This is a genomic window from Kocuria carniphila, assembly GCF_004136555.1.
GTDB classification, from domain to species: domain Bacteria; phylum Actinomycetota; class Actinomycetes; order Actinomycetales; family Micrococcaceae; genus Kocuria; species Kocuria carniphila.
On the sequence record NZ_NOIT01000011.1, the window covers coordinates 56373 to 111842 of the forward strand.

The window sequence follows — 55470 nt, forward strand, 5'->3', positions numbered from 1 at the left end:
ACGTTGCTCGCCAAGCCATTTGGCTGCGCTACATCCCCGAATCGGTCGCCGAAAATGTTGATTTGGATCTGCTGGTGTCCAAGTCGAACGGCTTCTCCCCGGCGGATATCGAGTTCTCGGCGCGCAAGGCTTCCCAGCACGCGCTGGAGAAATCGGTTTACGGGGCCGCTTCGGATGGTTCCGCAGCTGAAGCTGCCGACGTCGACGACGCCGCCAAGACCGACGCCGCCGCCGTTCGCGCACCTGGCGCTACCGGACCCACGACGGAGGACTATCTGGAGGCCATCGCTCAAACCCGCGCCACGGTCTCCGCGGAGGTCGTCCACGAGTTCCAGGAGGACATCAAGCGGATCGCGCGGTTGTAGCCGTTTGGTTCGTTCCACGGTGAGTTTGCCGCCCCCTATCTCCCGCAGTTGGGCGTGGCTAGGGTGGATGCATGAGCAAAATTGCGGTGTTGGGCGCCAGTGGAAATTTCGGGTCTGCCCTGTCAGACAAGTTGGAACAGCAGGGTCATGACGTGGTGCGCATCAGTCGCAGCCACGGTGTGGACGTAATGTCACCCGAGGGGTTGGAGCGAGCCCTGGACGGCGTGGACATCGTGGTCGACGCACTGCACATTGATGCCCTCGGCGCGCAGAAGTCGATCGAGTTCTTCACCCGTGCGGCACGAAACGTGGTCCAGGCGGCGCAAGCGAACGGCGTCGGCAGGATCGTGTGTCTGTCCATTGCGGGCGCAACTAACCCCGAGGTGAACCACCGAAACGGCCATTACCAAGGGAAGGCCGCACAGGAGAGCTTTTACCAAGAGGCTGACATCCCCTCCACCACGGTGCGCTCATCGCAGTGGTTCGAGCTGATCCCCGTGCTCGTCCATCGGGTGACCAAGGGGCCGCTGTCGATCATGCCGAGCATGCTGCTGGCGCCTGCCGCGATGAGCGATGTGGTGACTTACATGGCGGATCTCGTGAGTGAACCTCGCCCGGCTCGGAACGAGATTGTTGCTGTTCGGGGACCCCAGGTGGATTCCGCGGCGAACTTTGCCCGGCGGATTCTCGCTGTCAAGGGTTCGATCGACGGCGTGCAACCGAAGACCATTCGCGAGGCTCCGTACTTGGGTCGCGGAATCGCCAACGGTGGCCTCATCCCGGCCGACGCCCACGTGACCACCACGACGATCGATGAGTGGCTCGGCGCGTAGGGGCAGCACCCAGCCACAGCATTGAGAAGTCCAATGTGCGAGCAATCATTGCTTGATTAATACCCCATAGGGGTATACAAAAGAAGGAGAGGAACCGTTCGGGTTTTCGGCGCGCGGCTCAGTCGCTCGGGGTTGCTGCCCATCGATGCCGCACCCCGCACCGAAACTCGAACCAACAACTGGGAGGATCCACCATGAAACGCACCATCACTTTGCCTGGCCTGACACTGGCCGCTGCCTTGGCGTTGACTGCCTGTGGTGGCACGGACGCCGGGGAGGAAGAGACGCCCTCAGTGCCGGGCACCACGGCAACCGCAACGTCGTCGCAGTCTGCTGATGAGGCGTCCGGTGCTCATGGGGGTCATGAGGGGCATGAAGGAATGGGTGGTGCTGAGCACCAGCACAACCCGAATGGTGGTCCTCCCCCTGAGGGAATCGTGGAAGTAAGCGACCCGACATACCCCGTGAGCTCCTCAGTGACCCTCACTGCCGATCACATGCCGGGTATGCGGGGCAGCGAAGCCACCATTACGGGTGCCTTCGACACGACCGCTTACTCGGTGACGTACACGCCGACCGACGGTGGCGAACCCGTGGTCGATCACAAGTGGGTTGTCCAGGAAGAACTACAGGACCCGGGTGAACCGCCCCTGGCGGATGGTACGGAAGTCGTGCTGACCGCCGATCACATGGCGGGGATGAAGGGAGCCGAGGCCACCATCGAGAGCTCCACCGATGAGACCGTTTACATGGTGGACGTGGAGACGGACGGGATGAAAATGACGAATCACAAGTGGGTTGTCGAGAGCGAGGTTCAACCCGCTGAATAGCCTGAGTGCTCTTCAGGCAGATCGACACCGATGACACCTCGGGAATCCTGTCGCCGGCTAATCAGATCTCGATTGGGTGCGGTCATCCAATTGATGGTTCCCCGCGTTTTGGGGATGTAACCGTGCGGTGTCTTTTCAATAAGTCACCGCACGGTTACACTCTAGATTGTCACCAAGCGGTTACACGTCGGTCAGGGGTGCCATGAGGATTCAAACTGCTGCTGAACTCGGCGCAGCGATTCGCAATCGACGGCTGGACTCCGGGTTGACCCAAGCTGCGCTAGCAGACAAGGCTGGTGTCTCTCGCAAGTGGTTGGTCGAGGTTGAGGCGGGAAAATACAGCGCCGAAGTCGGCCGTGTTCTGGATGTTCTCTGGGCAGTGGGGTTGAGGACCGATCTGGCTCCGGAAGACCAGAATTCTGAAAACTAGAATGAGGGCATATCTGAAAGGCATTAATCCTTTCTCACCCGCCCGATACTTGGTGAACGGAAGCTACCCTGCGAGAACCCGCCGAGAGCCGTCGTTCCCCATGAATGCAAGTTCTGTCAGCTACTACCAACCACGGGAACCCGGCCGACTCCGCGCATACAGTAACCACCACGTCGATCGATGACTGGCTCGGTGCTTAGAAACCGTCTCTGAGCTAAGGGGTGGAGAAACCCGGTCTGCGAGCAATCACTGCGGCATGTGGCCTGCTACCCGGAACAGTTCTCTGGTGAGACTCAACCACCTTGAATCCCGCTGCTTTAAGAGCGTTGCTCATCCCCTCAAGACTCCAGAAATATGCGCGGCTCACAGCGTGGTCGAATTCTTCGCCGTCCGTACCGCCAAAGAATCCCAGGAGCGCACTTCCACCGGGCCTCAACACCCGAGCAAACTCCTCAAGGATCTGGGGAACAGCGGAGGGTTCGGTGTGGATCAGCGAGTACCACGCAAGGATGCCTCCAAGGGAGTGAGACTGCAATGGCAGCCGTCTGAAATCACCACGTTCGAAGTTCACATCGGGGTAGGCGGCTCGCGCGTGGCCAATGAACTCCTCTGACAAATCAACACCCAAGACGTCTCGTCCATCCTGGCTCAATAATTCAGTCCAGTGACCTGGCCCGCAGCCTGCGTCCAGTAATGGCCCTGAACAGGAATCCCGCCACTCGCTAATCAGTTCTCGATCCGGCGTGGCCATCTGTTCGACGCTTCCCAGCGCTTCGATGTACTCGATAGCGCGGCGGTTGTAGTCGTCCTGCACTTGTTCACTGTGGCCCATGTCCACCCAGCCGTTGGTTGTAGTCCTCGATCTTTCTGTTGATCACGCGCATAGAATGCTGCCAGGACTCTATCTCTTGGATGACTTGTTCTCGATGATCACGTAAAAGGTCGAGTCGTTCGGGCACGCCATCTGGATCGCTCGCTACCAACCTGGTGAACGCCGCGATCTTGACCAGTGGCATACCTGTGGATTTGAGATGCAGAAGAACTTCGAGGAGGTGTAACTGGGTTTCGGTGTAGACACGATGCCCGGCGCTATCTTTGGTGGGTGCCGGGACGATTCCCTTGCGTTCGTAATAGCGCAGGGTGTCTGGCTCAAGGCCAAGGTGCCGAGCGGCGTCGCCAATGGACATGCGATCACTCATGCCGAGCCCTTTCCAGCCATTCCACATCCGATGAATTGAGCGTAGTCGTGACGGCTTCCCAAGCGCTCTGCACTTGCTCGGGAGTGGAGACCCCAACGACGGGAATTACCTTTTCGCGTCGGCGGACCATCCAGGAGAGAACGACTTGACCTCGGTCCAGCCGATACTTGTTGCCGATTTCGGTTAATGCCGCCGACGCCGCGGGCCCCATTTCATAGCCTTCTGGCAGCGGCCGATCCGCGCGGGTATATGCACCAGAGAGCAGGGGTGAATACCCCAGCCTCGTCAGGTTGAGTTCACTGCAGAGCGATGACACTTCATCGTCGAGTAGCACGTGAGGACTCAGGTCGGTGCTCGGAGCCGGCTCCAGATACGAGAAACGTTGCTGCAGCGCTGTATATGGGTGGGCCGAAGGCGTTTCAAGGGCTTCCGTGAGACGAGCCGCCGTCAGATTGCTGGAAGCAATGGTTCTGGTGAGGCCCTCATCCACTAACTGGCTCAGGGCATCCAGTGTTTCCTCGAGCGCGGTGTTCGCGTCATCGACGTGCGTGTAGAGAACGTCGACATGATCCACGTCAAGGCGTCGCAAGGAGTCTTGCACCTGGGTGCGGATTGCTCGGCGGGAAAGCCCCATCGATGCGTCCAGGCCGTCTCCCAATGAACGTGGACGGGCCCCGATTTTTGTCGCCAAGGTGACCTCGTCGCGCATGCCAGTGCCGTTAGCGGCCAGCCAGGCACCGATCGTCTCCTCGGACTCGTTGCCAGTTCCATTCGCCCAGAACGCGTAGTTGTTGGCTGTGTCCCAGAATCGTGCGCCCAACTCATAAGCATGGTTCAAGCAGGCGAAAGCCTGGTTGCGGGGGACTTGCGTACCAAAATACATAGTTCCCAAGGCCATCGGAGGAATCATTACGGGTCCGATAGTGAATGCGCTTGATCTCATGCTGTTACCCAAACAGTTGGACCATGGTCCAGGTCAATGAACGCCGCCGCAAACCTGCCCGAGCGCCGTCGTCCCCGCTCCGAAAGCCGCAACTCCTGGCAACTGCTGCCAACTACGGGAACCCGGCCGGCACCGCGCATACAGTGACCATCAGATCGCCATGGTCGGAGCTGGCTGGGTTTTTGGAGTGGTCAGCGCCGCCGTAATGGCACGGAGTTGGACGCGACGAAGGGGCCGCACACATGACTACTCAACCCGAACTCGGCAGCAAGACCGGCCGCTACATCGAGCAGGACGGCCTGACGTTTCGCGATCTCGACGGCGACGGCGCCCTGTCGCCCTTCGAGGATTGGCGCCTCCCCGCCGCCGAACGAGCTCGTGACCTGGTCTCCCGCATGACCACCGAGGAGAAGGCCGGGCTGATGGTCATCGGCTCGCACTACCCGGGCTACTCCGCATTCCTGCCTACCCCCGTTGAGGGACAGATCCTCAATCAGGAGGACGTCTGGCGCGACGCCAACCCCATCACCGGCGTGCCTTTCGCCGAGCCGGTACTGGTGACCTCGGCAACCGACAAGGCCATCAACGAGCGCGGTCAGCGCTACTTCGTGGTCCGCGACAACCTCACTCCCCAGGAACTCACCGAGTGGACCAACGCGGTCCAGGAACTCGCCGAGAACTCGCGACTGGGCATCCCTGCGATCTTCGCGTCCAACCCCCGCAACCATGTCGCGCTCGTCTCCCAGTTCGGTGTGAACGAGTCCACCGGCATCTTCTCCGAGTGGCCCGGTGAGCTGGGTCTGGCCGCACTGAACGACAAGGAACTCATCGAGACTTTCGGCCACGAGATCGCCAAGGAATGGCGCGCAGGCGGCATCCACAAGCTCTACGGGTACATGGCTGACCTCGCCTCCGAGCCTCGCTGGTCCCGCTTCAATGGCACCTTCGGTGAGGATCCCGAGCTGGTCTCCGAGTACATCGGCGCCGTGGTGCGTGGTATGCAGGGCGAGACCCTGAGCGAAGAATCCGTGGCCACTACCATCAAGCACTTTCCGGGCGGCGGCGTGCGTCTGGACGGTCACGATCCGCACTTCGAGTGGGGCCAGACCAACGAGTACCCCACCGAGAACGCGCTCGAGAAGTACCACTTACCCCCGTTCCAGGCCGCTCTGGACGCCGGTGCCGCCTCGATCATGCCGTATTACGCCCGCCCCATGAACAACTCCTCCCCGCAGCTGGACCAGGAGTTCTGGCAGGGCCCCACCACTCAGTTCGAGGAGGTTGCGTTCGCCTACAACCGCACCTTCATTCAAAGGCTGCTGCGCGACAAGATGGGTCATGAGGGCTACGTGAACTCCGACTCCGGGGTCATCGACGCCATGATGTGGGGCGTCGAGGACCTCAGCGAGGCCGACCGTTTCGCCGCCGCCGTCCGCGCCGGCACCGATATCTTCTCGGACATGGCCAACCCCGCCCAGCTGATCGCCGCCGTCGAGCAGGGTCACCTGGAAGCCTCCGAGCTCGACCAGCCCGCCGCGCGGCTGCTCACCGAAATCTTTGCGCTCGGCCTGTTCGAGAACCCCTACGTCGACGCCGCTCGTGCCGCCTCCGTCATCGGCGCCCCTGAGATCTCGGCCCTGGGCGAGCGCGCGCAGCGACAGTCGGTCACGCTCCTTCGTAACGACGCCGACGCCGCTCTGTTGCCTCTCCAGCTCGACAAGCCCATCAAGGTCTATCCCTTCGTGACGGGCCGTACCAAGATCGACCAGGTGCAGGGCCAGCTGGAAGAGGCCATTGCGGCGGTATGGCCAACCGCAGACATCGTGAGTGCTCCCGAGGACGCGGACTTCGCGCTCATCTGGGCCCGCCCTGAGATCGCACTGTTCGAGGACGATCGCGAAGGTGTGTCGCTGTCTCTCGACCCCCGTGACAACGGCGTGGACGTGGACCGTGTTCAGGTGATCGAGAAGACCGTTCCCACACTGTTGGTGGTCAACGCGACCAACCCGTGGTTGCTGGCCGAACTCGAGCCCGAAGCCCAGGCGGTGGCGATCACGTTCGAGATCAAGCCCGAGCACCTGCTGCGCTCGCTGTCCGGAGAAGATGGCGGCCCTGCCGGTCGCCTGCCCATGACCCTGCCTGTGTCCGCGCAAGCCATTGCGGATTCACCCCGCGATGTGCCCGGCAAGTTCCTGGGTGACGAGTACGCCTACCGCGACCGTGACGGGAACCTGTACAGCTACGGATTCGGGCGTAGTCTCTAGTTTCTCGGGGAGGGGCGCAGCTGCGAACTGCGGGACCCGGCACGCCTTCATGACGGAGCGATCTGTGGTGAGGTGGGCCTAACGAGAGGGACGCAAATGAACGATGTGCTGAGAGACGTGGGCCCCAGGCTACGAGCCTTCAGGCATGCGAGATCCCTGACCCTCGAGGAAGTGGCTGTTCGAACGGGTATCTCGTCCTCGACCTTGTCTCGGTTGGAATCGGGTGGTCGACGTCCGACCTTGGAACTGCTGTTGCCGCTCTCGCAGTGCTATGAGCTACCGCTCGATGAACTGGTGGGTGCCCCTTCGGTTGGCGATCCCCGGGTTCATCCGCGACCCGTGCGACGAAAAGGGGTGATAGTGGTGCCGTTGACGCACCTTCCCGGGCCCCGGCAGGCACTCAAGATGATCTTGCCTTCCGACCATTCGACACCGGTGACCACTCGACACGAGGGCGTCGAATGGCTGTACGTTCTGTCCGGTCGGCTGCGGCTGATCGTGGGAGACCACGATGTGATTCTGGAACCCGGGCAGGCCGCCGAGTTCGACACGCGTGCTGAACACTGGTTCGGTAGCACTGGTAACGGCCCCGTAGAAATCCTGAGTCTGCTCGGTCGGCACGGGGAGCGGGTGCATTTGGCCGAACCTGCTGGTGAGTGAGCTCTGAGACGACGACTCAGGAACGCAGGTGGCGAAGAATATTGGCCGCGACCCAGATGCCCAGCCCATAGATGGTGTGGGTCCGCAAGCTTCGGGCGCGAGCAATGGTCGGCGTCGGAGTCTTTGCGGCGGCTATGCCGAGTCCGAAAGCCGGCTGCATCACGAACCACGGTGCCACGATGGTTCCTATGCCGGTGATCAAGGCCGGGATAATCGTGGGGCGTTCCAACCAACGTGGGTGCACGGCAACCAACACGAGCACGAACCCGGTTCCAATGCTGTAATGCGCCGCCCAACCCAATAGTCGTTCATACCGAACCGGGACGGCGTCCATGATGGCTGGGTGTCGGAACTGCCCCTCTGACATGTGACCGATCCAGCGTCCGAGCAGGGCGTAGTCCAGAGGTTTCACTCCGCGAGTTCGGCGTAGGACCTCTCCGCCGGAGTCCATGACAACCGTTGCTCCAATGCCTACTGCGACTGCCTGAGCCAATCTACTGGTGTTGATGCGCATGATGACGACTCCTTGATGGATTGCCTGTGGACTTCCATCAGGCCCCAACCACACGGAAGTAGCAATCTTTCTTGCCGAGCCAGCAAGAAAGATGGCTCAGAGGCGTGGCCCTCATACAGCCGCGACTGGCCGAGGGAAGCGTGGTTCCCTCTCAGCCGAGCGGCGTCGTTGGCCTTACTGGTTGACCAGCACCTTCTCCGGCTCGTCGGGGGAGCGCTCGGCCTTGCGGTCGGCCAGCTCGCGGCGAACCACCCACACCATGCCGGCGATCCACAGTGCGGCCAGCGCACCCAGGATCGAGTAATAGGCGCCGGCCCCGGGGAGGACGGACTGCACGGCGTCGAGCCCCAAGAGCGTGCGAACGTTCGTGAAGATGATCAGGCCGCCCGCGGCGATCGCCAGAATGCGCGGGGCGAGCAGGCGCACGAGATACGCGGCGATCGGCGCGGCCAGCACTCCCCCGATCAGCAGTGCGATCACGAAACCGAAATCAATGCCCTGGCTACCCAGTGCCAACAGGAAGCCCGCGGACGCGCCCAGGCTCACCACGAACTCGGACGTATCGATAGAGCCGATGACCTTGCGCGGAGCGATCTTCCCCGAGGCCAACAGCGTGGGGGTACCCACCGGACCCCAACCGCCACCGCCGATCGCGTCCATGAAGCCCGCGACCGTGGCCAGCGGGATCAACAGGAAGCCGGGAACCTTGCCCTTGAAGTCCGGGCGACGGTCCGGGATGGTCAGGAAGCGCCACACCACAAAGATGCCCAGGGCTAGCAGCACCATGGACATCACCGGCGCCGCGGCAGCTCCCGAAAGGGTGAGCACGTGAGCCCCGAAGAACGCTGCGATGCCGCCGGGCACCGCCATGAACCCGACCACGCGCCAGTCGATGTTGCCGAACTTCCAGTGCGATACACCCGAGGCGAGCGTGGTGCCCACCTCAGCCAGGTGTACCGTGGCCGAGACCGAGGCGGGAGCCAAACCCACGGCGAGAAGCAGCGTGGATGAGGTCACGCCGTAGGCCATGCCCAGGGACCCGTCCACGAGCTGCGCCCCGAATCCCACGAGGGCGAGCAAGATGAGTGTTCGCACGGAAGCTCCTGCCGCGAAGAAGATGAGTTGGCTCCATCCAAAACCCCCACGTCAGCTCACTCAATATTTGTTGAGAAGTGCGTCCTCGCATGTAGAACCGTGACAATCACTTGACTTGGACGGCCCCGGGGTGCGTGGTCCGCGCCACAGCCCGTTCGGCGCGGTTTCCTGCCCGGTGCCGACGAATCGACGACGCCGCTCGGTCACCACACGACGTCGGTCACCACACGACGTCGCTGGGGGACTCCACGACCCGCGGTTCCGCCAGCGCCTCGGGAGCCGGCTGCTCCGTGAGCGCGGGAGCAAACTGCACGCCCGTGCGCTCGGTCAACTCATCCAGGGTCAACTGGTAAGTCTTGAACTCTTGCAGGTCCAGTGTCTCCAACCGGTCCAAGTTCTGGGTCAGCAGGAACGCCTTGGTGGTGAGCTGCCCGTCGGTCGTGTAGGCCAGGACCTTCCAGAACTCTCGAGGGACGCGCACGCCGCGGTATTCGCGGTCGTCATCGTGGAACACCGGCCCGCCGAAGACGCTCAGTCGCAGTCGGTCCACTTCGACCTGGTCGTAGACGGTGTCCTCGAGGCGGCCCCACAGGCCGCCGCGTGAGGATTGATTGAAGCTGTTGATCTGCGGGGAAATGTTGGTGAAGTAGAACGAGTCCTCGTTGGCTTGCTGCGCCTCCGCTCGCGGGCCCCAGGTGAGGTCCGCACGGCGCGCGAGGTGCCCGCGGTCCAGGTCGTTGGCCTTGTACACTTCGTCGCCCATCTGGTGCTCGGCATCGATCTGCGGGTCCAGCTGGAATTTGATGGAGCTGCGGGAGAGCTTCTTGAGTGACTCCCCATCGATGTTCCACGCAACCCACCGTGCCAGCCGTCGTGACGCACTCATGGTCAGAGAGAAGTGCGTGTGGTGAACGACCTCGCTACCGTCCTTGACCGGTGCGATGTCATCCGCGAGATCGGCGCTCAGGGTGGGCAGAGCGACCTCGTCCCCCAGGAAACTCGAATCGAAACCATGGCCGGGGGCGGCCGCGGCCTCCGCGCGGACCGTTTCGTACGTGATGGGGCTCAGGCTGATGTCGAGCTTCTCGAAGACCGAGGCCGGGAGGCACGCGATGGCGGATTCCGCGCCGCCGCCGGCGTCACCCGCGAAGTGCAGGCCGGCCATCACACGGGAGGTGCGACCATTGCCGCTGCGGAACATCCACACAGAGCCGGAATCGCCGCCCTCGCTCAGTTCCAACTCCTCGCCGCGGGAGGAGTCGGGGCCGATCTCGAAACCGCCGATGTTCCGTTCGCCGAAACCCTCGCCGTAATCGAGTTTGGTGAGCACGTCCACGCGCCGGACCACGCCGTACGTGACGCCGCTGGTGCGCCCGGATTTGACCACTTTGTCACCGAGCTCGGGATCGCCGATCTCCTCAGGGATCACGTCCAGCTCCAGGATGGTCGGGTCGAAGCGACGATCGGTGAGTGACGTGATGGCGCAGTCACCGGCCGGCCCCAGGTGGGAGCGCACGAGCTCGCCCAGAGCGTTTTGGCCCACGCGGTTGTCGTCAAAGGTGCCCGGCTGAACCGTGCGCGCACCGATCTGGCTACCCGGACCGTGCAACACATGCCAGTTGCTCAGTGCATAAGGAGTGCCGTCCTCGCGGCCGTAGACGATCGCGCCCAGGGTGCCCGCGGATGTGGTCACATTGCTGATGCTCACGCCCGGTACCACCGGATCGTGCCGCCGGGTCCTGATCTTGGGCGCGACCTCCGGCACCAGCACGTAGCTCGGGACGTAGCTGACCTCGAGCACATCGGTGGGCACGGTCAGCTGTTCCACCTCGATGCTGTCCGGGAGGGCATGCGTGCCTTGCCGCGCCAGCTCATCCATCGGCAGTTTGCGATGCACCGTGAACTGCACCGCGATCTGATCGGTGGTCTTACCGTCCACCACCTTGTATCCGACCCCGATCGAACTGACATTGGGGTCCTTCAAATACGCCTGGCCGCGCACCCGAATGAACTCGCGCAGAGTCCTGGTGTCCTTGGCCGAAAGGTTTCCGAGTTTCCGCTCTCCGGCGGGCTGTGAATTCGACATGCAGACACTGTGCCTCCACAGCCTGACAGTCGGGTGACTAGGAGCTTAACGGGACGACGGCGCTCGCGGGATGTCGCACGGTTGTCACCTTCCACGGGCAGAAAGTTGCCGCCCCACTGCATGCGCAGGGAGGCGGCAACTGTCTTCACTAGCTCAGGTCAGGCGGCTGTTTAGGCCAAACGACCCGTGGTCGGGAAGCGGTCCCAGGCGCGGTGCTGGCTGAGCAGTTCCATGATGGTCTTGAAGACCTCCACGGGGTCGCTGCCCGTTTCCACGCCGACGCTGTCATCGAGCTTGAGGGTGGTCAGCACATCGCTGCCCGAACCCCATGCGCCCAGTGCCTTGGCCTGACGCCACACTTCCTGCAGGAGCAGGGCAACGCGGGGGTCGAGACCTTCGGGCCCGGCTGCGGCGGCCTTGGCGTCCAAACCGTGGTGGGCGTCGTCGCCGGGGGCCGCGTTGGAGGCGACCAGAACGGCGTCGAACTCGATGGAACGCGCGGTCAGGTAGGTGCGCTGGGCAACCACGCCGCCCCCGACCTCGCCACCGGTGGGCGCGATGACCAGCGGCACCATGTCCGCCTCGTCCACGGCAATGATGAGGCTCTTGAGCGCGGCCACGTCAACGTCCGGACCCACGACAATGCCGATCTGACGGCCCTCGGTGGGCCAGGTCTTGCCCACCTGGGTGAACGCGGCGGAGGGCTCCACGTCCTTGGCCGGAGCTTCGGTGAGCTCCGGCTCGGGCAGACCGAGCATCGTGGCCACGTTGCGACCCAGGTCCGGATCGATCGCGGCCAAGTGACGGAGCTGGCGCACACGAATGTTCTCGTCCCAGCACTTGCCGAGTTCGAAAGCGTAGGCCTGCGCCGTGTGCTCACGTTCGACTTCGGACAGCGACAGCCAGAACAGGCGCGGGTGGCTGAAGTGATCCTCGAAGGACTGCGGGCGCTTACGTTCTTTGACGGATGCGGCCACCGGCTGCGGGAAGTCAATGAACGGGCGGGCGTCCGCGGGAGTTTCGAACGGGTTACCGCCGTCCAGCGAGTTGGGACGGTAGGGGGCCACGCCGCCGTGCACCGCGGTCTGGTGCATGCCGTCGCGCAGCATGTCGTTGACCGGGGCGTGTGAACGGTTGATGGGCAACTGGTTCCAGTTGGGACCGCCCAGACGGCTGATCTGGGTGTCCAGGTAGGAGAACAAGCGGCCCTGCAGCAGCGGGTCGTTGGTGACGTCGATGCCGGGAACCAGGTTGTTCGGGTTGAACGCGATCTGCTCGGTCTCGGCAAAGAAGTTCGTGGGGTTCTTGTCCAAGGTCATGAGGCCGATCGGCTCCACCGGAGCGAGTTCCTCGGGCACGATCTTGGTGGGATCCAGCAGGTCGATGCCCTGGAAGGTCTGGTCCTCGTTGTCCTCGAACACCTGCACGCCCAGCTCCCATTGCGGGAGGGCACCGGCCTCGATGGCGTCAGCCAGGTCGCGGCGGTGGAAATCCGGGTCCGCGCCGTTGATGAGCTGGGCTTCTTCCCAGGTCACGGAGTGCACGCCCAAGCGCGGCTTCCAGTGGAACTTCACCAGCACGGTTTCCCCGCCCTCGGCAATGAGGCGGAAGGTGTGCACACCGAAGCCCTCCATCATGCGGAAGGAACGCGGAATGCCGCGGTCGGACATGTTCCACAGCGTGTGGTGCTGGGCCTCGGTGTGCAGGGACACGAAATCCCAGAACGTGTCGTGTGCGGACTGAGCCTGGGGGATCTCGCGATCCGGTTGCGGCTTGCCGGCGTGAATGACGTCCGGGAACTTAATGGCGTCCTGGATGAAGAACACGGGCATGTTGTTACCCACCAGGTCCCAGTTGCCCTCGTCCGTGTAGAACTTGGTGGAGAAACCGCGGGTGTCACGGGCCAGGTCGCCCGAGCCTCGGGAGCCGAGAACCGTGGAGAAGCGCACGAAAACCGGAGTTTCCTTGTCCTTGGCGAAGACACCGGCCTGGCTGATCTTGGACGCTGTGCCGTAGCCGCGGAACACTCCGTGGGCGCCGGCGCCGCGAGCGTGCACCACGCGCTCGGGGATGCGCTCGTGGTCGAAGTGGGAGATCTTCTCGCGGAAGTGGTGATCCTGCAGCAGGACCGGGCCGCGGGCTCCGGCCTTCAAGGACTGGTCGGAGTTGGTCAAACGAGCGCCGTGAGCGGTGGTGAGGTACTCACCCTGCTGGGCATTCGCGGTCTTCGGTGCCCCGGTCTTCGCGCCGGTGGGCGTGACCGTCTCCGGGCCGGACTGATCAGCCTTGGGGGGCAACGGCGGGCGGGGAGCCGTGGGTTCTTCAACGGATGCCGGTTCAACGCCGGGGACACCGGGAACCTGCGGAATGTTGTTCTCGTTCGTGGACAAAACAGACCTCCTAGGACTGAAAAGGATCAGTACCTTTTGTCTACCAGGTTCCACCTGAGATTTGGCAGGCTACTTATGAAATTCTCGGATTATTCCCAGGGCGGAAGTCGCCGCGCACGGTGCTCGTCAAGGCCGTGAGGCTCGGTTGCCGTGGCGTTGAACTGAACCCGAAATCCGGTGGCGGCGTCATGTCCGTCATGGCGCCCAGAGGTGCGCCGTCCCAGGTTGCGGTCGACTCGCTCAACCCGTGGAGGTCACTGGCGGAGTACCACTCGAGCCGGTCGTTACCCGCGGTTCCCAGCGTCCGCACGCCGAGCATGATCCGGCGGGCGACGACGTCGCTGGCTCGAGTGAACGTCAACGTCCGGCCGATCGGGGCGGGCACGGCCCGCAGGACATATCCCAGGAGATCCCGCGGACCCACGGTGAAGTCCCAGGCGAGGGGCCCGGCAGCCACGTGCCACATTGAGTTCTGAGCGGTGCCGGTGCGTTGGGCGTGTACGGGCAGGATCCGAACGTCGTCGAACTCGTAGGTGCCGGCCACGAAGTCCGCGACCCATTCGTCCGGGGCGAGCAGTTCACGCCGACCGTCCGGGTGGGCGACCATGACGTCAGCGAACGGGCCGTGGGGTGTGCGGGTCCAGCAGCCGAGGACCAGGCGGGTGCCGCCGGAGGTGCCGGCTCCGGCAATGTGGCCGTGAAAACGGTGGCGGGTGGAGCGGATATGGGTCATGGGGCCAGCGTAGGGGCAGCGGGTGGTCAGTCGAGCGACTCGACGAGCTCGGTGATCAGCTCGATGACGTCCCGGGGGCGTTCTAGCATGGGCCAATGCCCGGAGTCCATGATGCGGATGTCCCACGTGGCCGCGTCCGGTGTTCGCAGGACGGCCGGGATGTTGGTCGCCGCAGAGGCTACGAACAGCGCTTTCTGCTGGGTGACGGGATGGTCCAGGCGGGCGGGGTCGAGCACGGTGTGTCCGGGGTGCGGGGTGAACCGTTCCAGGAGGAACTCTCGGTCCTGCGGAATGAGCCCCGGTTCGAGCTCCAGCGCTTGCCGGGGCGGCGGTGCCCAGTGGAAGGGGTAACCGGTGCCGTTCTCGATGTCGGATCGTTCCCGGGCGCGCTCGGCCGGGTCCGAACCCCAGTCGTCGATCAGGCTGCGCCCGTTGACCGGTAGGAAACTGTCGAAATGAATGGACGAGATCACGCGGTCCGGCAGGCGGTCAGCCACGTGGCCGACAACTATCCCGGAATAGGAATGGCCCACCAGAACCACTGACTGGTCCGGCCATTCGAGAATCACATTGGCGACCTGGGTGACATGTTTTTCGAGCCGAACGGAGCCGACATGGTGAGCCACGGCCCCGGGTTCCAGGCCATCCAGAGTGAGGGACGCTGCCTCCAACCCTTGGGCACGGAGTTGGTCGACCGTGGGCTCCCAGATCCACCCGCCCATCCAGGCTCCGGGGATCAGGAGAATACGGGGTGCGGAGTTGTTGTGGGTGCTCATGTTTGAAGATTAGATCCGTGAATCAGGTGACCGGGCGGTAGCCAGTCGGTCCGTCCACATTCCTGGGGCACATGTCCAACCGGCCCATCAGTGTTCGGCTAGCGGTCGTCCGACACGGTCCCGATACGCACTGGGTGAGGTGTCGTACTGACTCACGAAACTCTGGCGCAGGGCTTCCACGGACCCGAAACCGCAACGGCGTGCGATCTCGGAGATGGGTAAGGCGCTGGTGTCGAGGAGTCTCGCGGCGGCGTCGTTGCGTATCCGGCGCACAAAACGCGCCGGTGAATCGCCCAGGTGCGCATCGAAAAGGCGCGCAAGGTGCCGTGGGCTCATGCCCACGTGATCGGCGACGGCCGTGATGGTCAGATCCTCGTCCAGGTGGGTGGTGATGAAGGCGACCGCCGCGTGGACGATCTCGCTGCCCTCACCGGACGTGGCCGTGAACATGCTCATTTGTGCTTGATTGCCCGGCCGCTGCAGATAGGTCACCAGGTCACGGGCGACCTGACTCGCGAGACCGACACCGTGGTCCTCCTCGATGAAGGCCAGCGTCAGATCCAGCGCGCTGGTGACCCCGGCGGCGGTTGCCACTGAGCCGTCGCGAATGAAGATGGGATCGGGGTCCACCGTGACCTGCGGGTATTTGCGCACCAGGTCGGCGGCGAATCGCCAATGCGTGGTGGCTCGCTTGCCGTCCAAAAGACCGGCCGCGGCCAGAACGGTGGCACCCGTGCACACTGAGGCGACCCGGCGGCTCGAATCAGCCAACCTCCGGACGTGCCGCAGCAACGGTTCACTGTCGGCGGCGCGCAAATGCCCCACGCCGCCGGCCACGATCAAAGTATCGAGTGGGCCCAGCAGATGCTCGACGGCGCCGTGCGCTTGCAAGGTCAGGCCGGTATCGCACCTGATGGGCGCCCCGTGAAGACTGACAACCTGCACCTGGTACGGATTGCTGGGCCGGCCGATGAGATTGGCCAGGTACAACGGCGTGGTGATGCAGGCGACGTCCAGAAGTTCGGTGTGGTCGTAGGTGATCACTGCTGTCTTACGATCGGCCATCAGATTCCCCCGTCCGAAGCCGTAGGACGAGTATCCCAGGATTCCGGACCGGATATAAGAGCTACCGGCCGGTCACCGTCCGCACGCTCCTAACCTCCAAGCATGAACACGCATACCGTTACCGCTCGTACCGATCGGCGTTCCGATACGCTGACGGCGCCCTGGCCAGTTCAGCTGGCACGGACTGTTGTTAGGCGCTGGCCTTTGCTGTTGGGCGTGGCTTTCGCGGTCTTCAACTTGGTGACCGACGACAACTCCAACGCGCTCGGCGCACTCATGGTGCTGCTGGTGGCGACCACGGCCTATGTGGTCATCGCGGCCCTCGACAAGCCCAGTTGGTCCTGGTCGGTCCTGGGAGTTCTCGTGGTTGTTGTCGTCGCTCTTCGATTGCTGTCCGACAACTTGGCCCTCGAAATGGGGGTGTTCGCCTTGGTGATTGTTGGCTCCATCATTGCGGGGTTGATCCGAGGCCTGTGGAAACGGTCGGGGGCCTACCGCTGGCAGCCGTTTGCCGCCGTCGGATTTCTTGCCGTGGGATTGATTGCGCTGTGGCTTGACCCTGTTGGCGGTCGCGTACTCGTGGGTGTCGGGCTGATCGGCCACGCCATCTGGGATGTGGTCCATTGGCGGCGCCACGCGGTCGTATCGCGGTCCCTGGCCGAATGGTGCGCTGCTCTGGATCTGACCCTCGGGGCCGGAATCCTGCTGATGCTCGCGTGAGCGGGCATCCATTGTTCTGAGGAGAACATCATGATGTCACCCGTCACCACCGACCTCGCCCTCATGGATCACCGTGAGCGGCTGATCACCGCGGAACGTATTCGCCAAGTCCGGATTGCCCGGGCCCTCCGCCTCAGCCACAAGAACCACAAGGAATCGTCATGGGAAAGATCGTCGTCAGCAGCCTCGTCAGCTTGGACGGGTACACCGAAGGACCCGGCGGAGACGTAATGGCCATGCCCATGGACATGGCCTTCGGCAACCAGAACGCCGAGCGGATGGCCGCGGCCAGCTCGCTCCTGTTCGGAGCCACCACCTTCCATGGCATGGTCAGTTACTGGCCTCATCAGGTCAACAATCTCGACGCAGGCGAAGACGACCGGTTCATTGCCCGACGATATGCGGACGGCATTCCGATCACGGTTGTTTCCGATTCGCTGACTCCGGAAGAGACCGAGCCTTATCGCGAGCAGACGACCATTGTTCCTCGGTCGGGTCTCGCTCAGCGGGTTGCTGAGCTGCGGCAGCAAGAGGGTGAGGCGCTCGTCTTCGGCAGCCGAACCTTGTGGACGGAACTCATGGCGCAGGGGTTCGTGGACGTCCTGTACTTGATGGTCGGTCCCAAGATCGTAGCCGGAGACCACCGCATTCTTGAGGGCGTTCCCGAAACCGACGCGCACCTGATGGACGCTCGACGGTTGCCGGATTCGGAGATCGTGCTGCTCACCTATGGTTTCTAAGCGCATATCCGAAGTCACCGGGTTGCACCCCGAGGGCGGTGAAGGCCGTGGGGCGCCGAGACGTGGACAACGACAGTGGCGTTTCCCCTGAAAATTGCAATACCTCGCGGCACAAATGACTTTGATCCGATAGTCCGTGACGCTGTGCGACGTCACTGAGTTGCCAGGCGCCAAGCTCCGCGTGAATGTGTTCGAAGCGGATCAACCGTGCTACCTCCTTGAGAGAAACACCGGTTACTGCTTTGAATAACTGACCGAGATGGCGCACGCTCCAGCCCGAGCGTTGCGCAAGTTCGCCCACTCGAACCTGCCCGCCAGAGAGCTGGAGTTCATTCCAGGCCCACGTCACCAACGGGGCGGCAGCGAACCCGATCCCAGCGTGGCGGACGAGTTCACGATCTACCGCCGCGAACCGTTGTGGCCAGTTAGTAAAGTCTGTCATTCTGTCGGCCAAGTCGTGAGCCCACTGCGGAACGAGTTCATCAGCAGAGGCCACTATCCTCGCTGTTTCGGTGCCCGGAATGCCTAGCAGCTGATAAGCACCCATCGGAGACAGGTAGATCTGAATTGACGTGTGGCGGCCAAAAAATACCGTCTGCACCGGGGCAGTGCTGAGCCCCGCCAAAAACGTGCGGTGAGCGACGTCGGCATCTAAACCCGCGTGCAATGGGCGGATATGCAGTGGCGAAGTGAGCGAGATTTCGAGAATCAACAAGCTGCTGGCTGGTTGTATCCGTGCACGCCCGCCAGGGGGAGCTACGTCGTCGTGTCCCACGATGCCCACAATCACCCCGCGAAGTGAGGGCGGAACCTGATGTCGGACGATCGTGGGTTGGTCCACGTTCATGCCCGCCTACTTTCCGTGCCGATTTATGCAATACCACGGGGGAGGCGCGTTCCTACCGTGGAAGTACAACGACGAAAGGATGCTGTCATGGGCAATCTGATGTTAATTGAGTTTCTAACGGTCGACGGGGTCATGCAAGGCCTCGGCTCTCCGCAGGAAGACACGGAGGGTGGCTTCACCCACGGGGGATGGGGTGCTCCGTTCGCCGAGAGCATCCATCAGGTCGTGGCACCCTCAGGCTTGGGCAATACGTCCAGCTATCTGTTCGGTCGTAAGACCTACGAGAAAATGGCTGCCTTCTGGCCGTTCCAACCGGACGACAATCCGATGGCCGCTCACCTGAACGCGACGCCCAAGTACGTGGCCTCCCGCACCCTTCATGACGTTGCGTGGGCCGGTACAACCGTTCTGTCGTCCGATTTCAGCGCTGCCGTACGGGAACTCAAGGAAACGGAAGCCGGAGAGATCGCTGTGTTGGGGAGCGGGAATCTCTGTCGTCAGTTGTTGGCCGAGAACCTGGTCGACGAGCTGCGCCTCTTCATCCATCCCCTCCTGCTGGGAGCCGGCAAGCGCCTGTTCGGCGAGCTCCCAATGCCCAAGAACCTTGAACTGAAGTCCGTGGCCCAGACCGATCTGGGAACCGTTGCGCTGGTTTACGGGGTTCAGTGAGTTGCTTCGACACTGAGTGATGAAGGTGCTCGCGGCGTTGTTTCGGTCGCTCAGCAGAACCACCCATTGTCGAATTAGACCGTGAGGTCTAAAATTTGACCAAGCGGTCAGTTCCGTTCAGAAAGGGCCGACCCCGCGCATCCGTTAGGAATGATCCGTGATGAGTTCACTTTCCGATTCACCGCAATATCTCATTGGTCCTCAGCTGTATCCCGCCTTCGTCAGACTCGCGCGTTGGATGCTTCCCATGGTGCTGGTTGTTGCGGCGGTGGTGAACGCCGCGGTGTACCTGGCTGTTGAGCCCACACCCGTGATCGGCGAATTGATCGCGGTCGCGGCGGCGAAGGCCGTCATGGCGGCCCTACTCACCGTGGCGATCTTGGCGGCACTGTTCGCGATTCTTGAGCGAGTGCTATCACCGGAGCAGCTGGCCCGGATCGCACCAGTGGAGTCGTCCAAGGTTCGAGGCGACCACAGTCGTGGTGTATTTCTACACACCACGCATCCCGGACTCACCGAGACTGTCGGGTCATTGGTTTTCATCGTGTTCCTCGCGCTCATCCCGGTGATACCCACGTCTTTCGTTTACGCGGGTCAGCTCAATGACGGCGGCAGCTTCGTCAACCCTGACCTCTGGAACGTCTGGCTACCGGTGTACTACGGCTTCCTCGTGGTCTTCGCCGCTGCAGAAGTATGGAAACTTCGAGCGCGGAAATCGACCACGGCCATGCGAGTCGTGAACCTCGTAGCGACCTTCGTCTTCGCCGCGTTCCTCACCGCCGCTGTCCTCACCATGGACATTGTGGATCCAGTCATTCTCGACGACGCCGCCTGGTCACGTTCCTCGTGGGCGGACCCCGCGTTGGTGGTCGTGATCTGGGCCGTCACGTTGTGGAGCGTGATCACTGCAGTCCGTACCCGGGGAGTCTCCGACAAGCGGCTAAGTCTGAGGTGAGGAGATCGACGGGCTCGGATAGCATCGGCTCATGGCCGAGGATCCCGAGAAGCAGTGGCAACACAGCGATTCCATCGACATTGTCGTGGAGCCAGAGGTGCTCTACGACATGGTGACCAACCCCAAGCGAATTGGGGAGTGGTCACCCATTTGTCGCGGCGGGGAGTGGAAAAACAGCGGTACCGGCAAAGTGGGAGATGTGTTCACCGGTCGCAACGTGGTCGGTGACGTCGAATGGACCACGATCTCCGAAGTTCTCGTGGCCGATCACCCGCGTGAATTCGCTTGGCTTGTGGCGCCTGACCTCGGTGGTGTGGCTCGGTGGAGCTACATCATTGAACCCACCGATAACGGCTCCCGTCTGACCGAGACCTGGCACGTACTCCCTACGGGGCGTGAATGGTTGCGAAAGAACAGGGGCGAGGATGCGCCCGATAAGCGTCGCGAAGCCGCTCGTCGGGGCATCCCGGAAACACTGGCCGCGATCAAGCGAGTTGCTGAGAATGAGGCGGCAAACGGCTGCTGAACGGCTGTCTCAATGGGGGTGCTGCTCCTAGCTCAAATCAACCCATGCGGGTGATTGACAGGCCACTTAGTGCCGGGGGAAGCTCGGGGGACAAGGGCTTTTGCGGGCCGGCACCCCATCTGTCGGTCGTTGCCGCAGAGGTTTGAGGACACGCGAAGGAGCACCCCATGCAGTCGCAGAACAACGGTAAACCCGGCGAAGACTCGATCAAGATGAGCGCCGAAGAAGAGCGCGAAGAACTGAGCAGCCGCACCGAAGCCGACGCCGAACCCGCCGATGAGGGTGTTGGTGCCATGACCGACAACAAGGACGAAGACCCGGCCACGGAGAACTGACAACGGCTGGCCCTGCTACGGTCCCGTCATGACCAACGTTTTGGTACTTGGCGGGACCGGCTTTTTGGGCGCGCATCTTGTAGGAGGCTAGCGATAGATCTCTCGCCTGTGTCCCGCGGCCAAGACCAGGACCATCAAGACTCCGTCATCGATCTCGTAGATAACGCGGTAATTGCCCGTGCGTACCCGCCACTCTCCTTTGCCGCCCACGAGCTTTTTAGCGCCGTGAGGTCGGGGATTATCGGCCAAAAGTTCAATTGCGGCCTGAATTCGTAACCGTGCGGGCTTGTCGAGTTTCCTGATCTGGCGCAACGCTGCCGGTGCTAGTTCAATCCGGTAGGTCATGAAAGGCCAAGATCAGATTTGACCTGGTCCCATGGGATGGCATCCTCGCCGTCATCCATTTCCTTCCGGGCAGCCTGGGCAGCCTGAATGTCTGCCAGGTCCTCGGCTGCTGACATAAGTTTCTCTAAGTCGCCAGCATCCACAACTGCGGCAATGCGGTGTCCGCGCCGTGTTAGGAAGACGGGTTTGTGGCCAACTCGTGCGGTGTCCACTACGTCGGCTAGTCGGGCCCGAGCGTCACTTACGGTCATGTCACTCATGCACTCAGAATACAGGCATTCTTGACGCTTTTGTACAAAACCGCGGTTATAGCGTGAAGGTCTGAGTGCGGCCGTAAATTACATCGGTCTTCGCATCACAATCACCCGGTCCTGAGAATGGTGGGCTCCGGCACCACCGGAGACACGGCGCTCGCGGACTTCGTCCACCAGGAAATCCCAGCCAGCGTGCGCAAAGTACTGGGCAATGTCCCCCGGCATGACATAGTCCGCTGGGTCGAATCCGTGAGGGCCGTCGTCCATGACGTGATGGACGAACATGAGCAGTCCGCCGGGCTTCACGGCCTGGGCGAAGTGCAGTTCTACCTCATGGTCGCCGACCTTGGGGATGGCCGGGTACTGGGCGGACACCAGATCAAAATCGATAAACGGCGCGTCAAGGAAACCCTGAACCAACCATCTGACCCCCACTCCGGCGGCATCCGCAGCGGTGCGGGCACGCTCCACGGCAACGGTGGAAACGTCCACACCCGTGACGGACCAACCCCGTTGAGCGAGCCACACGGCATCCGCGCCCTCACCGCAGCCGACGTCCAATGCGGATCCGGGCGTGAGCGATGAAGCCTCGGCCACCAGTGCGCCGTTCGGGTTGCCACTCCAGATGTGCTCGGTGTCGTAGCGGGCATCCCACTCTTGGGCGGTGACGGGTGCCTTGTGCTCCGGGTGTTCGTGCGTCATGGCTTCAGGGTGACACGACTAGAAGCTTATTGCGAACGATTCCGCGTAGGGCGAGCGGCAGAGACGGGTCGGCAGCGCCTACCAGCACACGACCGCCGGCAAAGATGCCCTATGCGCTGGGACTCGGGTTCACGACGTCGTAGGTAATCTCCACGAACTGGCCGACCGTCCGCGCGCCCTTGAGGGTCAAGCGGTCGGGATACACAGTGCGCGGAAGTAACGGCTTTCCGCTGGCAAGGAACGCGGGCGCGAGCGTCATGATGATGCGGTCGAGAGCACCGGCATCCAGGAACTGGCCGACCAGGTCGCCACCGCCCATGACCCACACGACGCCCTCGCCAGCGGTTTCCGTGATCGTGGGAAGCGCGTCGGGAACGGAGGTGTTCAAGAACCGGACATCCACGCCGGGCGGCACGGGAAGGTCCCGGCTCGTGAACACGTAGCTGGGCCGGTCGCCGAAGAATCCGGTCCACTTCTCCGGGTGCTCGAGCATGTTCTCGGTGTTGAGCAACCATTCATAGGTTGACGAACCCATCACGAACACGGAGACGGTCTGGGTGAAGGGCTCCATATCCGGTGCCTCGCTCTTGACCTGGAACAGCCATTCGAGTGAGTTGTTGGGATCGGCCAGGAAGCCGTTGGCCGTGGTGGCTGTGTTGAAGATGAACATGGGACCAAACCTCCGAAAGGAGCGGTGTGTGGGCCTTTAGTGTGCGCCCATGCTCAGACACGCATAACCCCCGCCGGGCGCCCGCCGGAGACGCACCCCTCGCGGTCCAGTGACAGAAATGGGTCAGTACTCGGCGCGCTCCGCGTTGGCCGCCCAGGATTCGAAGGGCGCCTTCCGGCTGTCCACGGCAACGTGGCGGACCGGGACCAGCTTGTCTCGCTCCTCCGGGGTGGCCGTGAAGAACTCGTAGAACACGGCGTCGTCGAAACCGCCGTCGGCGGCGTCGTACCGATCGGCCGCGAAGTAGACCGCGTCCAGGCGCGCCCATAGGGAGGACGAGAGGCACATGGGGCACGGTTCGCAACTGGTGTAGAGCACAGCGCCGGTCAGGTCATGCGTGCCCAGGGCCTTACAGGTTGCGCGGATGGCCGACACCTCTGCGTGGGCCGTTGGGTCGTGATCTGCGGTGACGCGGTTGACCGCAACGAACTCCTGGCCGTCGGCCGTGACGACCACCGCTCCGAATGGGCCGCCATCCACGGATGCGTTCTGGGCGGCCGCCTCAATGGCGGTTTGCAGGTGCTTCTGGACGTCGGCGTCGGAGGGCGTCTTTGCCGTCGCGGAATCGGTTGTCATGGTGTTTTCTTCCTGTTGTTTCGGGTGAGGATGGCGGGAAAATCAGAGGCCGTCGCGCTTGTACACGCGGTGTATTTGGCCGGTGTCGGTGAGCTCGCCAGTCTCCACGCGGCGTCGGGCTTCGTCCACCAGATGGTCATCGACCACGGCGATCTCCTGGCCGTCCGCGCCGATCAGGCGCCCGTTGACCAAGGTGTCGCCTTCTTGCAGGCCCTGAAGTATGGACTTGGGGAACACGCGCGGTGGGTATGCGGCGAGCTCGGACGAGCCGGGGCGCGATCCAAACCTGAGCTCGTTGAACAGGATGTTGAGCAGCACGGCGGTGAGCGCGGCCGCGCTGATGCCCGACCCCAGAACTACCTGGACCCAGGACGGGAACTGGTCGTAGAAGGTCGGCGAGACTACGGGGATCAGACCCATGGCCATCGAGACGGCCACGACGATCAGGTTGAGACCCGACCGGTAATCGACGCCCGCCAGGGTTCGGATTCCCGACGCCGCCACGGTCCCGAACAGCACGATGCCCGCACCTCCCAGCACGGGAGAGGGCACTGCCGCGACCACGCGACCGAGCACCGGGAGCAGCCCCAGCACCACCATGATCACGCCGGCCCCGGCCACCACGAAGCGGCTGCGAATGCCAGTGATCGCCACCAAGCCCACGTTCTGAGCGAAGGCGGTCTGGGTGAACGTGTTGAACAGCGGAGCCACTGTGGAGGAGAGCATGTCAGCGCGCAACCCGTTGGCGATGCGCTTGGAGTCCACTCCAGTTTCGGCGATTTCACCTACGGCCACGATGTCCGCTGTGGTCTCGGTCATCGTCACGATGATCACGATGAACATGCCCAGGATGGCCGAGGCCACGAACAGCGGCGTGCCGAACTCGAAGGGGGTGGGGAAGCCGATCACGGGACCTTCGCCCACACCGGAGAAGTTGGCGCGACCCAACAGGGCTGCCGCGATCGTGCCGATCACGATGGCCAGCAGGATGGACAAGCGTGAGATCGCGGCCGAACCCACCTTGGAGAGCAACAGGACCATGAGGAGAGTGAAGGCGGCCAGCCCGATGTTGGCCACTGACCCGTGGGCCGGATCGCCCTCGGGACCCAGGGACCAGCCCGCGGCCACTGGCATCAGCGTCACGCCAATGGTCGTGATGACCACCCCGGAGACGACCGGTGGGAAGAACCGAATGATCTTCGCGAAGAACGGCGCCAGGATGAAACCGAGCGCGGAGGCAACTAGCACTGCTCCGAAGATGACGCGGAGGCCTTCCTCGCCGGGTGTTCCCTGCAGGATGGTCAGCATGGTGGCCACGCCAGCGAAAGACACGCCCTGCACGAGTGGCAACTGGGCGCCTAAGAAGGGAACACCGATGCTCTGCAGGATGGTGGCAAGGCCACCAATGAAGAGTGCGGCGGCAACCAGGATGCCGGTCTCGGTCGCGTCCAGTCCGGCGGCGGTTCCGATGATCAGCGGCACGGCAATCACGCCGCCGTACATGGTCAGGACGTGTTGCAGGCCGTAGGCCAAGGATCGCCCGACACCCAGGTACTCGTCCTCGGGGCGTTGCGGTGTGGTGGCGTCGACTGACGCGGGGCGCTTTTTCACGATGCTCTCCGGATCACGGGTTTTGTCTTGTCGGTGCTGAGGCAGCCCGCAAAGCGCACGAGACCCGGAATACACGGGCCCATGTACTCGCCTTGCAGCTCGCGTTGTACTGGATTCGTGCCCGGTAGATAGCCCTGAAAGGGCCCGCCGTGGCGGTTGTGCTGTCGAGCGTAGCCTTGCCAGACTGTGACGGGCAACACTTTTTATTTCCGGAATGTTAATTATGATTTCCGGAATATGAAATACCGCGCGGCCGGTCGTTCTCCGAACGTTGGCCCGTGCGGCGTTGGCCTCCGCGAACCCTGCGGCACCTGGATCGGCAGACAGGAACACTGAGCCGGCTCGGTGCCATGCCGAGCTCATCACGGGTGACGGCGGTTGCCCGGAAAGGTGCGCCATGACCCTCGAACGTCCCACCCAAGACCCGACCACGCAGCCGAACGGCACGTTGCTCTGGATCAAAGATCCGGCCGGTATCCACACGTCCTCCCGCGAGAATACTGAAGCGAGCCGCGGCCTGGTGGTGGACACCGGCACCGGGGTCATCACGGAGATGGTGGGCGCGGGATCGGAGCCGACACGGTACGACAGGGTTTTCGACGCCGCCGCCCACGTGGTGCTGCCCGGCCTGATCAACACGCATCACCACTTCTACCAAACGCTCACGCGCGCCTGGGCACCGGTGGCGGACGCTGAACTCTTCCCCTGGTTGCAGGGCCTCTACCCTGTGTGGGCGCGGCTTACTCCGGACGCACTGGAGTCCGCCGTGACCGTGGCGGTGGCCGAACTGTTGTTGTCCGGGTGCACCACGGCGGCCGACCACCACTACGTGTTCCCCGCGGGCATGGAGGAGTCCGTGGACATCGAGGTTGACGTGGTGCAACGTCTGGGCGCTCGCGCCATGCTCACCCGTGGATCCATGTCACTGGGCCAGGACGACGGCGGCCTGCCACCCCAGTCCACGGTGCAGGATCACGACACCATCCTGGCCGATTCCCAACGGGTCGTGGAGAAGTATCACCAACGCGGAGAGGACGCCAGAATCCGGGTGGCCTTGGCGCCCTGCTCCCCGTTCTCTGTCACCCGAGAACTCATGCGGGACACCGCAGCGCTGGCCACCGACCTGGATGTTCGGCTGCACACCCACCTGGCCGAAACCATTGACGAGGAAGACTTCTGCCGCGAACGTTTTGGCCTGCGAACCGTGGACTATCTGGAATCCGTGGGCTGGCTCAGCTCGCGCACGTGGTTGGGGCACGCGATCCACCTGGACGACTCCGAAATCGCACGTTTGGGTGCGGCAGGAGTGGGTGTGGCCCACTGCGCAACGTCGAACATGCGGTTGGGATCGGGGACGTGTCGAGCCCTGGAGCTTGAGGAAGCAGGTTCGCCGGTGGGGTTGGGCGTGGACGGGTCCGCATCCAATGACGGGTCCAACATGATCGAGGAAGTTCGTGCGGCCTTGAACATTCAGCGGCTGTCCGCGGGGCCTTCGCGTGTGCCCGTTTCGCGGGCTCTGAACTGGGCTACTTGCGGGTCCGCGGGAGCACTCGGCTGGGACAACATCGGTGTCCTGGAGCCCGGAGCCAGGGCGGATCTCGTCATGTTCACGCGCGATGAGTTGCGGTTCGCGGGCTCCCACGATCCCGTCGCATCCCTGGTGCTGTGCGGTGCGCACCGGGCGGATCGGGTCATGGTGGACGGCCGATGGGTTGTTGAGGGCGGATCCCTGCCGGGCGTGGATCTCGAGCGCGTCATCGCGCGGCAGGGTGAGCAGGCGAGGCTCTTGATGCGGGACGAATCCAACCCCGCAGTTCTAGGATGAACCCATGTCTAAGACCCCCGCGGAAAAGCTGCTGATCAAGCCCGGTTCCTCCGTCTACTAGGCCGGGGATACCCCGGAAACGCGCGATCTCCTGGAACCGCTGCCGGAGGACGCGGTCTACGTGGAGCACGCCAATAACGCGGACGTTGCGGTGCTGTTCGCCATGAGTCGCGCCAACCTGGACGACCTGTTGGAAGCAAACCTCGAAGACCTCCGGGGTACCCGCGCAGCGTGGATCGGCTACCTCAAGGGCGGCCGATCCAACATCAATCGGGACACCATTTGGACCCGCGTGAACGAGTTGAACTGGACGCTCAACGCCAACGTGGCCATCTCCGAGGAATGGTCCGCCGTGCGGCTCAAGGCCCTGGACTGATTCGCTCAGGAGCTTGGAGCGCCCAGCTAGCCCAACCCTCACCACTCCCGATTCGGATCCAGCCCGTCGACCAGGTCGTTGAGCTCGTACGACCCCTTGCCGTCAATCGACTCTCGGATGATGTCCGCGTGCCCCACATGGCGCGCGAGCTCGCCGACGATGTGGGTCAACGCCCAGCGAGCCTCCCAGGATTCGAGTTCGGGCGGGTACCACGGCGCGTCCGGGACGGGCATGGGGGCGCTTAAGTCGGTGATGGACTCCATCTGCTCGGACGCGTAGGACACGCATCGGTCGAAGAACTCGAGCGTCTCGTCCAGGGTTGCTGGGTGGGCCACGCAATCTTCCATGTACATGTCTTCACCGATGTCCTCCGGAACATCAGGAACATTGGTCTGCTGCGCAGCCATGTTGGACCATCCCGCTGCCACGAGCGCGCAATGCCGCAACAACCCCGTGAGATTCAGCGAGGATGCGGACGGCACGGAATGTGCCTGCTCGTTGGTGAGTCCGTACACCGTGGTGCGCACTTGCGCGAGGTGATACAGGATGTGGGTGATCAGAACGTCTTTTTCGCCGTGTGCTTGGGGAACCAGGAAACCCATGATCTTGCCTCTCTTGAGTGCTTCGACTGCTGATGAGAGCATCATGAACCCCATTGCGGACAGATCCTGTCCCCAGTCACACTGGGTGCGTGACGGATCCGACTTCGCGCGCCCTGAAACTACTGAGCTTGCTCGGCCACCGCCCCGTGTGGCCTGGGCCCGTGCTCGCCGCGGAACTGGGCGTTACGCCGCGAACGCTGCGCCGCGACGTCGACCGCTTGCGAAATCTCGGGTACACCGTGGATGCCGAGCCGGGCCAGGGTGGCGGGTACGCGTTGCGTCGTGGCCAGGCACTGCCCGCGCTGTCGCTCGACGAGGACGAGGCACTCGCGGTCAATGTCGCCCTCGCCGCCGCGGCCGGGTACCTCACCGACGCGCACGCGGGCCAGCGGGCGCTCGCCAAGATCGACGCCGTCCTGCCGCCCGCCGCTCGGGCCCGTGCGCAGGAAACCCGTGCGGCCACGGATCTGAGCGGTGCGGGGATGGCGGTCGATTCCGCGATTCTGGCTGCGTGCGCGGACGGGACCAGGCGCCGCCGTCGGCTGCGGTTCAGCTACGTGGACCGTCGCGGGCGGCATTCGGAGCGATGGGTCGAACCGCACCAGGTCTCGTGCCGCGGGCAGGTTTGGTACTTGGCCGCGTACGACGTCGCTCGTGAGGCTTGGCGTTCCTTTCGCCTCGATCGCATGGCTGAGGTGCGCGTGGGCGACTGGGTGTTTCGTCGCAGGCCCGACGCGGCCGAAGCGCTGGAACGAACGCTCGATCCCGTGCCGTTGGAGGCCTACGAACACGAGGTGGTGTTGCACGTGCGATGTCCGATCGAGAGCGCACCGGACTTCATGACCTGGGACGGCGCGATCCTCCGCGAGCTCGAACCGGGTCTGTGCGAGTACGTCACGGGGACGGATGATCCTGAGGAAGCGGCGTCGTGGTTGACCGGGATCGAGTACGAATTCACGGTGATCGAGAACCCGGAGGTCCGAGAGGCCCTCGCAGAGCTGGGGGAGCGGTTGCTCCGGGCGGCCGGTGGCGCACGACGCGAGGTATGAACAAATGCGTCAAGGTGCAGGCCCGGTGCTTCACGCGCGAGCCTCGCGGTCCAACAAGTTTTGTTTGATGTCGAGCCCCCACGCGAACCCGCCCAGTGAACCGTCCGTGCGCAGTACACGGTGGCACGGTACGAACAGGGCCGCGGGGTTGCGGGCGCAAATGGATGCTGCCGCGCGCACGGCAGATGGACTCCCCAGGGCACGAGCGAACTGCGAGTAGTTCAGCGGTTGTCCTGGTTTGATCTGGCGGAGCGCTGCCCACCCGGCGAGCTGGCCGTCGGTGCCGTGCAGTTCGACCTCCACAGCGTCGAGGGCGTGCGCGTCCCCGGCGTAGTAGGCCTCCACAGCCGACGCCGCGTCCACGGTCCCTTCCATGAGATCGCTGGGGCGGTGAGACGGGCGGATCCGAGAGGCAGTGTCTTCGACGGACGAGGTCCACCCAGAGGCCATGACTTTTCCCGCGTCGTTGGTGATCACCGTGAACGGTCCGTCCGAGGTGTCGATGGTCTGGAATGTGGCGGTCACGAGGGGTCTCCTTGTTGCGACTGCGCGGGCGCGGCGGGCGCCCTCCACAGGTGGGTGGTCAGGTAACTGCGCCACGGCGATGCCTGGGCCGACCAGGCGAGTAGCTCGGACTTGTCCGCCGGCAAACCGGCGCGGCGTGCTCCGGCGCGCAGAGCGCCGTCGTCGATCAGGAACACGTCCGGGTCGCCGGTGACGCGCATGCGCACGTAGTCGGCGGTCCAGGGGCCCACGCCTTTCAGGGCGAGCAAGGCCCTGCGCTGTTCGGCGGGGTCGTCGCCGAACCCGAGACGTAGCTCGCCTGTCGCAATGGTTTTCGCCGCATTGACGACGGCGTTCTGGCGGGCTTTGGGGCCCCGCAAGACTGTGCTGCCTCGCTCCGCGATGGCGTCCATGGTGGGAAACAAGTGAGTGAGTCCGGGCGCGAAGTCGGGGGCGGGCTCACCCAATCCGGTGGTGATCCGGGTGAGGATCGTGCGAGCGGCGGCCACCGAAATTTGCTGACCGATCATGGTTCGGATCAGGAGTTCGTGCGGATCCATGCAGCCTGCTACGCGCACCCCGGGCAGGGCAGCGACGAGCGACTGAATGGCTGGCAAAGAGGCGAGGGCCGTGTCGACGGCGACCGGATCGGCGTCGAGATCGAATAACCGGCGGACGCGGGACATGAGAACGGGGAGGTCTTGCAACTCGGTGACCCGGGCCTGGAGGCGTAGGTCCCCGCTTGGATTCGGCGAGCTGTAAATCCTGAACCACGCGGGTCCACCGGGTAATTGGATGGACCGTTCGTAGGAGGAATCGTTCGCGAATTCGAGGCCGGGAATGGCGCGTGCGGCTAACCAGGCGAACAACCCGGGAAGGTCGATGGGCTCTCGAAAGCTCAGGGAGAGGTCCACCGTGGCGGTATCGGCCTGTGCAGTGCGGTGACCGTGCGCTCGAACCTGCTGGGGTGAGAGTTCATACACGTCGCGAATCGTGTCATTGAACTGGCGGATGCTGCTGAACCCTGCCGAGAACGCGATGTCAGAAATCGGTATGGCTGTTTGCGTGAGGAGGACCCGGGCCGTTTGAGCGCGGTGGGCTCGAGCGAGAGCGAGCGGGCCGGCACCCGTTTCGTCGCGCAGGATGCGGGTGAGATGGCGGGTGGAATAGCCCAGTTGCTGAGCGAGCCCGGAGACGCCCTGCTGATCGATCACGCCGTCATTGATCAGCCGCATGGCTCGCCCGGCAATGTCTCCTTGAAGGTTCCATTCGGGGGAGCCGGGGACGGCCTCCGGCAAGCAACGTTTGCAGGCCCGGAACCCAGCGGCGTGGGCTGCGGCACTCGCGCGGAAGAACTGTACGTTCTCGGCTTTGGGAGTGCGCGCCGGACAGCTGGGCCGGCAGTAAATCCCGGTGGTTTTCACGCCCAGCACGAACTGACCGTCAAAGCGATGATCGCGCGCTTGAACCGCGCGATACCGCTGGTCGAAAGTCATGTTCTGGAAGGTCATGTCACTAGAGTGACACGCTTCCGTGTGTTGAACTAGCGGTTTTCGGACATGACAGTTGGCCGTGCGCGGTTAGGTGCGGGGACGGCGTTCGGCCGGGGTGCGGGCCCCTCGTGCGCCGTCTTGTCCGAAGACACCGACCGCGATCCACGAAACAGTCACCAGGGCCGCACCAAGCACCGCATAGGCCCGACCGGTGTCGAACGCCGCGAAGCCGACCCCGTAGAAGATGGTGATGGCGAGAGCAATGAATGCCAGTGTTTGCCGTTTCATGACTTGAGTGTGCCAGTCACGGAAGGGGCGGACTACTGACATTTGTCACGAATTTGCTCGTGACGGGGCGGCGGAAGAGCTATTCCAACAGGCTGTTCAGCGTCTCAAGGTCCGCGCGCACCATGTCGGTGTCTCGGTCGAAATCCTCGTCACTCGCATTCAGCTGTCGAATCGTGAAGATGACCTCCGCGCCGTCCGGGTGGGGGATCACTCGTAGCGGGTTGTAGACCTCGGTGCCGTCAGGCAAGGTCACCGTGTGGTCCAGTACGCCCAGGTCATTGCGGGAGGTAAACGCGACGGTGACCCGGCCCATGGGTGAGTCGACGAGCAGCCGGTCCCCGTCCTGGGTGACCTCGCTCTGCGCCAGGCCGGCGGCCCAGCGGGGAAGGTTCATGGGCTCTGTCATGAAGGCGTAGATCTCGGCCGGGTCGCGCTGAATGACCTGGGAGACGTGGCGAGTGTTCATGGGTTCCAGCCTAAAGCGCGGTCCGGGTAAGCGCTCAGCGCAAGTCCTCACCATTCACTGCGCCCACGCATAGGCTCGTAGTCCCGAACCATCGATCGGAGAATTTATGCGTGCCATCACTTTGTCCAAATACGGCGGCCCCGATGTCATGAAATTACAAGACATGCCGCGACCAGTCCCGGAAGCGAATCAGGTCCTGATTCGCACGGTCACCGCGGGGTTGAATCCCGTGGATGCATTGCAGCGGCAGGGCACGTTCAGGATGGTCCAGCCGTATACATTCCCCAAGATCACGGGCAACGAATTGAGCGGCGTGGTCGAATCCGTGGGATCGCTCGTCCGAGAGTTCCAGCCGGGGGATCACGTCATGACCCGCACTGGCTCCGAGCAATTGAGCGCGCTGGCTGAGTACGTCGCAGTGGACCAGGATTTTGTGGCGAGGGCGCCCCAGAACCTTCCGCTGTCGGACGCGGCGGCCATTCCGTTGGCTGGGTTGACCGCCCAACAAGCGCTGGGCCCGGAGCACCTCGATCTTCAGGCGGGCGAACGGTTGTTGATCACGGGTGGCGCTGGTGGCGTCGGCCTGTTGGCCATCCAGCTCGCCAAGCTGGCGGGCGCGCACGTGACGACCACGGCGTCGTCGGCGGGTGAAGAACTCGTGCGCGAAGCAGGAGCGGACCACGTGATCAACTACCGCGACCGGAAAATCTCCGAGGGTAACGAGCGCTTCGCCAAGGTCTTGGACCTGGTCGGCGGCGACACGGTGGCCGATCTGATGTCCACTGTGGAGCGCGGGGGAGCCGTGGTGAGCATTGCGGGACCGCCCACCCCCGGCAGTCTGGCCGAAGATAGGGACCTTTCCAAGCCCAAGGCGGCGCTGGTTCGTGCCGTTGAGGAAATTCTGAGCTTCAAAATTCGCCGCTCGGCCAAGAAGGCGCGGGCGACGTTCGAGTTCTTCCTCATGCACCCGGACGGCGAGGGTCTCGCCCGGTTGGCATCGTTGGTGGATCAGGGCAAGCTGCGGGTCACGATCGACAGCCGCTATCCACTCGATCAGTTCCGGGCCGCCTTCGAGCAGTTGGAGTCCCGGCGTTCCAAAGGCAAGGTTCTGGTCGAGATATCGGACTAATCCGGCCCAGGACGACGACGCCGCGTGGGCAGCCAGCGTTGGGCGCCCACGCGCGGTCACTTGCCCGGGTTCAAAGCGGCGATCGCGCCACTGAGGGCCGTAGCACCGCTGGTCCACACCGCGTAAGGGGACAGGAGCAGGCCGAGGCCAGCGTGGGACTTGTCCGCGCGGCGAACCAGGTCGATGGAGCTCACGGCCAGGGCGCCGGCTTCAATGGTCGAGACGACCGGGCGCTCACCGCGGAAGAACAAACCACACCACGCGGCATTGAGAGCAAGGTTGGTGCCGAGTGCTCGCGAGTAGCTCTTGAACTCGGCGGCGTCCCCGCGTTCGTGTGCATCGGCGAGCACTTTGTAAGACACATAGGCGATGTCCGCGTACAAGGCCGTCCACACGATGGGGAAAGCTGCGGCCGGCGGCTGCCAATCAGGCTTGCGAAGGGACTTGTACCAACTGTTCTCGGGGTCGGTGAGGAGTGTGCCCACCGCCGCACAAGCACCCACGGCAGCAATGGTGCCGATGGCTATCTTGCGACGATCGCGTTTACTCTGACGCGTCCGTTCCCGGCGAGTAGGAGAAATCTTGATGCGACTGACGGTGGGCTTCAAGGGGACCTCTTCCCTGGATTCCTAGTGGACAGCAGGCTTCTTACTCTTTCTATCGAGATTTTCTGTGAAGTGCCACCAGGGCGGCACCGAGCACACCAACGGTCACATCGCTCAGGGTGTCGAGGGGTGGAATGTGGATGTCCGGGGTGACCAGAAGAAAGCCGAGGAGCTCCATAACTTCCCACACGACGGCCAGGACGAGCCCGGTGATTGCGCACATCATCAACCGCTGCCCACGGGAAAGACGACCAAGTTCCGGAGATCTCCGCAGCGCGTAGTTCCAAGCGATCCACACCAGTACGTAGGTGCACAAGAAGTGGATCAGTAGATCCCACCACCAGATGCTGCTGTAGACCTGCTCCGCGGCACTCACCCCGGCGACCAGCATGATCAGGCTCGTTACCGCGCGAGCGTGTCCATGGCGGAAGCACAAGAACGCGACGACTTGTCCAAGCCCCACCAGGAGTAGGACCGCCACGTCGATCCAGCGTCCCTGAATTCCGTAGATCAGGGCGAAAAGCAACCCCGAAAAACACATGCTGGAAGCGATATATTCCCTTGCCGCGCCTCGATCAGCCACGCGGTGCCGTCCAGCGGGCACGCATGCGCTCCCACGGCTTCTGCTCGACCCAGTTGGTTTGCATGGTCGTACCTGCCATGTGTAGTTGTCGCATAATCCGGGGTGTCGAGGCGGCCGCCCGCCACGACACCAGCATGACGTTCCGGTGATCCAGCACGACCTTCTGGCGGGGGCCCAACCGGAAGCTGAGGTCGTAGTCGTCATGGATCTCCGGGGACAAGTGCACGCGGTCCCTGACGGAATGCCACCATGCTGAAGACATGGCCATGTTGGACCCCCACAGGGCAATGTGACCTAGCGCGAATCCGCCCACGAGGCGGTACGCGTACGAGTACAAGGCGCCCGCGACTCTGCCCAGCAGCGGGGAACGGGGCCCGAACCGGGCAATACCTGTCACGGCAACCACCTGAGTTCCGCCCTTGCGGGACATGTGTCGTTCCATGCTCTCGGCCATGTGCTCGACCCATTCCTCGGTCGGAATACTGTCCGCATCGCAGCGCAGGATCACGGGATGTTGCGCGGCGTCGTACCCGGAACGCACGGCGTACGCCACGCCGGGGATGTCCTCGCGAAAGCACGTTACGTCCGGGAATTCACTGAGGACCGTCGCGATGTCATCGGTTGAGCCGTTGTCCACCACGATGATCTCGTCCGGTAGGTGCGTTTGCCGGCTCAGTGCACGCAAGCAGCGGTGCAGGTACGCGGAATCATTGCGGGTGGGTATAACCACGCTGCACTTCATGGTTCTCCAAGCCGGTGGGGAGGGGGCTACATGCGACTTTACGGGGGGATGCTCCCTGGTACCCATGTCAAGACAACGGCGTTCGCTCACCGCTCGATTAACTGCCCAGCGGCTTGATGCGCTCCCAGGGCTCGATGGGTCCCTCGACCACGGTGAAGAGTGGGTGCGGGGTGGGAGTGTTCACTGCGTCCAGGCGCGCGCGGCCCCAGTCCGGATCGCGGCCTTCAACCTTCTGGCGAAGGAACGCGAGCTCGTAATCGAGCTGCCCGGTAGTCACATTGATGGTGTCTGGTTGGTGGGAGCGATCAAGCGAAATCCGCCCGCGATCAAAGCTGTAACCGCGCCGGTCCGCTTCGTCCGCGATGGCATGCAGATAATCAGCGACTGCCTGCAGGGGATCGGGGCGATCACGGAAACGCTCGAGTTGGGGGTGGTGGGTATAACCCTTTGTTTCGCCGCGCAGGACCTTTTGAGCCAGTAAGGTTTCTCGCCAGCCGGCGACCAATGCGCGTCGATCCAACAGGGCGGGGTCCAGCGACCAGAGTCTCATGGGCTCATTGTGCCCTTTGTCTCTCCACGTTTTGAGGGGGATTGCGTTGGGGAATCTCCAAGCGCGCTCACGTATCATGACCGCGTTCCTGAACCCCACACAAAGCGAATGCGTGATGTCCCTAGTCTCTGTCCTCCTGCCCGCCCAAGCAGCCGGTAGTGCTGAACTCGATGGTCTCGCAGGGTGGGTGGTCGACGTCATGGAGGCGATTGGCGCCCCGGGTGCCGGTCTGCTGGTTGCGTTGGAGAATCTGTTCCCGCCGTTGCCGTCGGAAGTCATCCTGCCGCTGGCCGGGTTCACCGCGAGCCAGGGCAACTTTTCCCTGGCCGGTGCCATCTTCTGGACCACTCTGGGTTCTGTGATAGGGGCGATTGCCCTGTATTGGATCGGTGTTGCGCTGGGCCGCCGCCGCCTGCGTGTGATCGTGGACAAGATGCCTCTGGTTGATCTGGATGATCTGGACCGCACCGAAGACTGGTTCAATCGGCACGGTAAAGCGACCGTGTTCTTCGGTCGAATGATCCCCATCTTCAGATCATTGATTTCAATCCCCGCCGGAATCGAACGCATGTCGTTTCTTCTTTTCGTGGCATTGACTGCGGCAGGTTCCCTGATCTGGAACTCCGTTTTTGTGGTGGCCGGTTATTTCCTGGGCGAGAATTGGCATATCGCGGAGCAATACGCCGGAGTGTTCTCCCGAATTGTGGTCATCGCCGTTCTGGTGTTCCTGATCTGGTGGGTGGTTCGGCGCGTGCGTCGAAACAAAAGGAAGCCGGCAGCCTAACCGTCCAACACTCAGAGACCCAGGCCGACCAGAAAGCAGGTGCATCCATGAACCTTATGGGCATTCTGGGAGGCCTGGGTCTTTTCATGGTCGGTGGTTCTTATTTGATAGTCGCTAAATAGGGTGCGGCCGGTCTGATCAGTCGAAACAGTTCGATCGGGATACGCACCGCGAAGACTCAAGCCTCCGATGCGGCCGCGGTCAGGGCGCAGAAGTCTCAGGGCCGAACGCAATCAGCCGATGGACCGTAACCCAATCTGCGGCGGGATGCCCCCGAGACATCCCTCGACTTAACTGATCCTGAGAACGCCTGGACACGTCCATACATTTATAACAGCGTTATCTCGATAGTCACCAGTACCATTGCGGGGTGGCCAGACCCAGAAAGTTTGATGACGAAACGCGCGCGGCGCTGATTCGCGATACCGCCGACCAAATTGTGTCCGGCGGCGTCGAATCGGTATCGCTTCGCCCCTTGGCAGCCAAGCATGGCTGTTCCACCACCGCGATTTACACCATGTTCGGGAGTCGCGATGCCTTGATAGAGGCCGTCGTTTACGAATCCGTCGGTAGTTTCACCCGATCGCAAGAGAGCGTCCCGGTCACCGGGGACTCTTTGTCTGATCTCTTAGAACTCGGCAGGGCTTACCGGCGTTGGGCTCTCAAATACCCGGCGCTTTACGTGATCATGATCGGCCGCGGTGGAAAGCGCCCGGACATCAACCCGGAGGATTTCACGGAGGACTCCCCCAGGATGATCGCAGCGAAGAAGGCGATCGAAACGCTTTTCAGGCGAGTGGCTGACTGCGCCGCGAACGGAATTCTCGGGGATTACCCCATTGAAGAAATGGGCAATTCCATCTGGGCTGGTGTGCACGGCTGGGTTTCCATCGAGGCAGCCCGTCCCGTGATGATCGGTCAAGACGCGGACGCCGCGTACGAGCGCTATATGCAATCGCTCGTACGCGCGTGGGCACCTGTTACTTAGGACGTATGAAGCCGAATCAGTTCATCGGTGGTGGGGGTACTGGAGCACCCTGTGGAGGAGGAATTTTTCTGTAGCTCCTGCCTGAGCTGGCTGGACTCGCTGGTTTCTCGGGCGTGGTTTTCTGAGTGGCCCGAGACGGAGCAGGGTCCCAATGACCATCAACGGCCTTCTTCTGGAACAGGATGGCCAGCGCAAGAACGGTTAAGCCGATAAGTAAGACCACGAAGATTCCGCCAACCGCGCCCAATTTGGCTGCCGAGCCGACCAGGATCCCAAACCAGCCAAAATCTGCGTCGCCAAATGTGGTGTTCTCTGAGCCGAATGTTCCAAGAACGGACAGAAGGAAGGCTGGCAGGAATGTAATGATCAGACCGTTGACCAGACCACCTGCCATCGCACCCCGACGCCCACCAGTGGCGTTGCCGTAAACGCCAGCCGCTCCCCCGGTGAAGAAGTGGGGGACCAGGCCAGGCAGGATGAGAGCGATACCGAATGCCGGATTGAGCCAAACACTGAGTACGGCGAGACCGAGAAGACCTCCAATAAAACTGAAGATGAAGCCCAAGAGGACGGCGTTCTGCGCGTACGGAAAAACTATGGGTGCGTCCAAGGCCGGAATGGCACCCGGCACGACTTTGGAGGCGATGCCTTGGAATGCGGGCACGAGTTCACCCAAGATGGTTCGCACACCAAAAAGAATCACGGCTACTGCCACACCGAACTGCAGCCCTTGTGTGACCGACTGCATAATGTAGTTGCCCACGCTGGTCGCACCGCCCTCAAATGCAGTGAACGCTTCCTCCGTGCCGGTGCGCACCATGAACAGGATGGCCATGACGACGTACATGAGAGCCATTGACAGCGCTGTGGCGACCATTGAATCTCGCAGGAACCGTAAGCCTTCGGGGAGCTTCAGGTCCTCGGAGGAGGGGCTGTTCTTACCCACCGCGCGTCCGGCGGCACCCGCTGCGATATAACCAGCGGTCCCGAAGTGGCCAATGGCCACGCTGTCATCTCCCGTGATTTTTCGAGTCCAGGGGTGAGCGAAAGCGGGCATGGAGACCATCAGGATTCCCAGCAGGAGTGCCCCGAGTAGGACTGTCACCGTTCCGTTGTAGCCCGCGGTAGCAAGAATGATCGTCAGCATGGTAGCCATGAAGAGCACATGGTGACCGGTCAGGAAGACGTACCGGAGTGGTGTAAAACGCGCCAGAATCAGGCTGACGACAAAGCCCAGGATCATCAACCAGGCGACCTGGGCGCCGTACTGTTCTTGGGCGATTCCGGCGATGGCTTCGTTCGTAGGTATGACACCTTGGGCGCCGGTAGCTCCCAGGATCATGTTCCCCAGGGGGTCCAAGGACGCCACCACCAACGTTGCGCCGGCGCCGATGAGCAAAAAGCCAAGCGTGGCCTTGATGGCGCCGCCCACCACCTGGCCGGAGGATTTCCGCAGGGCAATGAGACCGATGGCCGTGATGATGCCGATGAGGAATGCGGGCACGGCCAAAATTTCGTTGACCAGGAATTCTGCGATGCTGACTAGCCAGTCCATGGGGAATCTACTTTCGCACTAGACGTCGTAAGAATCGCGCAGGACAGCGTCGAGCTCTGCCGTGCTGGTGAAGTTTTCAATGACTTTGACCGGAATTCCGAGGTCACCCAGGGTTCGTGCGATTTCTCCCGACGTGAGAATCAGATCGGCCTCTTTGGCTTTGCCTTTGGCGGAGATCGTGTCGGTCGCTTCCACCGTGATGTAAGAACCCCATCCCCAGTGGTCGAGTACCTGTTCGAGAGTGTTTTTGAGGAACAGGCTGGTCCCCAAGCCATTGCCACATACCGTGAGGATCTTGTTTGTGGTGGTTTGGGTCTGCTGGTCCGCCGCTGCGCCTGAACGTGCAGTTGATTCGTCCTGGCTGTTCGGATGACTGGCTTGACGGCCCGCAGGGGCGCCATCGAGTATGGCGAGGACTTCTTCGGGAGTTGCGGCCTGATCTAAAGCGGCGCGCTTCTTGGGTGCCCCGAGAACCTTGGCCAGTTGCTGCATCGCTTTAGTGTGGGCGGAATCGTCGTGTGCCGCTAGTGCCACAACCAGCGACACGGGGTCATTCTTGGCGTGACCGAACTCGACCGGAGTTTTCAGACGCACCCATGACATTGCAGTGCGATGGACGGCCTCTGACGGGCGAGCGTGGGCGAAAGCGAATCCGGGGGCCACGACAATGTAGGGGCCGTTCTTTTCGACACTGTTGATCATCGATTGTGTGTACTGCTCGGTGCACGCGTCCGACTTCTCAATAAGGGAGCCGGCGAACCGAATGGCTTCGCGCCAATCGTCGGCTTCGTGATCCAACGCAATTGCGGAGCTGTCCAGTAACTCAACGATTTCCGACATGGTGTCAGGCTAGCCCCGGCGGCCTTACCGCGGAAGGATTCTGCGCCTGATGGGGCCGTCGGGATGACCCCGCGGCGCCGTGAAATACTCGTCTGCATGAGTGCACAGGGTGAGTTCAGATTTCGCTTGGCCGATCGTTTGGACGGGGTGGACTCCTCTCCGGTGCGGGACCTGCTGGATGCGGTCTCCAAGGAGGGCGTGATCTCGTTTGCCGGCGGTGTGCCGGACCCCGCGTATTTCGAGGTCGATGACATTCGCGCCGCTTATGATTGGGTCTTCGAGAACCACGCCGAGCGGGCCTTGCAGTACGCCTCGAGCGAGGGAGAGATCGAACTCCGAGAGGAAGCCGCGCGGCGCGTGAGCCGTCACTTGCCCACCATCCCCGAGCAGATCCAGGTCACGACCGGTTCGCAAGAGGGATTGTTCGTAGTGGCGCAGGCGCTGGTGAATCCGGGTGACGTGGTGCTGGTCGAACGCCCCACCTACCTGGCGGCAGTTCAAGCCTTCGAACTCAACGGCGCACGGCTGATCGGTGTGCCCACCGACGACAACGGCGTGATTCCACACGAACTCGAGAAGCTCATCGCGGAGCATTCGCCCAAGTTCGTGTACCTGATCCCGTCGTTCCAGAACCCCTCGGGCGTGTGCATGTCGGTCGAGCGTCGGGCGGCCGTGGCGGATGTTCTGCTGCGTACTGGTACCGCGCTTGTGGAGGACGATCCATACGGCGAGCTGTGTTTCGAGGGTGAGCCACTGCCTCCCATCGCGTCGGAACCGGGAATGTCCGCGCAGACCATCCTCCTGAACTCGGTCTCCAAGGTCATTGCCCCGGGTGTGCGGATCGGGTGGATGCGCTCGGAAGGACCCATTCAGTTCACCCTCACCGTGGCCAAGCAGGCGATCGGGCTGCAGTCCCCGGTCCCGGACCAGCTCGCAGTCGCGCGATACCTGGCCACCGCCGACGTCGAGGCCCACCTCGACAAGGTTCGTCCCGTCTACGCCATGCGCGCTAAAGCCATGTACCAGAGCCTCCAGCGCATCCTTCCCGACGGCGCCGAGGTCACCCAACCCGACGGCGGCATGTTCCTGTGGGTCCGCCTGGGCCACGGAATCGATACCACTCGATTGTTGGAGATCGCACTCGACGAAGGCGTGGCCTTCGTGCCCGGTGCATCGTTCTTCGCTCACGATCCGGATCGCTCGACCATGCGCTTGTCGTTCGTGACCCACTCACCCGAGGTGATCGACGAGGGGCTGGATCGTCTGGGGCGCGCGTTGGCCAAGTACTAGGGCTTGACCCTCACGCGACGTCAGGGCGAACAGTAGGGGTTGTGAGAGATGCTGAAGCCATGACGCAAGAACACGAGGCAAGCGAGAACCCAGCGGGAGACGAGCTGCTGACGGTGGGAACGGCGTCGTCGTTAATCGGCGTGAGCGTGAGGACGCTGCATCACTGGGACCATATCGGCCTGGTGGGCCCCAGCGGCCGCACGAGCACGGGATATCGCCTGTATTCGGCGGACGACGTGGCGCGGATCCACCGTGTGCTCATTTACCGGGAGCTGGGGTTTTCGCTGACCGAAGTGGGCAAGATTCTGGACGACCCGTCCGTGAACGAGAGCGCACACCTCGAGAAGCAGCGAAAACTGCTGGCCGAACGCATTGATCACCTGCAGCAGATGGTCTGCGCAGTAGATCAGATGATGGAGGCGCGAGCCGTGAACAAGAAACTCACTCCACAGGAGCAAAGCGAGATTTTCGGTCAGGACTGGAACCCCGAGTACCAGCGTGAGGCCGAGGAGCGCTGGGGCGATACCCACCAGTGGGAACAGTCGCAACAGCGGGCCGCCGGGATGTCCAAGGACGACTGGCAGCGGACCAAGGCCCAGAGTGATCAGCTCAACCAGGAACTGGCCCAAGCCGCTCGGGATGGGATCGAACCGGGGTCGGAACAGGCCAATCAGCTGGCGGAACAGCACCGTGCATCCATTGGGCAGTTCTACGACTGTACCCATTCGATGCAGGTGTGCCTGGCGACCATGTACACCCAGGATCCGCGATTCACGGAGTACTACGACACCCTCGAACCGGGGTTGGCCGACTGGTTGTACCGTGCGGTGGCCGAGAACGCTCGGGCGAACGGGGTGGACCCGGACAACGCCACGTGGGAGTAACCGAATCGCCCCGTGGGCAGCGCGTGTGACGGATGACGCGCGGCCCACGGGGTGATTTCTCAACCCACATTGCAGTGTTCTCCGGCAAGATAGAGGGTGAATCCGCACCGGGGACCTGGCGCATTCGCGCGCCCCGGTGAGCCGCGCTGAGAGGATCCCGCATGTCCGTGAAGCCCCTGCCCGTTCCCGAGTTGGACGCAACCCTCGATCGCTTCCTGGCCACGGCCCGTCCGTTGCTGGATGACGCCACGTACGAGGAGACCGTGCAGGCCACCCGTGATTTCCGGGAGCAGCAGGGTAGTGAGGTGCAGGCCGGCCTCGAAGAATTCGCCCGCGACGAGAACGCCGCCGGCAACAGCTGGCTGTCCGAGGACTGGCTCAGCGGCTACCTGATGACCCGTACCTCCTTGCCGCTCACGAGCAATGTGGGTTTCCAGATCACGGGTGACTTTGGTGCCCCCGGCCTGGGCCGGGCGGCCGAGCTCGTGTATCGAGCGGCGTCGGTGCATCTGCAGCAGGTGCGCGGCGAGACCCCGCAAGAAGTGGATCCGCGCGGCAACGAGATCAGCATGGAGCAGTGGCGGTGTCTGGAGGGCGGGCTGCGTCACCCGGCCGTGGAAGTCGACGAGGTCACCCGCCCGGAACTCTCCGCTGCGGATCGCGAGATCGGCGTGATTCACCGGGGCCGCCTGTTCGCGGTGCCCGTGAGCGACCAGGACGGCCAGCCGCTGTCGCTGCGCACCGTGGCCGAATCATTGCGTTCGGTGGTCGACGGCGCTGAGGCCGCCACGGAGCCCGAGCTCCCGTTCGGCACGCTGTCCTACCTGGGCAGTGAGAAGGCCGCGCCGCTGCTGGAGGAGCTGACCGAGAACCCTCACAATGCGGAGATCTACGACCGGATCACCCGCATGATCTTCATGGTCAACGTGCTGGACGCCCAGGCCGAGGTCATCGAACACCTCGAACACTCTGCCTTCGAAGTGGGTCACGCGTGGGCCTATAAGCCGCTGACCTACGAGGTGTGCCTGGCCGATGATTGGCTGGCCGTTCACGTGGAACACAGCACGGTGGACGGCGCCACGATCCTGGCTGCCGTGGCACGCATGCAGGAGGTGGCCATCCCGGAGCAGCCGGCCGCCACGGGGATTGCGTCACCGGAGCCGCTGACGTGGGACCTGAGCGATTCCCTGCGCTCGACCTTGCTGGATGAACTCGCCGCCTACCGCCGCGCGGCGGCGCTGCACGGCGTACACCGGGTGTTCGTGCACCGGCCGCACAAGGCTGAACTTCCGTTCCGCATCAGCGACGACGCCGCCCAGCAACTGATCATGCTCTACGCCCAGTTGGCCACCTACAACCGGGTGCGCAGCGTGTACGAGGCTGTGGACATGCGCGAGTACCAGGCCGGTCGCACGGAATGCCTGCGCCCGGTGACTGCGGAGGCGGTGGGGTTCGTTGCGGCATTGCAGGCGGGGGAGGCGACCCTCGAGCAGTTCCAGGCCGCCCTTGATGCTCACCGCGGCTGGGTCAAGGCGTGCAAATCTGCTCAGGGCATCGACCGTCATTTGCTCGGCCTGCAGTACGTGGCCGAACGGAGCGGTATGGACACCTCGTTCTTCGCCAACCCGGGTCTGACAACCATGCGGCGTGATTTCCTGTCCACCACGTCCATCGGTGGGCCGGAACAGATCGTGCGCTACGCCTTTGCCCCAACCACCCCCGAGGGCTTCGGCATGACCTACACGCGCCTGTCCGACGGGTACGAGTTCTGTATCAACTACCGCAGGGATACTTCCGAGGACCTCGAGGGGTTCGCGCGCAACCTCACGGTTGCTGCCGAGAAGCTGTGGGAGTTCGTGAAGCGGGTGGGTTAAGGCTCAACCGGAACGAAACAAGTGGCGCGGTCACCTGCCACACTGACCCCATGGCTGATACGAGTTTTCGCCGGGTCAAGTACTTCCTGGCCGCGGTGGATGCGGGGACTATGACGGCGGCGGCGCAGTCGCTGCGGATGGCCCAACCGGCGTTGAGTCGGCAGATCAAGTTGTTCGAGCAAGACCTCGGTCTGACCCTGTTCCGGCCCAAGGGCAACCGGTTGGTGCTCACTACCGCGGGGGAGCGGCTGGTGCCCATGGCGCGCAGACTCATGGGCGAGGTGGATCGCTTCGAACGCGGCGCAGCCACGTTGAGCACCGGTCGGGTGTCGACCCTCACGGTGGGCACCACGGAGGCCACGCTGCGCAATCTCCTGGCGCCGTTCATCGCCACTCTCGGTTCGGACGACCCCTTGGTCAACGCCCGCACGGTGATCCAGGCGAACATACCGGTGGCCCTGCGCGAAGGCTGCGATGCCGCCATCTCCACCGCCCCCATGCAGGGTGAATTGGTGTCCGAGACCCTGGGGTCAGCCCCAATCTACGCGTGCGTGTCCGCGCGTCACCCGATGGCGCTCGCGGGCATCGTCGAGGCGCCCATTGAAGACTTCGCCGATCACGCGGTAGTCCTCCCCACCCACCGCAATGCGAGTCGTTACCTCCTGGACTTTGCGCTCTCCGCAGCCGGCATCCGTTTCCCCTCGGTCATGGAATCCGACGACGGCCAGGCGATCATGGCGCTCGCCGCCTCCGGGACCGCCACGGGCTTCACGTCCGAGCTCCCGCGATTCGAGGTACATCCCATCCGCGTGCTGGTTCCGACCATGCGCGCTCCAAGCAGGGTCGTCGATGACGACGCCGCTCGCGAACCTCTCGCGATCGAGCTTCACCTCGTGTGGCCGCGAGGGCACTACGCCCACGAACAACTGCTCGAGCTGCCTGGAAGGCTGTCGCATTTCCTGGACCGATGGGCCGCTGCGGATTGGGCTGGCATGGACGAGCCCTGGAACTATGCCTAAGGGGCATGAACAGACTGCTCGTTCGGTATTTGACGCCTTGCGATCCGGGTCACATAGTGAGTATTTAACACTCTCTGTGCCCTGAATCATGCAGTTTTGGGGCTCGCACCACCGTTCTTTCGAGGTTTCCCATGTCCAGTACTTCAGCTTCCCCGGCTGGTGGCGTCGATCCCACGCCCACCGAGCGGGTCCATGATCCGAAGAAGGCCCGCCGCGCCCTGTGGGGTGCGTACATGGGTACGTCCCTCGAGTGGTACGACTTCTTCCTGTTCGGCACCACGTCCGCCATTGTGTTCGCCCCGCTGTTCTTCGGCGGAGACGATCCCGCCTTGGCCACCATCAGCTCGTTCCTGCTCTTCGGCGTCGGCTTCATCGCCCGCCCGGTGGGTGCTTTGCTCGCGGGTCACTTCGGCGACCGCATTGGCCGCCGTACCATCTTGATGATCACCATCGTGGCCATGGGCGTCGCATCCACCTTGATCGGCTTGTTGCCCACCTATGAAACCGCGGGCATCGTGGCACCCATCCTGTTGGGCGTACTGCGTTTCGTGCAGGGCATGGCCGCCGGCGGCGAGTGGGGCGGTGCCACGCTCATGGCCGTGGAGAACGCGCCCGAGAACAAGCGTGGGTTCTACGGGTCCGTGGTGCAGCTGGGTTCGCCCACCGGCACCATCCTCTCCAGCGTGATCGTGGCTGCTGTGGTTGCCGCGTCCGGTGAACAGTTCCTCGAGGGCGCTTGGCGTATTCCCTACCTCATCTCCCTCCTGCTGGTTGCCGTGGGTGTGTGGATCCGTCTCAAGGTTGACGAGACCGATGACTTCAAGGAAGCGGAAGCCGCCAAGGCCGCCTCACCCATCGAGAAGGAAAGCGCACCGGTTGTCGAAATCATTCGCACAGTTCCGGGTCGCTTGCTCGTGGGTATCGGCACCTACCTGTTCGGCAACGCAGGCTTCTTCATGCTGACCACGTTCATGATCAGCTACGTAACGGATGAGCTCGGTCTGCCGTCCACCACTATCCTCAACGCCATCACATGGGGTGCCGTGGCGCAGATCGTCTGCATGTTCGTGGCCGGCAAGGTCGCGGACAAGACGAGCCCCTCCGCCGTGGTGGTTGTCGGCTATGTGATCGCCGCACTCGTTGCCTTCCCGATCTTCTGGCTCATGGACACCCGCTCCACCGGCATGATCACCGTGGCGCTGATTCTTGGCTTGGGCTTCGCATCGATTGCCTACGCCCCCGTGGGTACCGTGCTGACCCAGCTGTTCCCCGTCAAGGTTCGCTACTCGGCGATTGCCCTGTCCGCCAACTTGGCGGGCATCGTGGCGGGCTTCATGCCGGCCTTGGCCGCCACCATTCTTGTCGCGACCGGCGGTGGATCGACCGGCCCGGCCATCCTGCTGTTCGTCATCGCTGTCATCTCCCTGGGCTCCTCCATCATCGCCCGCATTCTCATCCGGCGTGATAATGCACAGGGCGTCGACCAGATCGGCGGGGAGCTGCTCAACCGCAAGTAACCGCATAAGGAGTCACGCATGAAGCGTCCCACCCGCAACCTCACCATCATCAATGCCGTGGTGTACGACCCCGGCAGCGCATACGAAACGGTGCCACGCGGCGTCGTCGTCACCGATGGTGTGATCACCTTTGTGGGCAGTTCGGAGCAAGCGCGCGAGTGCAGCGCTCCGGACGCCCAGGTGATCGACGCGGGTGGGCGTTTTCTTATGCCGGGGCTCATCGAATCGCATGGCCATCCGGGCATGTATGCCAAGAGCCTGCTCCAGGTGGATTGCCGCCCGGCCGTGACGCCCACGGTCAAGGACATTGTCGAGGCCCTGCATGAAGCTGCGGGGCAGGCTGAACCCGGCGAATGGATTGCCGGGTGGGGTTACGACGAGCACCGCATGGACGGCCCCGGCCCCACGCTGGAAGATCTGGATCGGGCGGCGCCCGAGCACCCCGTCTTCCTGAGGCGTACGTGCGCGCACATGGCGCTGGTGAATACCGCGGCGCTGGCGCGGGTCGGGATCACCGATGACACCCCGGATCCGTCCGGTGGCTGCATTGTGCGGGACCCGGACTCGGGGCAGGCCACGGGTCTGCTGCAGGAAAAGGCGATGTCCCTGGTCGACCTCCCCACGGATACCCCTGAAGGCATGGCCGAGGGCATGCGCCTCGCCCTCGATGACCTGGCCAGCAAGGGTGTCACCACGGTCCACGACATGAGCTCCGGCCCCACCGAGATGGGCGTCTACCAAACCCTGCTTGCCGAGGGGGCGCTTTCGGTGCGGTTCCGGCCGTGGTACTTCGCGCTCGCGCAGGGTGAGTTCCCGGGCAGTTACGACGCCGTTCTGGGCACCGGCCTGCGCAGCGGTTTCGGTAACGACATGCTGCGGTACCAGGGCCTCAAGTTCGTTCTCGACGGTTCCGTGGGCGGACGCACCGCCGCGGTGTCCGAGCCGTTCGAGGACAGCAGCTCACGCGGAATTCTGTACTACGACACCTCCGAGATTAAACCTCTCGTGGTCAGGGCCGTTGCCGCGGGGCAGCGGGTGGCCGTGCACGGTATCGGTGAGCGCGCTGTGACGCAGGCATTGGATCTAATCGAAGCGGGTGGCCGGGACGCGGCGGCAATCTCGGACGCGGATGGTTCCTCCGAGGCGGAGCCGGGCCACACGGATCAGCGTGAGACCACGGCTCAGGAGCACCACGACTCCACGGATCACGATACCCAGGAGCGTTACGACACCGTGGTCCGTTCGCGGCGCCACCGCGTGGAGCACTGCGGGCTACCCAATGAGGAAGAACTGGATCGGTTGCGGGACGGCAACATCATTGCTGCGGCATCCACGGCGTTCCTTTACGAGCTGGGCGACAGCTACCTGAACAACTTGGGTCCGGACCGGATTGCGCGCACTTACCCCATGCGCACGTTCATCGATCATGGAATCGAGGCACCGATCAATTCGGACTTCCCGGTGACCACGCCCAATCCATGGCTGGGTGTCTACGCCGCGGTGGCCAGGCGAACTTCCTCCGGGAGACTCCTGGACACCGTCCAGAACATCTCCGTGGCAGAAGCCATTGCCGCGTTCACCACCGTGGCAGCCCGCGCGTCCTTCGAGGAAGACCGGCTGGGCCGGATCGCGGAGGGGTTCCTGGGGGACCTGGTGCTCATGGACCGCGACCCGTTTAGTGTTGAGACCGAGGATCTCAAGGACCTCCGACCGGCTCTGACCGTGTGTGACGGGCGGGTCGTCTACCGCGCTGAAGGGGAGAGCAATGACTGAAACTCCGGCAATGCCCACCATGTTGAATCCAGAGTGGGAAGAACGGATCGTGCCCGAGCGGTTCGCCGGTCAGACGGTGATCGTCACGGGCGCAGGTGCGGGCATCGGCTTGGCCACGACCTCCCGCATTCTCCGAGAAGGCGGACGCGTTATCGCTGTGGACCTGAATACTGACGGCCTGGGCGATCTCTATCGCGAGTTCTCGGAGTCCCTGGTGCTCGTCACCGCGGACCTCACTGATCCTGACGCGATCCCCGACATCCTGTCGGCCGCAGACAATCGCGTGGACGCTCTGGTCAACAACGCCGGCGTGATGGATAACTTCGCCCCGCTGCACGAGGTCACGGACGAGACGTGGCAGCGTGTGTTTGCCGTGAACGTTGACGGCATGATGCGCCTGACCCGCGCCGTCATTCCCCTCATGCTCGATGCGGGCCAGGGCAGCGTGGTCAACCTGACCTCGGAGGCCGGCCTACGCGGTTCCGCCGCGGGTGTCGCCTACACCGCGTCCAAGCACGCCGTGGTGGGTCTGACGGTGAGCTCCGCCTTCATGTATGCCACTCAGGGCATCCGGTTCAACGCTGTGGCGCCGGGTGGTGTGGCCACCGGCATCAAGCTCCCGGCGGACATGTCCGAATCCGGCGCGGTCCGTTTGGGTGTGGTCAACGCCAATATGCCGGGTCTGGCTCAAGCGGCACATCTCGCTGCCAGCATCACGTTCTTGGCGTCCAAGGACAGCGTGAACATCAACGGCGCCATCCTGCCCTCGGACGGCGGCTGGTCCGCGGTCTGACATCGGCCCTGATCCGTGATGGCGGCCGGAGCATGGCTTGCCACCACGGGTTGATCGGTTCTGGGCGGCTCGCGCGGATGCGCCGTACCTGCCGCCCCGGTACCGTTGACCCTTGAGCCACGAGCAAGGGGAACACCGAATGAGCGTCAACGCGCAACCAACCACCGACCAGCATCAGGTCACCCAACATCGCAACGTCCCGGCGAACGTTCTCCGCGGAGCCTTGATCGGCACGGTGGAAACCATCCCGGGCGTTTCCGGCGGCACCGTCGCCTTGGTCGTGGGTATCTACGACGAACTCATCGACTCGGCCTCCCACGTGGTGAGCGCGGGAAAGCGGGCCATCCTGGGCCCGGATCGCGTGGCGGGGGTCAAGGAGAACCTGGCCAAGGTGCACTGGCGCATGATCGTCCCGGTCCTGCTGGGCATGGTCCTGGCCGTGTTCACGATCGCGGGCCCCATGTCCCAAGCGGTGGAGGATCACCCAGAGGTCATGCGGGCCCTGTTTTTCGGGATGGTGCTGGTCTCCGTGGCGGTTCCGCTGCGTATGGCGGGGCGCAATTGGCGCGCGCTGGACTGGGTGCTGGGTCTTGCCGCGTGTCTTTTCGCGTTCTTCGTGGTCTCGATTCCGCCCACCACGGTGGAACCGAACCCCGTGATCATTGTCCTCGCGGCAGCCATCGCGGTCTCCGCTCTGCTGCTTCCGGGACTGTCCGGGTCGTTCATTCTGCTCACCATCGGCCTCTACCAGCCCACGCTCAAGGCCGTGGATGAGCTGGACCTCGGATACCTGGGTCTCTTCTTGGTGGGCGCGATCATGGGCATGGCCGTGCTGGTGAAGGGTCTGCAGTGGTTGCTGGCCTACCGCTATCGACCCACCATGGTGGTCCTGGCCGGCCTGATGCTCGGAGCGCTACGCGCGCTGTGGCCGTGGCAGGTGGACGATCGCACCCTCGAAGCTCCCGGTGACAACTGGCCCATGCTGCTTCTGGTGGCTGCTGTGGGCGGCATCGTTGTGGGGATCTTGATTTACGTGGACGTCAAGATGGCCACGCGGCGCGCGCAGTTGGAGGCAACCCGGGTGGATGCGGATGAGGCTCGCTAGGACTTGTTCTCACGCGGCGGCGGGGGCGTGGTTCCCTGCCCCGTGAAGTAGGCGACCACGCGCCCGTCGGCCTCCAGAACGACGTCGCAGATCTGGTTCCTGCCAAAGCTCACCCGGCGCGTGGCGGTCGCCGTCACGATCTGGCCGGCGTGGGCCGGGGCGACAAACGTGATTTCCGCGTTGCGGGTGACAATGCGCGTACCCGCGGTCGCGCAGCAGTAGGCGAGAGTTGTGTCGGCCAGGGTGAACAGGTAGCCGCCGTGGCTCATACCGTGGCTGTTGGCCATGTGATCGGCGATGGGCATGGTCATGACCACGCGTCCCTGGTCGATGTCCCCCAATTGGATGCCCAGGTGCAGTGGGGCGGGATCATTCCGCAAAATCTCGTGAAGCATTTCGCGGATTGCGGGCATGTCATTCGGGTCGGCGTTCATGCGGGTCCTCCGAGGGGAGCAGAAATAGCAAAACTTTTTACTACCTTAGGTGCCCGCTGGTGATTTGAGGAGTGCCCGGCGCAAAAGAACGTGCCCCGCACCAGAAGGTGCGGGGCACGTTCACTAGGAAATCAGTGAAACGGAACCTCAGTGCTTGAAGCTGAAGATCTTGTGGAACAGACCCAGCTTGAAGTCGATGACGTCCTTGACGAAGTTGATCTTGTGACCGAACAGGCCGCCCAGGATGTCCTTGCCGCCGGTGTGACCACCGGTGTGGCCGCCGCCGGTGCTGCCGCCGTCCTTGCAAGGGTCATAAGTGGAGCAGGAGGTCACGGGGTGGCTGGGAGCCGGGTGGAAGAAGGTGGCCTGTGCCGGAGCGACAGAACCGAAGGTCAGGGCGCCGAAAGCTGCGATGGCGGTACCGGTCTTGACGATATTCTTTTTTACGGGTTTCCTCCAGATATTTGATGCGCCTGCCCCCGCAGGCGTCGAACTAAGAAGCCCATGTCGCGAGTGTCGGTTAGGTTCCCCCAAACCTTCTCCCTGACCTGGACGTAACCAACGTAACAACCGAGAATCACCCGTGGATGAATGTGATTGCCCACACTTGCGACCGGCTTCTTGTGAGTTCATGGAGCCTACTGACTAGGAACAACGCGGAGAATGGTGGGGAGAGCTCCGCGGTGACCCTGGCGGGTTTGAAGGACGTAACAACGAGGGAGATGCAGTGGATCGCAAAGCCGAACCGGTGACCGGCCGGCAGCTTCAGGATGTTGAATCCGCAGTCTCGAAACGGGACTTCGACCGGGTGACGAGCTCGATCGACGCCATGCCCTCGGGCCAGGTGGTCGAGCTCCTGGAACGACTGAGCGTGCGTGATCGGGCACTGGTGTATCGCATGCTTCCCAAGGACCGTGCGTCCGTGGTGTTCGAACGTTTGGATGCGCCGCTCCAAAAAGAACTGGTCGTGGGGTTGCAGGACGAGGACGTCGCCGCGATCTTCGCGGGGTTGACTCCGGATGACCGTGCCCGCCTGGTTGATGAGCTCCCCGCCACCGTGGCTACCCGATTGCTGCGGGACCTCCCGGACGACGAGCGGGAGCTCACCTCCGTGGTGCTGGGCTACCCGGAGCGCTCCATTGGGCGTCGGATGAACCCCGAGTGCGTGACCACCCACCCGCACCTCACCGCCGGAGAGAGCTTGCAGCGCATCCGTCACGGACTGCAGCGTGCGGAGACGATCTACACGATTCCCGTGACCGATGACTCCCGGAAGCTGGTGGGCGTTGTGGGGCTGCGCCAGGTGATGGGTGCCGATCCCGAAACTCCCGTGGCTGAGCTGATGAGCGAGGCGGATTCCGCGACCGCGACCGAACCTGCGGAGGAGGCGGCACGCCGCTGCGCGGGGTTGCGATTGTTGGCCATGCCCGTGGTGGATCACGAGGATCGGCTCGTGGGCATCCTGACCGTGGACGACGCCCTGGACATCCTCGAGAACGCCGAATCCGAGGATCAGGCGCGCATCAGCGGTTCCGAGCCCCTGCGTCGTCCGTATTTGTCCACTCCGGTGCGCACTCTCGTGCAAGCCCGCGTGGTCTGGCTGCTCGTGCTGGCGATCGGTGCGACCCTCACAGTCCAGGTGCTCGAGGTCTTTGAATCCACGCTCGAGCAAATGGTGGTGCTATCCGTGTTCATCCCGCTGCTCATCGGCACGGGCGGCAATACGGGTAATCAGGCGGCCACATCCATCACGCGTGCACTCGCCCTGGGTGATGTTCGCCCGCGAGACGTGGCCAAGGTGGCCCTGCGGGAACTGCGCGTGGGCGTGAGCTTGGGCCTACTCCTGGGAGCTGCGGGCTTTGTCATCGCCGGAATCATCTACGGGGCCTCGATCGGCGCGGTCATCGGCCTGACCTTGGCTGCGATCTGTACCTTGGCTGCCACGGTGGGTGGCCTCATGCCCCTGATCGCCCGCGCCATCAAAGTGGACCCGGCGGTTTTCTCCAACCCTTTCATCACCACGTTCGTGGACGCGACCGGCCTGGTGGTCTACTTCTTCATTGCTCGCGCCATTCTGGGATTGGGCTAGAAATGTGTTCCATGCTTCCCTGGGTCTTTATTTTTAGACCCCATCGTGCTTATGGTCAGACCACAGGGATCGAGTCTCCATTCCCGGTCCCATGAGTGATCCGGAGGTTCATGATGAAGGCAGCACGGTTTTACGACCGAGGCGACATTCGTATTGAAGAGATTCCCGAGCCCACGGTGGCCCCGGGCGAGGTGGGAATCAAAGTGGCCTGGTGCGGCATCTGTGGCACTGACCTGCATGAGTACAAGGACGGGCCCGTTTTCTGCCCCACCCACGACACCCCGCACCCCATCTCGGGTGAGACTGCTCCGGTGACTCTCGGGCACGAGTTCTCCGGAGTGATCGATGAACTCGGTGAAGGCGTGGAAGATCTCGAGGTCGGTCAGCACGTGGTGGTCGAGCCTTACATCATTGGTGACGAGGTGGACACCGGTCCTGAATCCAAGGATTACCACCTGTCTCCGAACATGAACTTCATCGGTCTCGCCGGACGCGGCGGCGGCCTGGGGGAGCGCATTGCCGTCAAGCGCCGCTGGGTGCACCCGATTTCGGACTCCGTGAGCTTGGACGAGGCCGCCCTGATCGAGCCACTATCTGTGGGATATCACGCCGTCGAGCGCTCCGGGGCCAAAGCCGGGGACGTAGCAGTGGTGGGTGGTGCCGGCCCCATCGGTTTGCTGACCGCCGCCGTGCTCAAGGCCCTTGGTATCACCGTGGTGGTGTCGGAGCTCTCCTCCCTGCGTCGCGAGAAAGCTCTGGAGACCGGCGTGGCAGATTATGCGCTGGATCCACGGGAAGTGGACGTGGTGAAGGAAGTTCAGAAGATTACCGGCGGTAAAGGTGCGGATGTCGCATTCGAGTGCACGTCGGTTCAGGTGGTGCTGGACACCTTGATGGATGCCCTGCGACCCACTGGCGTGCTGGTCGTCGTATCGATCTGGGCGGAACGGTCCAACTTCGATATCCATAAGCTGGTCATGAAGGAGATCGACCTGCGCGGCACCATTGCATATGTGAATTCCCACCCCGCCACCATCGAGCTCGTGGAGTCCGGCAAGATTGATCTCAAGCCGTTCATCACCGGCAAGATCGGGTTGGAGGGTCTTGTGGATGAGGGGTTCGATACGCTCATCCACCGCAACGAGACTGCGGTCAAGATTCTCGTCTCCCCCTCGGGTGAAGGACTGTAAGTAGTCCTCGGCAGGCTCTAGATGGTTGCGAAAATCCCGGCTTGGCTCGCGATCGAGTCAGGCCGGGATTTTCGACGTCGCAGGGATCAGTCCACGGTCACTCGGACGGGCACCGGGGGTAGCTTCTTCACGAACGGAGCGCACATCCAGGAGGGCGACGTCCGTTGCGCGCTGGAGGCGCACCTGGCGGATGGTGAACAGCGCAAGGGCGACTGCGCCGACCGCCAGGGCGAGCACAGGAAGCAGCGAACCCTGGAACAAAGCGCTCATGGATCCCAGGCCGTAAACGATGCCTCCGAAGGCGAAGACCGAGAGCAGCACGGAGAAGGCGCCCAGGGGAATCTTGCGGGTCTCACCGGTCGTCTTGATGAGCACCAGACCCAGGAGCAGCACGAGCATCCCGACCGGAAGCATCAGGCCGAAGACCCAGCGCCAGTTCAGGGCATTGACGATCATGCCGGAGATGGTCGGGCCAATGGCCGGAGCCACTGAGATCACCACGGAGTTGAGTCCCATGATGGTGCCGCGGTGGGCCGGGGGAACGTAGGTGAGGGTGGTGGTCATCAACAGCGGCAGGATGATGGCCGTGCCGCCGGCCTGCACAATCCGACCCAGAAGGACCACGGCGAAGCTTGGCGCGAACGCAGCCATGGCGGTACCGATCCCGAACAACAGCAGGGCCGCGGTGAACAGGCCCTTGGTGGTGAAACGCTGGAGCATCCATCCGGTCGTGGGGATCACCACGGCCATGGTCAGCATGAATCCTGTGGTCAGCCACTGGGCCGTGGCCGCAGTAATGCTGAAGTCGGCCATCAGGTTGGGCAGGGCCACCGTCAGGACCGTTTCGTTCAGAATCATGATCAGAGCGGAGGTCACCAGCACGGAGATCACGGCAACGATGTGCTTGGTGGCGGGGCGCTCCGGTTCGAGCTCGAGAGCGGATCGGGCGGCCGTATCGGCTACCGCTTGGAATTGGCCGGTGGTCGGCTCATCCTGAATGTGGGCATGGGACATGCAAGTACCTGTTTCTCAGAGGGGATTACACTCAATAATGGCACTGAATGCCACTTTGGCATAAGTGACATAAAGCCGTGGGCTTGGTCACAATGGGGTGCCGAGCGTCAGGGAGGGCGTCATGGAGCATGAACCGCAGGCGGGGCTGAGGGCTCGTCGAAAACTGGAAACGCAGCGCGAGATCCATCAAGCTGCACTGGAACTTTTCGAGGCGCACGGGGTGCGGGAGACCACGGTCCACCAGATTGCCGAACGCGCCGGGGTTTCACCGCGCACGTTCTTCCGCTATTTCTCGACCAAGGAGCAAGCGGCACTGCCCGGTCAGCGGCGGATGCTGCGAGCCATCGATTCGCTTGAGATCACTGATCCAGATCCCGCGGCGGTACTCCGTGCGGTGGAAACCATGGCGGAAACGGTCATGGGTGCGGACAATGATCCCGAACTCGATGAACACCGGCGCGTGGCCAAACTGCTGGCGCGGGACGCGGATCTGCAGTCTCTGGCAGCATCGCAAGAGTTGGTCCTCCCGGTGCGCCTGCGTGCACGTCTGGCCGAGCAACTACCGGAGGCAGACCCGGCCACGCTGCTGCTGATCTCCGAAACAGCGGTGGCAGTGTGGCGGGTCAGTTGGATCCGCTGGGGCGAGTTGGCCACGCGTGGCGAGACCGCCGACCCCGTTGCGGTCTACCGAGAATGCCGGGCCCGGTTACGCAGCGCCGTCGGATAGCCGCCGACGCCGCTCCGTCCCGCTAGCGAGGATCGGTCTCCTGGTGTCGGCCGCACCCGAATCTTCGTAGGATGCCGTCAACCGGGCAGCGAGGGAGAGAGGGACATGGCGACACCCCAGCAACCGTCTGTTGAACCTGCCGGTCTGTACACCGGCCTGACCATGCCGCAGTGGCGGGAAGTGATTCGT

Annotated in this window: 61 protein-coding genes (2 of these 61 running past the window's edge); 30 read left to right on the forward strand and 31 right to left on the reverse strand. The window is 63.1% G+C overall.

Annotation, left to right across the window (positions count from 1 at the left end; genetic code table 11):
• The 4 genes from EWV37_RS09375 to EWV37_RS09390 form a co-directional block, all read left to right on the forward strand.
• Positions 1–365, forward strand: partial view of an ATP-binding protein gene (locus EWV37_RS09375; RefSeq protein ID WP_095797079.1) — the end only. It extends 988 nt beyond the left edge of the window; only the last 365 of its 1353 coding nucleotides appear in the window; its start codon lies off the left edge, out of view; its stop codon occupies positions 363–365.
• 71 nt (positions 366–436) lie between these two features.
• Entirely contained in the window at positions 437–1198 is a 762-nt protein-coding gene (locus EWV37_RS09380) for an SDR family oxidoreductase (RefSeq protein ID WP_129701266.1), read from the forward strand.
• A gap of 194 nt (positions 1199–1392) precedes the next feature.
• Positions 1393–2028 (forward strand): YdhK family protein, encoded by a 636-nt coding sequence (locus tag EWV37_RS09385; RefSeq protein WP_095797077.1) that lies wholly within the window; start codon positions 1393–1395, stop codon positions 2026–2028.
• A gap of 202 nt (positions 2029–2230) precedes the next feature.
• On the forward strand, positions 2231–2458 hold the full coding sequence (locus EWV37_RS09390) for a helix-turn-helix domain-containing protein (protein WP_095797076.1): 228 nt from the start codon (positions 2231–2233) through the stop codon (positions 2456–2458).
• 214 nt (positions 2459–2672) lie between these two features.
• On the opposite strand, the gene EWV37_RS09395 is transcribed toward EWV37_RS09390, so the two are convergent.
• From EWV37_RS09395 to EWV37_RS09405, 3 genes are read right to left on the reverse strand one after another with little or no spacing between them, the layout of a single operon-like run.
• Positions 2673–3272 (reverse strand): class I SAM-dependent methyltransferase, encoded by a 600-nt coding sequence (locus EWV37_RS09395; RefSeq protein ID WP_238663192.1) that lies wholly within the window; start codon positions 3270–3272, stop codon positions 2673–2675.
• Positions 3273–3276: 4 nt separating this feature from the next.
• The gene (locus EWV37_RS09400; protein ID WP_095797075.1) at positions 3277–3657 is read right to left on the reverse strand and encodes a MerR family transcriptional regulator; all 381 of its coding nucleotides are present in this window, start codon (positions 3655–3657) and stop codon (positions 3277–3279) included.
• Positions 3650–4555, reverse strand: coding sequence for an aldo/keto reductase (locus tag EWV37_RS09405; protein WP_202976204.1), 906 nt, complete (start codon positions 4553–4555; stop codon positions 3650–3652). Before EWV37_RS09405 ends, EWV37_RS09400 begins: the two co-directional genes overlap by 8 nt.
• 287 nt (positions 4556–4842) lie before the next feature.
• Here EWV37_RS09405 and EWV37_RS09410 point away from each other — a divergent pair, with 287 nt between their 5' ends.
• A complete protein-coding gene (locus EWV37_RS09410; RefSeq protein ID WP_095797074.1) occupies positions 4843–6864 on the forward strand; it encodes a glycoside hydrolase family 3 protein in 2022 nt (673 codons plus the stop codon).
• A gap of 96 nt (positions 6865–6960) precedes the next feature.
• Complete coding sequence (locus EWV37_RS09415) at positions 6961–7524, forward strand: helix-turn-helix domain-containing protein (RefSeq protein ID WP_095797073.1); 564 nt, start codon at positions 6961–6963, stop codon at positions 7522–7524.
• Between the two features lie 16 nt (positions 7525–7540).
• Here the strand turns inward: EWV37_RS09415 and EWV37_RS09420 are convergent, their stop codons facing one another.
• The 7 genes from EWV37_RS09420 to EWV37_RS09450 form a co-directional block, all read right to left on the reverse strand.
• Entirely contained in the window at positions 7541–8038 is a 498-nt protein-coding gene (locus EWV37_RS09420) for a DUF2938 domain-containing protein (RefSeq protein ID WP_095797072.1), read from the reverse strand.
• 174 nt (positions 8039–8212) lie between these two features.
• The gene (locus tag EWV37_RS09425; protein ID WP_129701270.1) at positions 8213–9133 is read right to left on the reverse strand and encodes a sulfite exporter TauE/SafE family protein; all 921 of its coding nucleotides are present in this window, start codon (positions 9131–9133) and stop codon (positions 8213–8215) included.
• Between the two features lie 220 nt (positions 9134–9353).
• The gene (locus EWV37_RS09430; protein ID WP_129701272.1) at positions 9354–11219 is read right to left on the reverse strand and encodes a DNA/RNA non-specific endonuclease; all 1866 of its coding nucleotides are present in this window, start codon (positions 11217–11219) and stop codon (positions 9354–9356) included.
• A gap of 170 nt (positions 11220–11389) precedes the next feature.
• Positions 11390–13609, reverse strand: coding sequence for a catalase (locus EWV37_RS09435; RefSeq protein WP_129701274.1), 2220 nt, complete (start codon positions 13607–13609; stop codon positions 11390–11392).
• A gap of 73 nt (positions 13610–13682) precedes the next feature.
• A complete protein-coding gene (locus tag EWV37_RS09440) occupies positions 13683–14342 on the reverse strand; it encodes a hypothetical protein (RefSeq protein WP_129701276.1) in 660 nt (219 codons plus the stop codon).
• A 26-nt stretch (positions 14343–14368) separates the two neighbouring features.
• Positions 14369–15118, reverse strand: coding sequence for an alpha/beta fold hydrolase (locus EWV37_RS09445; RefSeq protein ID WP_095797066.1), 750 nt, complete (start codon positions 15116–15118; stop codon positions 14369–14371).
• Positions 15119–15205: 87 nt separating this feature from the next.
• Positions 15206–16183, reverse strand: a complete 978-nt coding sequence (locus tag EWV37_RS09450) for a GlxA family transcriptional regulator (protein ID WP_129701278.1) — start codon at positions 16181–16183, stop codon at positions 15206–15208.
• A gap of 102 nt (positions 16184–16285) precedes the next feature.
• Here EWV37_RS09450 and EWV37_RS09455 point away from each other — a divergent pair, with 102 nt between their 5' ends.
• Positions 16286–16903, forward strand: coding sequence for a hypothetical protein (locus EWV37_RS09455; protein ID WP_129701280.1), 618 nt, complete (start codon positions 16286–16288; stop codon positions 16901–16903).
• A 161-nt stretch (positions 16904–17064) separates the two neighbouring features.
• Positions 17065–17643: a dihydrofolate reductase family protein gene (locus EWV37_RS09460; protein WP_129701282.1), complete on the forward strand. Its 579-nt coding sequence runs from the start codon at positions 17065–17067 to the stop codon at positions 17641–17643.
• Here the strand turns inward: EWV37_RS09460 and EWV37_RS09465 are convergent.
• Positions 17627–18358, reverse strand: a complete 732-nt coding sequence (locus EWV37_RS09465) for a helix-turn-helix transcriptional regulator (RefSeq protein WP_165189360.1) — start codon at positions 18356–18358, stop codon at positions 17627–17629. The genes EWV37_RS09460 and EWV37_RS09465 overlap by 17 nt on opposite strands.
• Positions 18359–18577: 219 nt before the next feature.
• Between EWV37_RS09465 and EWV37_RS09470 the strand changes: the two genes are divergently transcribed.
• The 4 genes from EWV37_RS09470 (at position 18578) to EWV37_RS15495 (ending at position 20975) form a co-directional block, all read left to right on the forward strand.
• Positions 18578–19159: a dihydrofolate reductase family protein gene (locus EWV37_RS09470; protein ID WP_129701286.1), complete on the forward strand. Its 582-nt coding sequence runs from the start codon at positions 18578–18580 to the stop codon at positions 19157–19159.
• Between the two features lie 160 nt (positions 19160–19319).
• Positions 19320–20114, forward strand: a complete 795-nt coding sequence (locus EWV37_RS09475) for a hypothetical protein (RefSeq protein ID WP_129701288.1) — start codon at positions 19320–19322, stop codon at positions 20112–20114.
• Between the two features lie 31 nt (positions 20115–20145).
• Entirely contained in the window at positions 20146–20640 is a 495-nt protein-coding gene (locus EWV37_RS09480; protein WP_095797059.1) for an SRPBCC family protein, read from the forward strand.
• A 167-nt stretch (positions 20641–20807) separates the two neighbouring features.
• On the forward strand, positions 20808–20975 hold the full coding sequence (locus EWV37_RS15495; protein WP_016995665.1) for a hypothetical protein: 168 nt from the start codon (positions 20808–20810) through the stop codon (positions 20973–20975).
• Positions 20976–21062: 87 nt separating this feature from the next.
• Here the strand turns inward: EWV37_RS15495 and EWV37_RS09485 are convergent, their stop codons facing one another.
• The 6 genes from EWV37_RS09485 to EWV37_RS09510 form a co-directional block, all read right to left on the reverse strand.
• Positions 21063–21320, reverse strand: a complete 258-nt coding sequence (locus EWV37_RS09485) for a type II toxin-antitoxin system RelE family toxin (protein ID WP_016995664.1) — start codon at positions 21318–21320, stop codon at positions 21063–21065.
• Entirely contained in the window at positions 21317–21580 is a 264-nt protein-coding gene (locus EWV37_RS09490) for a type II toxin-antitoxin system Phd/YefM family antitoxin (RefSeq protein WP_095797058.1), read from the reverse strand. The genes EWV37_RS09485 and EWV37_RS09490 overlap by 4 nt, the downstream gene beginning before the upstream one ends.
• Positions 21581–21658: 78 nt before the next feature.
• Positions 21659–22276 (reverse strand): class I SAM-dependent methyltransferase, encoded by a 618-nt coding sequence (locus tag EWV37_RS09495; RefSeq protein WP_129701290.1) that lies wholly within the window; start codon positions 22274–22276, stop codon positions 21659–21661.
• 109 nt (positions 22277–22385) lie between these two features.
• Positions 22386–22946 carry a dihydrofolate reductase family protein gene (locus EWV37_RS09500; protein ID WP_129701292.1) on the reverse strand — a complete coding sequence of 187 codons (561 nt, stop codon included), beginning with the start codon at positions 22944–22946 and terminating at the stop codon, positions 22386–22388.
• Between the two features lie 123 nt (positions 22947–23069).
• Positions 23070–23582 (reverse strand): nucleoside deaminase, encoded by a 513-nt coding sequence (locus EWV37_RS09505; protein WP_095797055.1) that lies wholly within the window; start codon positions 23580–23582, stop codon positions 23070–23072.
• Between the two features lie 42 nt (positions 23583–23624).
• Positions 23625–25193 carry a nucleobase:cation symporter-2 family protein gene (locus tag EWV37_RS09510; protein WP_238663194.1) on the reverse strand — a complete coding sequence of 523 codons (1569 nt, stop codon included), beginning with the start codon at positions 25191–25193 and terminating at the stop codon, positions 23625–23627.
• A gap of 397 nt (positions 25194–25590) precedes the next feature.
• Between EWV37_RS09510 and EWV37_RS09515 the strand changes: the two genes are divergently transcribed.
• Entirely contained in the window at positions 25591–27018 is a 1428-nt protein-coding gene (locus EWV37_RS09515) for an 8-oxoguanine deaminase (protein ID WP_129701294.1), read from the forward strand.
• Between the two features lie 121 nt (positions 27019–27139).
• The gene (locus EWV37_RS09520; RefSeq protein WP_129701295.1) at positions 27140–27394 is read left to right on the forward strand and encodes a hypothetical protein; all 255 of its coding nucleotides are present in this window, start codon (positions 27140–27142) and stop codon (positions 27392–27394) included.
• A gap of 38 nt (positions 27395–27432) precedes the next feature.
• On the opposite strand, the gene EWV37_RS09525 is transcribed toward EWV37_RS09520, so the two are convergent.
• A complete protein-coding gene (locus EWV37_RS09525; RefSeq protein WP_238663195.1) occupies positions 27433–28041 on the reverse strand; it encodes a DinB family protein in 609 nt (202 codons plus the stop codon).
• A gap of 44 nt (positions 28042–28085) precedes the next feature.
• Between EWV37_RS09525 and EWV37_RS09530 the strand changes: the two genes are divergently transcribed.
• Positions 28086–29045, forward strand: a complete 960-nt coding sequence (locus EWV37_RS09530; protein WP_158222909.1) for a helix-turn-helix transcriptional regulator — start codon at positions 28086–28088, stop codon at positions 29043–29045.
• A 30-nt stretch (positions 29046–29075) separates the two neighbouring features.
• Here the strand turns inward: EWV37_RS09530 and EWV37_RS09535 are convergent, their stop codons facing one another.
• The 4 genes from EWV37_RS09535 to EWV37_RS09550 all read right to left on the reverse strand — a co-directional run bounded on the left by EWV37_RS09535 (position 29076) and on the right by EWV37_RS09550 (position 31796).
• Positions 29076–29570: a methylated-DNA--[protein]-cysteine S-methyltransferase gene (locus EWV37_RS09535; RefSeq protein WP_129701297.1), complete on the reverse strand. Its 495-nt coding sequence runs from the start codon at positions 29568–29570 to the stop codon at positions 29076–29078.
• Positions 29567–31060, reverse strand: a complete 1494-nt coding sequence (locus tag EWV37_RS09540) for an Ada metal-binding domain-containing protein (RefSeq protein WP_129701299.1) — start codon at positions 31058–31060, stop codon at positions 29567–29569. The genes EWV37_RS09535 and EWV37_RS09540 overlap by 4 nt, the downstream gene beginning before the upstream one ends.
• Positions 31061–31129: 69 nt before the next feature.
• Positions 31130–31330, reverse strand: a complete 201-nt coding sequence (locus EWV37_RS09545; RefSeq protein WP_095797280.1) for a hypothetical protein — start codon at positions 31328–31330, stop codon at positions 31130–31132.
• Positions 31331–31409: 79 nt separating this feature from the next.
• Positions 31410–31796, reverse strand: coding sequence for an SRPBCC family protein (locus EWV37_RS09550; RefSeq protein WP_129701301.1), 387 nt, complete (start codon positions 31794–31796; stop codon positions 31410–31412).
• Positions 31797–31902: 106 nt separating this feature from the next.
• Between EWV37_RS09550 and EWV37_RS09555 the strand changes: the two genes are divergently transcribed.
• Positions 31903–32925, forward strand: coding sequence for an NADP-dependent oxidoreductase (locus tag EWV37_RS09555; protein WP_238663196.1), 1023 nt, complete (start codon positions 31903–31905; stop codon positions 32923–32925).
• Positions 32926–32981: 56 nt separating this feature from the next.
• Here EWV37_RS09555 and EWV37_RS09560 read toward each other — a convergent pair whose 3' ends face one another.
• The 4 genes from EWV37_RS09560 to EWV37_RS09575 form a co-directional block, all read right to left on the reverse strand.
• Positions 32982–33533: a TspO/MBR family protein gene (locus EWV37_RS09560; protein WP_238663197.1), complete on the reverse strand. Its 552-nt coding sequence runs from the start codon at positions 33531–33533 to the stop codon at positions 32982–32984.
• A gap of 49 nt (positions 33534–33582) precedes the next feature.
• Complete coding sequence (locus EWV37_RS09565; RefSeq protein WP_238663198.1) at positions 33583–34071, reverse strand: DUF2238 domain-containing protein; 489 nt, start codon at positions 34069–34071, stop codon at positions 33583–33585.
• A 34-nt stretch (positions 34072–34105) separates the two neighbouring features.
• On the reverse strand, positions 34106–34855 hold the full coding sequence (locus tag EWV37_RS09570; protein ID WP_129701306.1) for a glycosyltransferase family 2 protein: 750 nt from the start codon (positions 34853–34855) through the stop codon (positions 34106–34108).
• A 97-nt stretch (positions 34856–34952) separates the two neighbouring features.
• Entirely contained in the window at positions 34953–35405 is a 453-nt protein-coding gene (locus EWV37_RS09575) for a pyrimidine dimer DNA glycosylase/endonuclease V (protein ID WP_129701308.1), read from the reverse strand.
• Between the two features lie 115 nt (positions 35406–35520).
• Here EWV37_RS09575 and EWV37_RS09580 point away from each other — a divergent pair, with 115 nt between their 5' ends.
• Positions 35521–36189, forward strand: coding sequence for a DedA family protein (locus tag EWV37_RS09580; RefSeq protein WP_165189363.1), 669 nt, complete (start codon positions 35521–35523; stop codon positions 36187–36189).
• A gap of 370 nt (positions 36190–36559) precedes the next feature.
• Complete coding sequence (locus EWV37_RS09585) at positions 36560–37177, forward strand: TetR/AcrR family transcriptional regulator (RefSeq protein WP_129701310.1); 618 nt, start codon at positions 36560–36562, stop codon at positions 37175–37177.
• A gap of 16 nt (positions 37178–37193) precedes the next feature.
• Here EWV37_RS09585 and EWV37_RS09590 read toward each other — a convergent pair whose 3' ends face one another.
• Complete coding sequence (locus EWV37_RS09590; RefSeq protein WP_129701311.1) at positions 37194–38732, reverse strand: PTS ascorbate transporter subunit IIC; 1539 nt, start codon at positions 38730–38732, stop codon at positions 37194–37196.
• A gap of 18 nt (positions 38733–38750) precedes the next feature.
• Complete coding sequence (locus EWV37_RS09595) at positions 38751–39572, reverse strand: PTS sugar transporter subunit IIAB (protein ID WP_129701313.1); 822 nt, start codon at positions 39570–39572, stop codon at positions 38751–38753.
• A gap of 96 nt (positions 39573–39668) precedes the next feature.
• On the opposite strand from EWV37_RS09595, the gene EWV37_RS09600 reads away from it, so the two are divergent.
• The 8 genes from EWV37_RS09600 (at position 39669) to EWV37_RS09635 (ending at position 49827) form a co-directional block, all read left to right on the forward strand.
• Positions 39669–40862: an aminotransferase-like domain-containing protein gene (locus EWV37_RS09600; RefSeq protein ID WP_129701315.1), complete on the forward strand. Its 1194-nt coding sequence runs from the start codon at positions 39669–39671 to the stop codon at positions 40860–40862.
• A gap of 59 nt (positions 40863–40921) precedes the next feature.
• Positions 40922–41746: a MerR family transcriptional regulator gene (locus tag EWV37_RS09605; protein ID WP_129701317.1), complete on the forward strand. Its 825-nt coding sequence runs from the start codon at positions 40922–40924 to the stop codon at positions 41744–41746.
• Between the two features lie 161 nt (positions 41747–41907).
• Positions 41908–43620 (forward strand): choline/carnitine O-acyltransferase, encoded by a 1713-nt coding sequence (locus tag EWV37_RS09610; protein WP_129701319.1) that lies wholly within the window; start codon positions 41908–41910, stop codon positions 43618–43620.
• Positions 43621–43670: 50 nt separating this feature from the next.
• On the forward strand, positions 43671–44639 hold the full coding sequence (locus EWV37_RS09615; RefSeq protein WP_129701321.1) for a LysR family transcriptional regulator: 969 nt from the start codon (positions 43671–43673) through the stop codon (positions 44637–44639).
• A 131-nt stretch (positions 44640–44770) separates the two neighbouring features.
• Complete coding sequence (locus EWV37_RS09620) at positions 44771–46156, forward strand: MFS transporter (RefSeq protein ID WP_129701323.1); 1386 nt, start codon at positions 44771–44773, stop codon at positions 46154–46156.
• 18 nt (positions 46157–46174) lie between these two features.
• Positions 46175–47929 carry an amidohydrolase gene (locus EWV37_RS09625; protein WP_129701325.1) on the forward strand — a complete coding sequence of 585 codons (1755 nt, stop codon included), beginning with the start codon at positions 46175–46177 and terminating at the stop codon, positions 47927–47929.
• Positions 47922–48722, forward strand: coding sequence for an SDR family NAD(P)-dependent oxidoreductase (locus tag EWV37_RS09630; RefSeq protein WP_129701327.1), 801 nt, complete (start codon positions 47922–47924; stop codon positions 48720–48722). The genes EWV37_RS09625 and EWV37_RS09630 overlap by 8 nt, the downstream gene beginning before the upstream one ends.
• A gap of 139 nt (positions 48723–48861) precedes the next feature.
• Positions 48862–49827 carry a DUF368 domain-containing protein gene (locus EWV37_RS09635; RefSeq protein ID WP_129701329.1) on the forward strand — a complete coding sequence of 322 codons (966 nt, stop codon included), beginning with the start codon at positions 48862–48864 and terminating at the stop codon, positions 49825–49827.
• Here the strand turns inward: EWV37_RS09635 and EWV37_RS09640 are convergent.
• Together EWV37_RS09640 and EWV37_RS09645 are read right to left on the reverse strand one after the other, a co-directional pair.
• On the reverse strand, positions 49824–50261 hold the full coding sequence (locus EWV37_RS09640; RefSeq protein WP_016996077.1) for a PaaI family thioesterase: 438 nt from the start codon (positions 50259–50261) through the stop codon (positions 49824–49826). The genes EWV37_RS09635 and EWV37_RS09640 overlap by 4 nt on opposite strands.
• Positions 50262–50408: 147 nt before the next feature.
• Positions 50409–50594, reverse strand: coding sequence for a hypothetical protein (locus EWV37_RS09645; protein ID WP_016996078.1), 186 nt, complete (start codon positions 50592–50594; stop codon positions 50409–50411).
• Between the two features lie 394 nt (positions 50595–50988).
• Between EWV37_RS09645 and mgtE the strand changes: the two genes are divergently transcribed.
• On the forward strand, positions 50989–52350 hold the full coding sequence (mgtE, locus tag EWV37_RS09650; protein ID WP_238663199.1) for a magnesium transporter: 1362 nt from the start codon (positions 50989–50991) through the stop codon (positions 52348–52350).
• Between the two features lie 113 nt (positions 52351–52463).
• Complete coding sequence (locus EWV37_RS09655) at positions 52464–53540, forward strand: 2,3-butanediol dehydrogenase (protein WP_031272528.1); 1077 nt, start codon at positions 52464–52466, stop codon at positions 53538–53540.
• Between the two features lie 57 nt (positions 53541–53597).
• Here the strand turns inward: EWV37_RS09655 and EWV37_RS09660 are convergent, their stop codons facing one another.
• A complete protein-coding gene (locus EWV37_RS09660; protein ID WP_016996081.1) occupies positions 53598–54554 on the reverse strand; it encodes an MFS transporter in 957 nt (318 codons plus the stop codon).
• Positions 54555–54675: 121 nt separating this feature from the next.
• Here EWV37_RS09660 and EWV37_RS09665 point away from each other — a divergent pair, with 121 nt between their 5' ends.
• Positions 54676–55281, forward strand: a complete 606-nt coding sequence (locus EWV37_RS09665) for a TetR family transcriptional regulator (protein ID WP_129701331.1) — start codon at positions 54676–54678, stop codon at positions 55279–55281.
• A gap of 105 nt (positions 55282–55386) precedes the next feature.
• Positions 55387–55470, forward strand: partial view of an AraC-like ligand-binding domain-containing protein gene (locus tag EWV37_RS09670; protein ID WP_016996083.1) — the 5' end (the start) only. It continues 882 nt past the right edge of the window; only the first 84 of its 966 coding nucleotides appear in the window; its start codon is at positions 55387–55389; the stop codon falls past the right edge of the window.

Excerpts from the sequence above, each read along its gene's own strand:
- EWV37_RS09655 (WP_031272528.1), top strand. The coding sequence starts at position 52,464 with ATGAAGGCAGCACGGTTTTACGACCGAGGCGACATTCGTATTGAAGAG.
- EWV37_RS09565 (WP_238663198.1), bottom strand. The coding sequence starts at position 34,071 with ATGTGTTTTTCGGGGTTGCTTTTCGCCCTGATCTACGGAATTCAGGGA.
- EWV37_RS09390 (WP_095797076.1), top strand. The coding sequence starts at position 2,231 with ATGAGGATTCAAACTGCTGCTGAACTCGGCGCAGCGATTCGCAATCGA.
- EWV37_RS09495 (WP_129701290.1), bottom strand. The coding sequence starts at position 22,276 with ATGACGCACGAACACCCGGAGCACAAGGCACCCGTCACCGCCCAAGAG.
- EWV37_RS09500 (WP_129701292.1), bottom strand. The coding sequence starts at position 22,946 with ATGTTCATCTTCAACACAGCCACCACGGCCAACGGCTTCCTGGCCGAT.
- EWV37_RS09445 (WP_095797066.1), bottom strand. The coding sequence starts at position 15,118 with ATGAGCACCCACAACAACTCCGCACCCCGTATTCTCCTGATCCCCGGA.
- EWV37_RS09480 (WP_095797059.1), top strand. The coding sequence starts at position 20,146 with ATGGCCGAGGATCCCGAGAAGCAGTGGCAACACAGCGATTCCATCGAC.
- EWV37_RS09400 (WP_095797075.1), bottom strand. The coding sequence starts at position 3,657 with ATGAGTGATCGCATGTCCATTGGCGACGCCGCTCGGCACCTTGGCCTT.
- EWV37_RS09485 (WP_016995664.1), bottom strand. The coding sequence starts at position 21,320 with ATGACCTACCGGATTGAACTAGCACCGGCAGCGTTGCGCCAGATCAGG.
- EWV37_RS09590 (WP_129701311.1), bottom strand. The coding sequence starts at position 38,732 with ATGGACTGGCTAGTCAGCATCGCAGAATTCCTGGTCAACGAAATTTTG.
- EWV37_RS09460 (WP_129701282.1), top strand. The coding sequence starts at position 17,065 with ATGGGAAAGATCGTCGTCAGCAGCCTCGTCAGCTTGGACGGGTACACC.
- EWV37_RS15495 (WP_016995665.1), top strand. The coding sequence starts at position 20,808 with ATGCAGTCGCAGAACAACGGTAAACCCGGCGAAGACTCGATCAAGATG.
- EWV37_RS09625 (WP_129701325.1), top strand. The coding sequence starts at position 46,175 with ATGAAGCGTCCCACCCGCAACCTCACCATCATCAATGCCGTGGTGTAC.
- EWV37_RS09570 (WP_129701306.1), bottom strand. The coding sequence starts at position 34,855 with ATGAAGTGCAGCGTGGTTATACCCACCCGCAATGATTCCGCGTACCTG.
- EWV37_RS09410 (WP_095797074.1), top strand. The coding sequence starts at position 4,843 with ATGACTACTCAACCCGAACTCGGCAGCAAGACCGGCCGCTACATCGAG.
- EWV37_RS09620 (WP_129701323.1), top strand. The coding sequence starts at position 44,771 with ATGTCCAGTACTTCAGCTTCCCCGGCTGGTGGCGTCGATCCCACGCCC.
- EWV37_RS09415 (WP_095797073.1), top strand. The coding sequence starts at position 6,961 with ATGAACGATGTGCTGAGAGACGTGGGCCCCAGGCTACGAGCCTTCAGG.
- EWV37_RS09575 (WP_129701308.1), bottom strand. The coding sequence starts at position 35,405 with ATGAGACTCTGGTCGCTGGACCCCGCCCTGTTGGATCGACGCGCATTG.
- EWV37_RS09640 (WP_016996077.1), bottom strand. The coding sequence starts at position 50,261 with ATGAACGCCGACCCGAATGACATGCCCGCAATCCGCGAAATGCTTCAC.
- EWV37_RS09540 (WP_129701299.1), bottom strand. The coding sequence starts at position 31,060 with ATGACCTTCCAGAACATGACTTTCGACCAGCGGTATCGCGCGGTTCAA.
- EWV37_RS09635 (WP_129701329.1), top strand. The coding sequence starts at position 48,862 with ATGAGCGTCAACGCGCAACCAACCACCGACCAGCATCAGGTCACCCAA.
- EWV37_RS09660 (WP_016996081.1), bottom strand. The coding sequence starts at position 54,554 with ATGTCCCATGCCCACATTCAGGATGAGCCGACCACCGGCCAATTCCAA.
- EWV37_RS09505 (WP_095797055.1), bottom strand. The coding sequence starts at position 23,582 with ATGACAACCGATTCCGCGACGGCAAAGACGCCCTCCGACGCCGACGTC.
- EWV37_RS09475 (WP_129701288.1), top strand. The coding sequence starts at position 19,320 with ATGAGTTCACTTTCCGATTCACCGCAATATCTCATTGGTCCTCAGCTG.
- EWV37_RS09605 (WP_129701317.1), top strand. The coding sequence starts at position 40,922 with ATGACGCAAGAACACGAGGCAAGCGAGAACCCAGCGGGAGACGAGCTG.
- EWV37_RS09595 (WP_129701313.1), bottom strand. The coding sequence starts at position 39,572 with ATGTCGGAAATCGTTGAGTTACTGGACAGCTCCGCAATTGCGTTGGAT.
- EWV37_RS09615 (WP_129701321.1), top strand. The coding sequence starts at position 43,671 with ATGGCTGATACGAGTTTTCGCCGGGTCAAGTACTTCCTGGCCGCGGTG.
- EWV37_RS09525 (WP_238663195.1), bottom strand. The coding sequence starts at position 28,041 with ATGATGCTCTCATCAGCAGTCGAAGCACTCAAGAGAGGCAAGATCATG.
- EWV37_RS09490 (WP_095797058.1), bottom strand. The coding sequence starts at position 21,580 with ATGAGTGACATGACCGTAAGTGACGCTCGGGCCCGACTAGCCGACGTA.
- EWV37_RS09545 (WP_095797280.1), bottom strand. The coding sequence starts at position 31,330 with ATGAAACGGCAAACACTGGCATTCATTGCTCTCGCCATCACCATCTTC.
- EWV37_RS09455 (WP_129701280.1), top strand. The coding sequence starts at position 16,286 with ATGAACACGCATACCGTTACCGCTCGTACCGATCGGCGTTCCGATACG.
- EWV37_RS09630 (WP_129701327.1), top strand. The coding sequence starts at position 47,922 with ATGACTGAAACTCCGGCAATGCCCACCATGTTGAATCCAGAGTGGGAA.
- EWV37_RS09555 (WP_238663196.1), top strand. The coding sequence starts at position 31,903 with ATGCGTGCCATCACTTTGTCCAAATACGGCGGCCCCGATGTCATGAAA.
- EWV37_RS09550 (WP_129701301.1), bottom strand. The coding sequence starts at position 31,796 with ATGAACACTCGCCACGTCTCCCAGGTCATTCAGCGCGACCCGGCCGAG.
- EWV37_RS09420 (WP_095797072.1), bottom strand. The coding sequence starts at position 8,038 with ATGCGCATCAACACCAGTAGATTGGCTCAGGCAGTCGCAGTAGGCATT.
- EWV37_RS09610 (WP_129701319.1), top strand. The coding sequence starts at position 41,908 with ATGTCCGTGAAGCCCCTGCCCGTTCCCGAGTTGGACGCAACCCTCGAT.
- EWV37_RS09440 (WP_129701276.1), bottom strand. The coding sequence starts at position 14,342 with ATGACCCATATCCGCTCCACCCGCCACCGTTTTCACGGCCACATTGCC.
- EWV37_RS09515 (WP_129701294.1), top strand. The coding sequence starts at position 25,591 with ATGACCCTCGAACGTCCCACCCAAGACCCGACCACGCAGCCGAACGGC.
- EWV37_RS09405 (WP_202976204.1), bottom strand. The coding sequence starts at position 4,555 with ATGGCCTTGGGAACTATGTATTTTGGTACGCAAGTCCCCCGCAACCAG.
- EWV37_RS09600 (WP_129701315.1), top strand. The coding sequence starts at position 39,669 with ATGAGTGCACAGGGTGAGTTCAGATTTCGCTTGGCCGATCGTTTGGAC.
- EWV37_RS09380 (WP_129701266.1), top strand. The coding sequence starts at position 437 with ATGAGCAAAATTGCGGTGTTGGGCGCCAGTGGAAATTTCGGGTCTGCC.
- EWV37_RS09385 (WP_095797077.1), top strand. The coding sequence starts at position 1,393 with ATGAAACGCACCATCACTTTGCCTGGCCTGACACTGGCCGCTGCCTTG.
- EWV37_RS09470 (WP_129701286.1), top strand. The coding sequence starts at position 18,578 with ATGGGCAATCTGATGTTAATTGAGTTTCTAACGGTCGACGGGGTCATG.
- EWV37_RS09665 (WP_129701331.1), top strand. The coding sequence starts at position 54,676 with ATGGAGCATGAACCGCAGGCGGGGCTGAGGGCTCGTCGAAAACTGGAA.
- EWV37_RS09580 (WP_165189363.1), top strand. The coding sequence starts at position 35,521 with ATGTCCCTAGTCTCTGTCCTCCTGCCCGCCCAAGCAGCCGGTAGTGCT.
- EWV37_RS09430 (WP_129701272.1), bottom strand. The coding sequence starts at position 11,219 with ATGTCGAATTCACAGCCCGCCGGAGAGCGGAAACTCGGAAACCTTTCG.
- EWV37_RS09450 (WP_129701278.1), bottom strand. The coding sequence starts at position 16,183 with ATGGCCGATCGTAAGACAGCAGTGATCACCTACGACCACACCGAACTT.